Origin of the sequence: Leptospira ellinghausenii (genome assembly GCF_003114815.1) — a bacterium.
Classification (GTDB): Bacteria; Spirochaetota; Leptospiria; order Leptospirales; family Leptospiraceae; genus Leptospira_A; species Leptospira_A ellinghausenii.
In genome coordinates, this window is sequence record NZ_BFAZ01000002.1 from 230,686 (window position 1) to 287,676 (window position 56,991).

General features: G+C 38.7%; 57 protein-coding genes and 3 tRNA genes (2 of these 60 cut by a window edge). 28 read left to right on the plus strand and 32 right to left on the minus strand.

Annotated elements, in window-relative coordinates:
* The 4 genes in view from smpB to DI076_RS01650 are tightly spaced (each overlapping or abutting the next) and all read left to right on the plus strand, a layout consistent with a single transcriptional unit that may run on beyond the window.
* Positions 1–168: the final stretch of an SsrA-binding protein SmpB gene (gene smpB / locus DI076_RS01635; RefSeq protein WP_108958293.1), read on the plus strand. The gene continues 321 nt to the left of window position 1, outside the view; the window shows 168 of its 489 coding nt (coding positions 322–489); the start codon falls outside the window, past its left edge; its stop codon occupies positions 166–168.
* On the plus strand, positions 165–1,517 hold the full coding sequence (der, locus tag DI076_RS01640; protein ID WP_108958294.1) for a ribosome biogenesis GTPase Der: 1,353 nt from the start codon (positions 165–167) through the stop codon (positions 1,515–1,517). Before smpB ends, der begins: the two co-directional genes overlap by 4 nt.
* Positions 1,514–2,134, plus strand: a complete 621-nt coding sequence (gene plsY / locus DI076_RS01645; RefSeq protein WP_108958295.1) for a glycerol-3-phosphate 1-O-acyltransferase PlsY — start codon at positions 1,514–1,516, stop codon at positions 2,132–2,134. The genes der and plsY overlap by 4 nt, the downstream gene beginning before the upstream one ends.
* Positions 2,124–2,753 (plus strand): hypothetical protein, encoded by a 630-nt coding sequence (locus tag DI076_RS01650; protein WP_108958296.1) that lies wholly within the window; start codon positions 2,124–2,126, stop codon positions 2,751–2,753. The genes plsY and DI076_RS01650 overlap by 11 nt, the downstream gene beginning before the upstream one ends.
* Here the strand turns inward: DI076_RS01650 and DI076_RS01655 are convergent.
* The gene (locus DI076_RS01655) at positions 2,717–4,594 is read right to left on the minus strand and encodes a motility associated factor glycosyltransferase family protein (RefSeq protein ID WP_108958297.1); all 1,878 of its coding nucleotides are present in this window, start codon (positions 4,592–4,594) and stop codon (positions 2,717–2,719) included. The two genes, DI076_RS01650 and DI076_RS01655, sit on opposite strands and share 37 nt — an antisense overlap.
* A 78-nt stretch (positions 4,595–4,672) precedes the next feature.
* On the opposite strand from DI076_RS01655, the gene DI076_RS01660 reads away from it, so the two are divergent.
* Positions 4,673–7,456: a chromosome segregation SMC family protein gene (locus DI076_RS01660; protein WP_108958298.1), complete on the plus strand. Its 2,784-nt coding sequence runs from the start codon at positions 4,673–4,675 to the stop codon at positions 7,454–7,456.
* 137 nt (positions 7,457–7,593) lie between these two features.
* On the opposite strand, the gene DI076_RS01665 is transcribed toward DI076_RS01660, so the two are convergent.
* The 3 genes from DI076_RS01665 to glnA form a co-directional block, all read right to left on the minus strand.
* Positions 7,594–7,884 carry a Cys-rich protein gene (locus DI076_RS01665; protein ID WP_108958299.1) on the minus strand — a complete coding sequence of 97 codons (291 nt, stop codon included), beginning with the start codon at positions 7,882–7,884 and terminating at the stop codon, positions 7,594–7,596.
* Between the two features lie 19 nt (positions 7,885–7,903).
* Positions 7,904–7,980, minus strand: a tRNA-Met gene (locus DI076_RS01670).
* 112 nt (positions 7,981–8,092) lie between these two features.
* Complete coding sequence (gene glnA, locus DI076_RS01675; protein ID WP_100716713.1) at positions 8,093–9,553, minus strand: type I glutamate--ammonia ligase; 1,461 nt, start codon at positions 9,551–9,553, stop codon at positions 8,093–8,095.
* A gap of 361 nt (positions 9,554–9,914) precedes the next feature.
* Between glnA and DI076_RS01680 the strand changes: the two genes are divergently transcribed.
* The gene (locus DI076_RS01680) at positions 9,915–11,651 is read left to right on the plus strand and encodes a GAF domain-containing SpoIIE family protein phosphatase (protein WP_108958300.1); all 1,737 of its coding nucleotides are present in this window, start codon (positions 9,915–9,917) and stop codon (positions 11,649–11,651) included.
* Here DI076_RS01680 and DI076_RS01685 read toward each other — a convergent pair.
* From DI076_RS01685 to DI076_RS01695, 3 genes are read right to left on the minus strand one after another with little or no spacing between them, the layout of a single operon-like run.
* Entirely contained in the window at positions 11,648–12,379 is a 732-nt protein-coding gene (locus DI076_RS01685; protein ID WP_108958301.1) for a DUF8513 domain-containing protein, read from the minus strand. The genes DI076_RS01680 and DI076_RS01685 overlap by 4 nt on opposite strands.
* Positions 12,380–12,428: 49 nt before the next feature.
* A complete protein-coding gene (locus DI076_RS01690) occupies positions 12,429–13,112 on the minus strand; it encodes a response regulator transcription factor (RefSeq protein WP_108958302.1) in 684 nt (227 codons plus the stop codon).
* On the minus strand, positions 13,109–13,972 hold the full coding sequence (locus DI076_RS01695; protein WP_108958303.1) for a sensor histidine kinase: 864 nt from the start codon (positions 13,970–13,972) through the stop codon (positions 13,109–13,111). The genes DI076_RS01690 and DI076_RS01695 overlap by 4 nt, the downstream gene beginning before the upstream one ends.
* Before the next feature lie 128 nt (positions 13,973–14,100).
* Between DI076_RS01695 and DI076_RS01700 the strand changes: the two genes are divergently transcribed.
* The 3 genes from DI076_RS01700 (at position 14,101) to DI076_RS01710 (ending at position 17,524) form a co-directional block, all read left to right on the plus strand.
* Complete coding sequence (locus DI076_RS01700) at positions 14,101–15,165, plus strand: class I fructose-bisphosphate aldolase (RefSeq protein ID WP_100726906.1); 1,065 nt, start codon at positions 14,101–14,103, stop codon at positions 15,163–15,165.
* Positions 15,166–15,177: 12 nt separating this feature from the next.
* A complete protein-coding gene (locus DI076_RS01705; RefSeq protein WP_108958304.1) occupies positions 15,178–16,899 on the plus strand; it encodes a 4-alpha-glucanotransferase in 1,722 nt (573 codons plus the stop codon).
* An 82-nt stretch (positions 16,900–16,981) separates the two neighbouring features.
* The gene (locus DI076_RS01710; protein WP_108958305.1) at positions 16,982–17,524 is read left to right on the plus strand and encodes an Mpo1 family 2-hydroxy fatty acid dioxygenase; all 543 of its coding nucleotides are present in this window, start codon (positions 16,982–16,984) and stop codon (positions 17,522–17,524) included.
* Between the two features lie 23 nt (positions 17,525–17,547).
* Here DI076_RS01710 and DI076_RS01715 read toward each other — a convergent pair whose 3' ends face one another.
* Complete coding sequence (locus DI076_RS01715; RefSeq protein WP_108958306.1) at positions 17,548–18,324, minus strand: helix-turn-helix transcriptional regulator; 777 nt, start codon at positions 18,322–18,324, stop codon at positions 17,548–17,550.
* A 49-nt stretch (positions 18,325–18,373) separates the two neighbouring features.
* On the opposite strand from DI076_RS01715, the gene DI076_RS01720 reads away from it, so the two are divergent.
* Positions 18,374–20,128: a transglutaminase-like domain-containing protein gene (locus tag DI076_RS01720; protein WP_108958307.1), complete on the plus strand. Its 1,755-nt coding sequence runs from the start codon at positions 18,374–18,376 to the stop codon at positions 20,126–20,128.
* A 17-nt stretch (positions 20,129–20,145) separates the two neighbouring features.
* Here DI076_RS01720 and DI076_RS01725 read toward each other — a convergent pair whose 3' ends face one another.
* The 5 genes from DI076_RS01725 to DI076_RS01745 form a co-directional block, all read right to left on the minus strand.
* Entirely contained in the window at positions 20,146–21,225 is a 1,080-nt protein-coding gene (locus DI076_RS01725; RefSeq protein ID WP_108958409.1) for an alpha/beta hydrolase, read from the minus strand.
* Between the two features lie 80 nt (positions 21,226–21,305).
* Entirely contained in the window at positions 21,306–22,430 is a 1,125-nt protein-coding gene (locus DI076_RS01730) for a peptidoglycan DD-metalloendopeptidase family protein (RefSeq protein ID WP_439957254.1), read from the minus strand.
* A gap of 19 nt (positions 22,431–22,449) precedes the next feature.
* On the minus strand, positions 22,450–22,854 hold the full coding sequence (locus tag DI076_RS01735; protein WP_012388418.1) for a bactofilin family protein: 405 nt from the start codon (positions 22,852–22,854) through the stop codon (positions 22,450–22,452).
* A gap of 59 nt (positions 22,855–22,913) precedes the next feature.
* Positions 22,914–25,466 (minus strand): penicillin-binding protein 1A, encoded by a 2,553-nt coding sequence (locus DI076_RS01740; RefSeq protein ID WP_108958308.1) that lies wholly within the window; start codon positions 25,464–25,466, stop codon positions 22,914–22,916.
* A gap of 24 nt (positions 25,467–25,490) precedes the next feature.
* On the minus strand, positions 25,491–26,561 hold the full coding sequence (locus DI076_RS01745) for a zinc dependent phospholipase C family protein (protein WP_108958309.1): 1,071 nt from the start codon (positions 26,559–26,561) through the stop codon (positions 25,491–25,493).
* Positions 26,562–26,618: 57 nt separating this feature from the next.
* Here DI076_RS01745 and DI076_RS01750 point away from each other — a divergent pair, with 57 nt between their 5' ends.
* The gene (locus DI076_RS01750) at positions 26,619–27,887 is read left to right on the plus strand and encodes a diaminopimelate decarboxylase (protein WP_108958310.1); all 1,269 of its coding nucleotides are present in this window, start codon (positions 26,619–26,621) and stop codon (positions 27,885–27,887) included.
* Positions 27,884–28,573, plus strand: coding sequence for an IspD/TarI family cytidylyltransferase (locus DI076_RS01755; RefSeq protein WP_108958311.1), 690 nt, complete (start codon positions 27,884–27,886; stop codon positions 28,571–28,573). Before DI076_RS01750 ends, DI076_RS01755 begins: the two co-directional genes overlap by 4 nt.
* A gap of 3 nt (positions 28,574–28,576) precedes the next feature.
* On the opposite strand, the gene DI076_RS01760 is transcribed toward DI076_RS01755, so the two are convergent.
* The 3 genes from DI076_RS01760 to DI076_RS01770 form a co-directional block, all read right to left on the minus strand.
* Positions 28,577–29,671, minus strand: a complete 1,095-nt coding sequence (locus DI076_RS01760; RefSeq protein ID WP_108958312.1) for a PilZ domain-containing protein — start codon at positions 29,669–29,671, stop codon at positions 28,577–28,579.
* A gap of 71 nt (positions 29,672–29,742) precedes the next feature.
* On the minus strand, positions 29,743–30,273 hold the full coding sequence (locus DI076_RS01765) for a Crp/Fnr family transcriptional regulator (protein ID WP_108958313.1): 531 nt from the start codon (positions 30,271–30,273) through the stop codon (positions 29,743–29,745).
* Positions 30,270–30,692: a cyclic nucleotide-binding domain-containing protein gene (locus tag DI076_RS01770; protein WP_108958314.1), complete on the minus strand. Its 423-nt coding sequence runs from the start codon at positions 30,690–30,692 to the stop codon at positions 30,270–30,272. The genes DI076_RS01765 and DI076_RS01770 overlap by 4 nt, the downstream gene beginning before the upstream one ends.
* A gap of 118 nt (positions 30,693–30,810) precedes the next feature.
* Between DI076_RS01770 and DI076_RS01775 the strand changes: the two genes are divergently transcribed.
* The 7 genes from DI076_RS01775 (at position 30,811) to DI076_RS01800 (ending at position 34,536) form a co-directional block, all read left to right on the plus strand.
* Positions 30,811–30,892: transfer RNA gene (locus DI076_RS01775), tRNA-Leu, on the plus strand.
* A gap of 376 nt (positions 30,893–31,268) precedes the next feature.
* Positions 31,269–31,475, plus strand: a complete 207-nt coding sequence (locus DI076_RS20045) for a hypothetical protein (RefSeq protein ID WP_135358368.1) — start codon at positions 31,269–31,271, stop codon at positions 31,473–31,475.
* A gap of 23 nt (positions 31,476–31,498) precedes the next feature.
* A complete protein-coding gene (locus tag DI076_RS01780) occupies positions 31,499–32,170 on the plus strand; it encodes a hypothetical protein (RefSeq protein WP_108958315.1) in 672 nt (223 codons plus the stop codon).
* Positions 32,167–32,550, plus strand: coding sequence for a hypothetical protein (locus tag DI076_RS01785; RefSeq protein WP_108958316.1), 384 nt, complete (start codon positions 32,167–32,169; stop codon positions 32,548–32,550). The genes DI076_RS01780 and DI076_RS01785 overlap by 4 nt, the downstream gene beginning before the upstream one ends.
* Positions 32,551–32,558: 8 nt before the next feature.
* Entirely contained in the window at positions 32,559–33,380 is an 822-nt protein-coding gene (locus DI076_RS01790; RefSeq protein ID WP_108958411.1) for a helix-turn-helix domain-containing protein, read from the plus strand.
* An 86-nt stretch (positions 33,381–33,466) separates the two neighbouring features.
* Positions 33,467–33,949 carry a VOC family protein gene (locus DI076_RS01795; RefSeq protein ID WP_167396491.1) on the plus strand — a complete coding sequence of 161 codons (483 nt, stop codon included), beginning with the start codon at positions 33,467–33,469 and terminating at the stop codon, positions 33,947–33,949.
* Positions 33,950–34,077: 128 nt separating this feature from the next.
* Positions 34,078–34,536 carry a hypothetical protein gene (locus DI076_RS01800; protein ID WP_108958317.1) on the plus strand — a complete coding sequence of 153 codons (459 nt, stop codon included), beginning with the start codon at positions 34,078–34,080 and terminating at the stop codon, positions 34,534–34,536.
* 94 nt (positions 34,537–34,630) lie between these two features.
* Here the strand turns inward: DI076_RS01800 and DI076_RS01805 are convergent, their stop codons facing one another.
* Positions 34,631–36,520: a VCBS repeat-containing protein gene (locus tag DI076_RS01805; protein WP_245918202.1), complete on the minus strand. Its 1,890-nt coding sequence runs from the start codon at positions 36,518–36,520 to the stop codon at positions 34,631–34,633.
* 145 nt (positions 36,521–36,665) lie between these two features.
* Here DI076_RS01805 and DI076_RS01810 point away from each other — a divergent pair, with 145 nt between their 5' ends.
* On the plus strand, positions 36,666–37,067 hold the full coding sequence (locus DI076_RS01810) for a YidB family protein (RefSeq protein WP_108958414.1): 402 nt from the start codon (positions 36,666–36,668) through the stop codon (positions 37,065–37,067).
* A gap of 15 nt (positions 37,068–37,082) precedes the next feature.
* Here the strand turns inward: DI076_RS01810 and DI076_RS01815 are convergent, their stop codons facing one another.
* The 4 genes from DI076_RS01815 to DI076_RS01830 form a co-directional block, all read right to left on the minus strand.
* A complete protein-coding gene (locus tag DI076_RS01815) occupies positions 37,083–37,487 on the minus strand; it encodes a DUF2452 domain-containing protein (protein WP_108958318.1) in 405 nt (134 codons plus the stop codon).
* A gap of 151 nt (positions 37,488–37,638) precedes the next feature.
* Positions 37,639–38,442 carry an SPOR domain-containing protein gene (locus DI076_RS01820; RefSeq protein ID WP_108958319.1) on the minus strand — a complete coding sequence of 268 codons (804 nt, stop codon included), beginning with the start codon at positions 38,440–38,442 and terminating at the stop codon, positions 37,639–37,641.
* Positions 38,439–39,056: a dephospho-CoA kinase gene (gene coaE, locus DI076_RS01825; protein ID WP_108958320.1), complete on the minus strand. Its 618-nt coding sequence runs from the start codon at positions 39,054–39,056 to the stop codon at positions 38,439–38,441. The genes DI076_RS01820 and coaE overlap by 4 nt, the downstream gene beginning before the upstream one ends.
* A gap of 83 nt (positions 39,057–39,139) precedes the next feature.
* Positions 39,140–40,078, minus strand: a complete 939-nt coding sequence (locus DI076_RS01830) for an alpha/beta fold hydrolase (RefSeq protein ID WP_108958321.1) — start codon at positions 40,076–40,078, stop codon at positions 39,140–39,142.
* A gap of 70 nt (positions 40,079–40,148) precedes the next feature.
* On the opposite strand from DI076_RS01830, the gene DI076_RS01835 reads away from it, so the two are divergent.
* Positions 40,149–40,221 (plus strand) — tRNA-Phe (locus tag DI076_RS01835).
* A 7-nt stretch (positions 40,222–40,228) separates the two neighbouring features.
* On the opposite strand, the gene DI076_RS01840 is transcribed toward DI076_RS01835, so the two are convergent.
* The gene (locus DI076_RS01840; RefSeq protein WP_108958415.1) at positions 40,229–40,486 is read right to left on the minus strand and encodes a hypothetical protein; all 258 of its coding nucleotides are present in this window, start codon (positions 40,484–40,486) and stop codon (positions 40,229–40,231) included.
* A gap of 36 nt (positions 40,487–40,522) precedes the next feature.
* Complete coding sequence (locus DI076_RS01845) at positions 40,523–41,947, minus strand: aminotransferase-like domain-containing protein (RefSeq protein ID WP_108958322.1); 1,425 nt, start codon at positions 41,945–41,947, stop codon at positions 40,523–40,525.
* A gap of 66 nt (positions 41,948–42,013) precedes the next feature.
* Here DI076_RS01845 and DI076_RS01850 point away from each other — a divergent pair, with 66 nt between their 5' ends.
* Both DI076_RS01850 and DI076_RS01855 read left to right on the plus strand, forming a co-directional pair.
* Positions 42,014–43,204, plus strand: a complete 1,191-nt coding sequence (locus DI076_RS01850) for an aminotransferase-like domain-containing protein (protein ID WP_108958323.1) — start codon at positions 42,014–42,016, stop codon at positions 43,202–43,204.
* A gap of 261 nt (positions 43,205–43,465) precedes the next feature.
* Positions 43,466–43,894 carry a hypothetical protein gene (locus tag DI076_RS01855; RefSeq protein ID WP_108958324.1) on the plus strand — a complete coding sequence of 143 codons (429 nt, stop codon included), beginning with the start codon at positions 43,466–43,468 and terminating at the stop codon, positions 43,892–43,894.
* 33 nt (positions 43,895–43,927) lie between these two features.
* On the opposite strand, the gene DI076_RS01860 is transcribed toward DI076_RS01855, so the two are convergent.
* Together DI076_RS01860 and DI076_RS01865 are read right to left on the minus strand one after the other, a co-directional pair.
* Entirely contained in the window at positions 43,928–46,021 is a 2,094-nt protein-coding gene (locus tag DI076_RS01860) for a PP2C family protein-serine/threonine phosphatase (RefSeq protein ID WP_108958325.1), read from the minus strand.
* A gap of 37 nt (positions 46,022–46,058) precedes the next feature.
* Positions 46,059–47,381 carry a radical SAM protein gene (locus tag DI076_RS01865; RefSeq protein ID WP_108958416.1) on the minus strand — a complete coding sequence of 441 codons (1,323 nt, stop codon included), beginning with the start codon at positions 47,379–47,381 and terminating at the stop codon, positions 46,059–46,061.
* A 258-nt stretch (positions 47,382–47,639) separates the two neighbouring features.
* Here DI076_RS01865 and DI076_RS01870 point away from each other — a divergent pair, with 258 nt between their 5' ends.
* Positions 47,640–48,821 carry a lipoprotein LipL45 gene (locus tag DI076_RS01870; protein WP_108958326.1) on the plus strand — a complete coding sequence of 394 codons (1,182 nt, stop codon included), beginning with the start codon at positions 47,640–47,642 and terminating at the stop codon, positions 48,819–48,821.
* 57 nt (positions 48,822–48,878) lie between these two features.
* Here the strand turns inward: DI076_RS01870 and DI076_RS01875 are convergent, their stop codons facing one another.
* Together DI076_RS01875 and lipA are read right to left on the minus strand one after the other, a co-directional pair.
* A complete protein-coding gene (locus DI076_RS01875; protein WP_108958327.1) occupies positions 48,879–49,175 on the minus strand; it encodes a hypothetical protein in 297 nt (98 codons plus the stop codon).
* Between the two features lie 2 nt (positions 49,176–49,177).
* Positions 49,178–50,098 (minus strand): lipoyl synthase, encoded by a 921-nt coding sequence (gene lipA, locus DI076_RS01880; RefSeq protein ID WP_167396492.1) that lies wholly within the window; start codon positions 50,096–50,098, stop codon positions 49,178–49,180.
* A gap of 49 nt (positions 50,099–50,147) precedes the next feature.
* Here lipA and DI076_RS01885 point away from each other — a divergent pair, with 49 nt between their 5' ends.
* The 3 genes from DI076_RS01885 to DI076_RS01895 are packed head-to-tail and all read left to right on the plus strand — an operon-like array spanning position 50,148 to position 52,487.
* Complete coding sequence (locus DI076_RS01885; RefSeq protein ID WP_108958329.1) at positions 50,148–50,891, plus strand: pseudouridine synthase; 744 nt, start codon at positions 50,148–50,150, stop codon at positions 50,889–50,891.
* 56 nt (positions 50,892–50,947) lie between these two features.
* Positions 50,948–51,973, plus strand: a complete 1,026-nt coding sequence (locus tag DI076_RS01890; RefSeq protein WP_108958330.1) for a DUF1574 domain-containing protein — start codon at positions 50,948–50,950, stop codon at positions 51,971–51,973.
* A gap of 22 nt (positions 51,974–51,995) precedes the next feature.
* On the plus strand, positions 51,996–52,487 hold the full coding sequence (locus tag DI076_RS01895; RefSeq protein ID WP_217349935.1) for an HPP family protein: 492 nt from the start codon (positions 51,996–51,998) through the stop codon (positions 52,485–52,487).
* 1 nt (position 52,488) lies between these two features.
* Here the strand turns inward: DI076_RS01895 and fsa are convergent, their stop codons facing one another.
* From fsa to purN, 5 genes are read right to left on the minus strand one after another with little or no spacing between them, the layout of a single operon-like run.
* Entirely contained in the window at positions 52,489–53,133 is a 645-nt protein-coding gene (gene fsa / locus DI076_RS01900; protein ID WP_015675796.1) for a fructose-6-phosphate aldolase, read from the minus strand.
* Between the two features lie 51 nt (positions 53,134–53,184).
* Positions 53,185–53,856: a hypothetical protein gene (locus DI076_RS01905; protein WP_108958417.1), complete on the minus strand. Its 672-nt coding sequence runs from the start codon at positions 53,854–53,856 to the stop codon at positions 53,185–53,187.
* A gap of 43 nt (positions 53,857–53,899) precedes the next feature.
* Positions 53,900–54,613: a hypothetical protein gene (locus tag DI076_RS01910; RefSeq protein WP_108958332.1), complete on the minus strand. Its 714-nt coding sequence runs from the start codon at positions 54,611–54,613 to the stop codon at positions 53,900–53,902.
* A complete protein-coding gene (gene purH / locus DI076_RS01915) occupies positions 54,613–56,154 on the minus strand; it encodes a bifunctional phosphoribosylaminoimidazolecarboxamide formyltransferase/IMP cyclohydrolase (RefSeq protein ID WP_108958333.1) in 1,542 nt (513 codons plus the stop codon). The genes DI076_RS01910 and purH overlap by 1 nt, the downstream gene beginning before the upstream one ends.
* On the minus strand, positions 56,151–56,765 hold the full coding sequence (purN, locus tag DI076_RS01920) for a phosphoribosylglycinamide formyltransferase (protein WP_108958334.1): 615 nt from the start codon (positions 56,763–56,765) through the stop codon (positions 56,151–56,153). The genes purH and purN overlap by 4 nt, the downstream gene beginning before the upstream one ends.
* Before the next feature lie 77 nt (positions 56,766–56,842).
* Between purN and fliS the strand changes: the two genes are divergently transcribed.
* Positions 56,843–56,991: the 5' end (the start) of a flagellar export chaperone FliS gene (gene fliS, locus DI076_RS01925; protein WP_108958335.1), read on the plus strand. It continues 298 nt past the right edge of the window; 149 of the gene's 447 nt are visible here — the first part of the coding sequence; its start codon is at positions 56,843–56,845; the stop codon falls past the right edge of the window.

A 56,991-nucleotide genomic window follows, 5' to 3' on the forward strand; every position in this document is an offset into this window, starting at 1 on the left:
GGGCTTGTGCTTGTTGCCACACGTTGTTTCTTTAAGAACAACCGTTTGGTGAAGATTGACGTCGCTTTAGCCAAACCTAAAAAACTTTACGACAAACGTGACGATATCCAAAAAAAGGAAGCCAAAATCGATATGGAAAGAGCTATGAAGGAACATTTACGCAAATGAAGGGACTCCCCGTTGTTACCATTGTTGGTAGACAAAATGTGGGAAAATCCACATTATTTAATGCCATTCTCCGAGCACAGAGTGCCATCACAGAAAACACAGCGGGTGTCACACGTGACGTATTGCAAAAAACTGTCGAACGTTCTGAGTTTAAAATTCCATTCACTTTGTCTGACACACCAGGACTTGACATCGAAAACATCGATGAAATCTCCAAAGAAATCATTGAGATTGCCTTTGAACATTTACGCAATTCGGATCTCATTTTGCATGTGATTGATCACAAAGACTTACGGAAGTATGATTACAAACTGATTGATCTCTTCAAAAAAGATGAAGTTCTTAAAGAAAAAACTGTAATGACCCTTATCAACAAGGTGGATACAGAACAAGACGAATATGATCTGGAACCTTTTTACAAACTGGGATTAAACGAACTGCTTCCGATCTCCGCGCTTGGGAGACGCAATTTTGATCTACTCTACCAAAAAATTAATTTTTTTCTCCCAGATAAAATCAAAACCCAAGAAGACCCGTATTGCAAAATTGCCATCATCGGTAAACCTAACTCTGGTAAGTCGTCACTTCTCAATACCTTTCTCGGTTACAAACGAGCGGTTGTGAGTGATGTCCCTGGTACAACACGGGATTCGGTATCGGATCAGTTTTACTTCCAAAACCACAAATTGGAAATCATCGATACAGCAGGGATCCGAAGGAAATCCAAAACTGGGGAAAGTTTGGAATTTTATTCTTACAAACGAACCTTACATAGTTTAGGAGAAGCAGATGTAGTTGTTCTTCTTGTCGATGCCATGAAAGGCCTTGGAGAATTTGACAAAAAAATCTTTGGGGAAATCCAAGAACTCGGAAAACCCATGATCGTTGCAGTGAACAAATGGGATTTAGTTCCTGAAAAAGAATCAAATTCCTGGAAACACTACAAAGACCGAATGGAAGGAAAACTTTCGATTCTCAAGGAACGCCCGCTCCTCTCACTTTCAGCAAAAGAAAAACTTCGAACCCACAAACTCCTCGAAGAGGTGGTTTCTCTCTTTGAAAAGTCCCAAAAAAAGCTAACAACCCGCCAATTAAATGACTGGTTAAGCAAGTGGGGGGGAAAAAATAAGGTACAGAAGGCATCGAACCGACCTCCGAAGGTGTATTACGCCACCCAGGTCTCGCAGATCCCTTTTAAAATATTGTTCTTCGTGAATGATACAAAACTCTTTCCCTCAAATATTTTGAGTTTTTACCGAAAGAGTATTGTAAAGGAATTTGGACTCGACGGCCTTGCGGTTGAGATCGAACTCCGGAACAGAAACGAAGGAAAGGAGGGCAGGGAATGATTCTTGCCGCGATCCTATTCAGTTACCTTTTTGGTGGCATTCCGGTGGGGTTTATCCTCGCTAAACAAGTGCGAGGGATTGATATCCGTGAGCACGGCAGCCGTAATATCGGTGCCACAAATGTAGGCCGAGTGATTGGTTGGAAGTATGGTTTTTTAGCCCTTCTCCTCGATGCCCTAAAAGGTGCCATCCCCGTCATCTCTGCCTCTTACATTGATTCCCCTTATTCCCTCACAACAACGGAAATCCTACTAGGGTCTGTTGCCATCCTGGGACACACCTTCACACCATTTCTCCACTTTCGAGGTGGGAAGGGTGTCGCAACGGCTCTTGGGGTTTATATGACGTTAGTCCCCATTGTAACACTCTGTGCTCTTCTGATCTTTTTTATCGTATATAAAATCTCTGGATTTGTTTCCCTTGGCTCCATCCTTGCGACACTTTCCATGCCACTTTGGTACTTTGGTTCTTCCATAGTATTACCCAGTGCCGACTACCAACCGATCATCTTTTTTGTGTTAGTTGCTACTTTTTTTCTCATCACTTATTCCCATCGGGAAAATATCAAACGTCTCGTTTCCGGAAAGGAACTGAGAGCTTCGCAAGATGCAAAATGAAAGGGAATCCACACTCTCGCAGAAAGAAAAACTCTTTCTCATCACCAAATTTGTAGAAGACCACCCGGAAGCGGAAATCCAAGACTTCTACAAATGGTTGTATTATGGTGAGTTTGGAATGGAAGAGTCCACTCTTCTTATGACAGGAAAACTTTCCATCCCGGAACTCCACTTAGTCCTTAGCGAAATTAAAAAAGAAGAAGAAAGGAATGTAGAATCGGAATTTGTTTGGGAACCAGTTGGTCTTGCCGCTAGGTATGTAAAAGTATACCTCACAAAATACTACCATATGGATTGCCCCGTCAAACGGATTGTGAATTTACTCGAACGTTCTCCTGCCTTTCGTGGGGCTCGGATGAGTTTTAAACTGGATTGGAATTTATTAAAAGAAACAGTTCTGGAACTTCGCCCGGAACTCACTCGGCGTGATTTTATTAATTTTGAAGAGCGTATCAATTTCCACCAATTGCCAGCACTGCCACATACGGATGGTTATGTGGAGAAAAATCCTTTTGCCTACCGTGTGGTCTCCCAAAAATTATTTTTCGATTATTTTCCTGAGTTTGAAGACAATGCTGTTTTTCATCCCTTTTCTGGAAACGAATCCATCATCGGATAAAGACTTCGTTTTAAATACCGGATCTCCTTCCGGATGGACTGGATTAGAATTTGGTTTTTTCGTTTTGTATCCAAATCTTTATGGCGTAACAAATAAATTTCTGTTTTTCGGATGAGTCTTCGTAAATAGGATTCACTTTGCATCCAAATCCAAATTTCCGAATCTTGGAAGGAGGATTCAGGAGATTCACTTTCAAATGCATTCAGTTTGGATTCGATGAATGTTAGGTCTGTTTTGATTTTTTGGAAAAGTCCTTCGCCACTATTGGGAATGGTTCCTTGTGAGGTGATTCCCTTTTGGGTACCTCCTTTTTTCTGGCCTTTTTCTTTCCCCGACCAAATGGAAAACTCACGCCAAGGGTAATTATGATTTGGAATAAGGCCTAACATGTCTTTGGCGGCCTTTGGAGAAAGGGAAGGAATGCCCACAATCTCTGCCCCGTCTTCATTTACATTCCAGAGTGACATTTCTTGTACGCTTGTGGCGGATTCTTCAAACCAGTGACGGTACAAATCGAGAACATAATCTGTTAATACTTCGCCCCCATTACAAGAGGGGACAAATCGGGTTTCGCGTTTGCGGATGATGACTTCATTGATACGTTCGAGGCTATTTTTTCGGTTAACTTGTGTTAACCATTTTTCATTATGATGGGTACCTGTGGAATGGATTTCACGTCCTGAATACGCAAGGTCCTGGCCGAGGAAGTATACACTGCCAAAGCCCATAAAACGTAACATATCAAAGGCAGTTGTTGCCACGGACCCACCTGATTGGATATCACCCACATCTTGGAATACATGTTCGGCAAGTTCCCCGCCTGCCGTTACTTCCCTGACAAGGGATCCTTCTGCATCCACTTGGTATTTTGCAGTGACTGAGTGGACAACAGAGGTAAACATTGGTTCTCTGAGAAGGGTCGGGGAACTCACAAGGTCGGCAAAAAGTGGAATGTCTCCGAGGGACTCACCCATAAAATGAAAAAAGGAATTGGTTTGGGCATCGAGTGTGACCACTCCATCTGCTTTGATTCCCGCTTTGATGAGAACTTTGAGTGAGGTATCACAAGATAGAACAAATACTTTGTCTCTTACTTCTTGTAACCAAGAAAGGTTCTTTCGTAAACTAGGACCCGCTGACACAAGTACGGCGGTGAGACCTTTAAACTGATCACGTAAAATTGAAATTGGGAATTTGACAGGAGGGGATTTTTCTGCGTGAACAAGATTGAATACACTATTTTTGATCCATAATCTTTCAAACTCAAACTTGGTGAGTAAGTCACTCATCTTGGCAGAAAAAACAGTTTGCGTTTTGTCTTCTAATTCTTTGTAAATGGGATTACGGTTTGTGTCTGTTGGATTACGAATGATTTTAAGTCCACTCACTCGTTCAATGGGAAGGGATTCTAAGTAATTGAAAAAAAGCGGATAAAAAAGTTCTCCCGAAAACAGATGCCTTCCCGGCACTTGTAAGATGGGTTTTAATATTGTATCCCATAAAATGGGAACCAGTGTTTCGTCTTCTCCCACAAAAATTAAAATTTGTCCAGGGTTTAATTTTCCACTGACACTTGTTAGAAGGTGCGGATTCCCAAGTCCAAATAAAATCACTACATCCGTTGGTTTTAAAGAATAGGTCTCCAGTAGCCGTATTGCCTGAGTTAGGGGAGAGAAGGAAGAAGAGAGTGGGTTCCCATCTAATGAGACATAATATTCTCCTTCTTTCTTCGCTGAGGCCAATTCCCACAGGTGATCGGACTGAAAGTTTTTGAAATAATTTTGTAAGTATGGCTTCCTTTCAAAAATTTCACTGGAAATCGGATCGATCATTTGGGACATAATACTATCTAAGGTTTTTTCTTATGTCTCTCAAGGCCTGTCAACTGGGAAACAAGGAAATCAAACGGCAAAACAGATATGCATTTAAAAAGCCTAAACATTGTTGGATTCAAAACATTTGCAGATGAGACCGAGATCAATTTTGATCCAGGGTTTACCGCAGTCGTCGGACCTAATGGTTCGGGAAAATCAAATATTGTCGATTCCGTTAAATGGGTTTTTGGTGAAAAAAGTGCCAAAGGTTTACGCGGGGAAAAAATGGACGATGTTATTTTCCACGGAACAGAGAGTAGGCGAGCTGCTGGATTTTCAGAAGTATCCATCCTTTTCGACAACGATGACCGTTTTTTTAATATCGATTACCCTTCTGTCAAAATCACTCGTAGGCTTTACCCTGACGGAGAAAATGAATACTACTTAAATGACATCCGCACCACAAGAAAGGACATCGAAAAAACCCTACTCGATACAGGGATTGGTAAATCTAGTTATAGTATTTTAGAACAAGGTCGCGTAGACCAAATCCTTAATTCCAAACCCGAAGAAAGGCGTGCCATCTTTGAAGAGGCAGCTGGGGTAAGTCGTTTTAAATTAGACCGAAAAGAAGCGACCAAAAAATTAGAAGACACAAACCAAAACTTACTGCGCATCCATGACATCATGAATTCGATGCAAAAGGATTTGGAAGTCAAAGAAAAACAATCGGAAAAAGCAGAACAATACTTCAAACTGAAATCTGATTTAGATGAATCCGATAAAAACTTACGTTACCTCAAACTGAGAGACTTCAAACGTAGGATGAAAAAATCGGATGAAGAACTACAAGAAATCCGTGAGAAAAACAAATCGATTTTATCCCTCATCCAAAACGAAACCAATTTGATTTCCGAAAAGGAAACGATCAAAGAAGCGAAAGAAAGAGAGATTGCCGAAATTGATAAAAAATTATTCGATCATCTTTCCAAAAGCCAAATCCAAAAAGAAAAAATCGCTAAAAACAAAACCTTCATCCAAGAATATGAATTACGCATTGGTGAAATCCTATCTTCCTTAGAATTGGAAAACCAAGCGACCATCAAATTGGAAGTGGAAAAAAAAGCGATTGAGCTTGAAAACGAACGCCAAAGGGAAATCCAATCCACACTCCAAGAAGAGATTACAGAATTGGAATCCAAACGTGTTTCTTTAGAACTTTCGATCAAAGAAGAAGAAAAGGCAATCGAAGAAAAAGAAACTCGCATTGGGGAAAATGAAAAACGACATATCATCCTGCGTGAAAAACAAAAAACAGTGATTCTCGAACTCATCCAAGAGTTGGAAAATAAAAAAAGAGAATCCAAAGAAGGGGAAGAGATCCGAAACCAAAACAAATGGGAACTAGTCTCTCTTACCAGTGAATTCCAAAACAAATTACAATCGGCTCTCCTCCAATTAGAGGATTCAAGATTGAATGAAGCAAAAGTTGTTTTAAAAGAAATTCGATTGGATCTTTATTCCGAAAAACTCAGTGATTTCCTCAAAAAGGAAGATGATTTTAGAAACCTACTTTTTGATAAGGATGGAATTTTATCGAAAAAAGAATCAATCGACCAAGAAATCGAAGACCTAATTTTGGAAAATGAAAACCTAACGCGTGGTATCCGAGACAACCAAAGTAATATCATTCTTTTCCGAAACCGATGGGAAGAAACAAGAACCCAAATCGTAGAATTAGAGAAAAAACTATTAGAATCCAATTCTCGTTTGGAAAACCAACAAAAGGAAATTACTGTCCTTGAGGAAAGAATCGGAGAAATCCAAGTCCGAATCACGAGTGCCAAAGATCAAGAATCAGTGATCCGCGAGAAAAAGGAAAGTCTTGAAAAGGAAGTTGAGTTTTTAGAAAAAGAAATCGAGGAAGCCTACCAAGAATTCCTTTCCATGAGCCGTATTTTGGAATCCGAAAAGGAGACCTTGCAAACATTAGTGGAGGAAATTTCTGGGATCAAATCCAATATTTCGAAAAACCAAGAAGTATTCCAAAATCTTTTACCATTATTATCTGAAAAAGAAAGAACCAGTTCCGCATTGAAAGTGCAAATTGATTCTCTCGTAGAAGAATTGTATAACGACTATTCCTTAACGGATTCGGAATTAGAAACGGAAAGGGGTGGATTAGAACTGGAACAAAAAGCAGAAGAAAGACGCCTTCGTTCTGCCAAATCCGAAATCCAACTCCTTGGTTCGATCAACCCTCTTGCCATAGAAGAGTATCGCAATATCAAAGAAATTTACGAACACAACCTAAAACAAAAACAAGACATTGAAAGTTCTAAAAAAGACATCGAAGAAGTGTTAAAACGAATCAATGAAGAGTCAGAAAAACTTTTCCAATTAACCTTTGAACGGATCAAAGAAAACTTCCAAGAAACATTCTCCACATTGTTCAATGGAGGACGAGCGACTTTAGAACTTACCGAAAAGGAAGACTCTTTGAATTCTGGGGTGGAAATTATGGCAGAACCGCCAGGCAAACATGTTCAAAACTTACGTTTGTTATCTGGTGGTGAAAAATCACTCACAGCGATTGCACTTCTTTTTGCAATTTATATGGTGAAACCAAGCCCATTCTGCTTTTTGGATGAGATTGATGCAGCTCTTGATGAAGCAAACAAACTTCGTTTTTGCCAAATTCTAGACCGTTTCAAAGACAAAACTCAATTCATTGTTGTGTCTCACGCACAGTCCACCATCTCAAGGGCCAATGCAATATTTGGAGTCACCAATGAAGAACCTGGGATCTCTAAGATCCTTTCGTTACGGTTGGATGAAGCAAAATCCTTCTCGAAACAAATTTCCCAAAAAACTGGAACAGAGAATTAACAACAGATAAGTCCTAAAAATGAACAATCCGATGGGATAAAAAACCTCGGAATTGGTCTGGGGATAAAAAAACCTAGGAGGGTGATCCCCTAGGTTTTTTCTTCTGTTTCGAATTTGGCGTAAGGATTACTGAAATTCTATTTGTTTGCTTGCATCTCTTTCATGATACAAGTGGAGAAAGATTTACAACTGTCCCCTGCTGTGAGGCAACTTGCAATTTTATTGTAGTATTTAGGTCGGTTACAATTGAACTCACAACCTCTACGGAGAGTTGATTTTTGTTCTTCAGTTGCATTCGGATTCACTTGAACCGAACAATTGTAAAATTTATCACAAGCTTCTTTACACTTAGGAAAATCTGCTGCTTGGATGGATCCAGTGAATAACACTAGAGCCAAAATTGAAAACAAACGGTTTGTTTTGTTCATACCTTGTCCTCTCGATCTTTGGTAGCGAAGACGGGAGTCGAACCCGTGACCTCAGGGTTATGAATCCTGTGCTCTAACCATCTGAGCTACCTCGCCCTATAACCTTAGATCGTTTGGTTGAACTAAATCTTTAGTTCTTTTGTCATTTTTTGAATGGATAGGGAATGGTAAACAAAAAAAAGCCCCGGGGTTACCGGGGCTTTTTCTCTTAGCAAGAGTAAGTAGTGAGGAATTCGTATGGGTGAGGGCGACCTTCCCATGGCCAAATTTCTGTTTCAAACTTATAGTGTTGGTATGTTTGTAAGAAGTTTTCAGTGAAAACATCTCCTTGTTTGAAGATTTCTCTTTGAGCAAGCATCTCTTCCATCGCTTCACGAAGTGTGTGAGGCATTTGGCGGATTCCTTTTTCACGGATTTCATCCAATGAAAGTTCAAAAAGATCTTCTTCACGAGCAGGACCTGGATCAATCTTTTCAGCAACTCCAGCCATACCAGCCATAAGAAGAGAAGCAAACGCCAAATATGGGTTAGCTGTAGAATCAGGGAATCGGAATTCCACACGTTTAGCTTTTTCGCCACTCACAAAAGGAATACGGCAAGAAGCAGAACGGTTTTGTGCCGAGTAAGCTAAGATAGATGGTGCTTCAAAACCAGGGATGAGTCGTTTGTAAGAGTTAGTGGATGCATTAGTAAACGCAGCACAAGCTCTTGCATACTTAAGTACTCCACCTACATAGTTAAATGCGAAGTCAGATAATCCTTGGTATTTGTCTCCAGCAAAAAGGTTTTTTCCACCTTTCCAAAGAGAGATATGAACGTGCATACCATTACCATTATCACCAAAAAGTGGTTTTGGCATGAAAGTAGCAGTTTTTCCGTGTTTGTGAGCAACCATCTTAACGATGTATTTTAGCTTTTGAACATTGTCTGCAGCTTCAATGAGTGTTCCAAATTTAACACCAATTTCACCTTGTGCTTGGGCAACTTCGTGGTGGACCACAAAGGTTTCCATTCCAATGGCTTCTAATGTTTTTACAAATTCTGCTCTTAGGTCAACTTGAGAGTCAATTGGAGCTACTGGGAAGTAACCACCTTTCGTTCCAGGACGGTGTCCAGAGTTAAAGTTGATTTTTCCTGTGTTGTTTGATCCTGGAATTTCAGAGTGAGTGTTCCAGATCCCTTCGTTTGAATCTAACTCGTAGTACTGGCAGTTGATTTCATCACGAACTTTCAAACTATCAAATACGAAAAATTCATTTTCTGGTCCAAAGTATGCAGTATCTGCAATTCCAGATTTATTCATGAATTCTAATGCTTTTTTCGCGATGGATCTTGGGCATTTTTCATAGTATTGGTTTTTATAGATATCCCAAACATCACAGAACATAACAAGTGTTTTGTCTGCTGTGAACGGATCTAAAAATGCCGTAGAAATTTCTGGATGTAATTGCATATCGGAAGCATTGATTGGCTGCCAACGAGCAATCGAAGATCCATCAAAAGGAATTCCTTTGAATGTATCTTCATTTACGGAATTCACATAATACGAAACGTGGTGCCACATTCCTTTGATATCCGTAAATCGGAAGTCATAGAAAAGGACTCCATTTTTTTTGGCATACTCAACCACTTCCTTTCCGGAAGTAAATTTTGGGGTTGCGAACTGCATTTGATTCTCCTTCGTTCAGAGGTCGGTCTGATTGTTGTAATCTGTTACCACTTTAAATGCAAGATTTATACCAAGGCATTTCGACCGAAATATAAGGGTTTCGTGGAGTTTCTAAGCAGATTGTTTTTAAAATAGTGCTTAGACACGAAACGAACTGCGTATTTAAAGTGATAAATGCTTAAAATATGTGCATACTACACGGTATCTAAGCCTCCGCCATTCCAATGTATTTTAGGAAAAGGGCATTCCTTGGTCAACGGAATCAGGATTTTTTTTCTTCAAAATTGAAATTTTTTCGAAAACCCTTCAATGTATGTTTTTTTTGTGGCAATCAAAGGATCAAAAGAAACTGTAGAGGACGATGAGCTCTCGTAAACCAGATTTTGGTCGTTTCCAACACTTGGAGAGTTTTATCCACCTTTCGAAAGACGCCATTTGGTGTTACGAACTAGACATCCCAATGCCCATTTCTTTACCTTTGGAAGAACAGATGGAATACATTTGGAACCATTCTGTGGTGCGGGAATGTAACCTCGCCATGGTTAAGCTGAATGGATTCCGAAGTTTGGAAGAGGTGAATGGTAAATACCTGAAAGAAATTGTTTCTTTAACGAGTATCCATCTCCTCCGTAAGTTCATTGAGAATTCTTACCAATTAGAAGATTACGAATACACAGAAAATACATCCATTTTGCCTCGTGTTTATCTCATCAATTCCCATGGGCAAATTGTCGATGGGCATCTGGTTCGTATTTGGGGCCAACAAATTGAAATTTCCAATATTCGGGAGTCTGAGTCGAAACTTTCGGGTCTTTTGCAGTTTTCCCAAATTGTGACTGAAGTTTCAAAAATGTTTGTTCACACCAAAGCTGAATTTGTTTCCGATGCCATTCAGTTTGCCTTAGAGGAATTAGGAAAGTATTCAAAGGCAGACAGGGTGTTTGTTGCAGAGATATCTTCCGATAAACAATTTTTATCGGTAAGCCATGAATGGTTGTCTCTTGGTGTACCATCTCTTTTTGAGGTTGGAACAAAACTACCTATAGCCAAAATGAACCCGGAAAGGTTAGGGGTTCTTGCTGGTGATGGTGTGATTTATATTCCCGATACACGAGCACTTACTGATGAACCTTGGCATTTACAATTATTTAAATCAGCAGAAGTTCGTTCTATTTTGGTCATTGGATTACGTGATGAAGGGAATTTAATTGGAATCCTTGGTGTGACCACATACCAATCTTTAGGTGATTGGACAAGTGAGACCAAGCAAATGTTAGGTTTGGTTGCAGGATTTGTTTCACAAGGTTTGGTTCGTGCCAAAAACGAAATCAAACTGATGAAAAAGGAAAAAATTCTGCAAAGATTTTATTCTGATGTAAAAGAAGACTTGGCACTAGCAAAACTCACCCAAGAAGCTTGGGTCGCAAAAGATTTTGGTACGATTCCCAATATAAGAATAGAATCTAGGTTTTTACCTTATGATGAAATTGGGGGAGATTTAATTTTATACGAAAAACCAAAACCGGATTGTATTGATATATTTTTTGGAGACATCTCTGGGCATGGGATTTCCTCTGCTTTGGTTTCAGGTATTGCTGCCGTTTCGTTTAAAAAACATTCATTAGTAGAATCTTCACCTGCTGCCATTTTGGAAGCGATGCACATTGAACTCAAAACGATTATTTTCAAACACCATATCTCTGCCTGTGTGATGCGGATATATCCCTTGGAAAGAAGGATCGAGTTTAGTTTTGCTGGCCATCCACCAGGTGTTTTTTGGAATCAGAAAGACCGTGTGATGAAATTTGTAAAAGATGAAATGTATCCGATTCTATTACTTGATGATTGGGAAGGGAAAAACATTTCAAAAACATTTGATAAGGGAGATCGTCTTTTACTTTATTCCGATGGGATTTATGAATTGGAAGAAGAAACAGGCGGTTATATTGGACTTGATGTTTTTTTACAAGAACTCTCTGAGATGATTTCTGTTTCAGAAGATACTGATAGCCTCATCAAAAAGATGATTGCCAATTGCCTGGTGGAAAAGGAACGAATCATTCATGATGATATAGCAGTTTTGTTTTTGGAATTTTAATTCGTTTGGTCGATGAGGTCGAGAGCTTTGGCATCCGCTTCTGGATACTTCGCCAAATACTCCGATACAATTTTCTTTTTGCCATCTAGTCGGTTTAAATGTGTATCAATGATATGACCAAAATCTAATTTTCCAGTCACAATTTCATATCGTTCGGTTTCGATAGTTCCTAAATCCAAATCCACTGGCACTTCATTTGCTTTGTCTGCATATTCTTTGGCTTTTTCCCAATAGGGAATTGCTTCTTTGTAAAAACTTTCTGCCACTGTGAAACTTTCTTTTAATTCATGGGCAAAGTCTAAGTTGTAAAAGTAAACATGGCGTTTGTCAAATTTGGAACCAAGTCGCATATAGGATCGCATGATTTGGATATTGATGTGCATAAACATCAAATTTCGATATTTATAGTATTCTTGTTCCGTTTTGGTTTCACATAATGCGTGTTTTGGGTGACGAAATCGTTTGCCTAAAGCGATTTTTAACCAATAGATATTTTTACGCAGTTCATTATCATTATAATGTTGTTTGAGGTTGTACAATTCGTAAAAATCTTCTAAGTACTTTGGCTCCCATTTGTGCAATTTATACGGAACCCAGTCTGAAAATTTAGTATAAGGTCCGTTTTTTTGGTATTCATAATTGTAATCGATGTCTGTTTCCCAGGCACCTAAAGAAAGGGAAAACAAGGAAATACAAAAAATCCAAATGCTAAAAAATCCTTGTTTCATCAGGTTCAAATATCGGAGGAACGACCAGTTTCCATAAGGAAGAAGTGGTTTATTTCAGGGGTTGGACTTCTGCAATCCACTGGTATCCGACCCCTCGGACATTGCGAATGGAATCTTCCCCTAAGGCATCGCGCAACCGAACAATGGCATTATCAATGGTCCTTTCCGTAGGAAAACTGTCTTCGCCTACGATGACATCAAGGATTTCAGAGCGACTAAATACTTTTGAGGGATCACTGAGAAGTAAGGTCAGTAGGGAACAATCACGTTTGGAAAGTAGGATGCTAGAACCATCCCTGTTTTTCACTAAAAAGGAATCCAAGTGGATTTCTTTCGAATCCAGCTGCCATTTTTGACCAAAATGGGGACGAGTGAGGGAAACAACCCTTTCTAATCGGATGAGAAATTCTTTTAGATGGAAAGGTTTGGGGATAAATTCAGCTGCACCGAGTTCAAACCCTCGGAGACGTTCCTGGGCTCCTGCTTGGGCAGTTAAAAATAAAAAAGGAAGATCCTTTTCAAGGGAAACCATCCTCTCGGCGAGTTCAAATCCATTTCCATCTGGCAGGCGTAAGTCGAGGACAACTAAATCATACAAATTGGGTGCAAAAAGAGTTTCAGCTTCCGAAACGGTTTTTGCCCACTTAACTTGGTAGTAATCTTGTTCTAATCTTTCTTTTAACGTTTCTCCGAGCCCTTCATCGTCTTCCACAAGTAAAATCCTTGGTTTCATACGACCTCCCTCACACAAAGTTTGACTTGGAAACCGTACGGACTGTCCGGAAATTCGATTTTACCTTTCATCTTTTCGATTAATTTTTTAACGATATAAAGACCAATCCCACTCCCGCTGGTATTCGAATGTCGGAGAAAGGGTTGGGTGAGGTATTTTTTATTGCCCATAAAACCAGATCCATTATCTTCTAAAAGAAAACAAATTCGATCCTTTTCTTGGCCAATGTGAAGTTTGATTTGGTTTGCTTTTCCATGTCGTTTTGCATTTTCAGTGAGATTTTTTAACATGGCAAAAAATGCTTTTTTATCGAGGTATACTTTTTTTGTGAGAGGGATGGATACTACCCAAACTAGATCTGGTTCATGGTGGGAATAGGAATCTTTGATTTCTTGTAAGGTTAACGTTTCTAAGTAAAGAGCTTCCCCTTGCATGAGACTTGCCAGATAAAAAGCATTTCCCATTTGGGATTCAATCCTTAGGTTTTCTTTCCAGATTTTTTCTAGTTTCCTTTTTAGTTGTAAATCTTTTGTATCTTCCAATAGAACTTCAACTTGCAGTTGTAAGCTGGCAATTGGAGTTTTCATTTCATGTGTGACAGTGGAGAAAAAATCGGCAATGAGTTTGGAACGTTTGTGGTCTCTGTAGGATAAAACGGCGAGAGTCACACCACCAAGGGTTAACATAGATAGAAAAAACGACCCTTCTAGTTGTAACATCCGATTCACTCGGTTTAGTTCAAACTGTCTTTCTGTGCTGACAGAAATTTCAGAAATGGTTTTGGCTTGGCGAAACCCCAAAATCCACCACCAGACTCCGAGTGACAGAGTGAGGGAGAGCCAGGCCAGGGAAAAAAACATACGAAATTGTGCAGATCCTCTCAATTTTGCCTCTCAATGCAAGATAAGGGTAAGGGGAAGGACGACGAGCAAAAAAAGATGTTGTCACCTTGGCCCAACCCGAGAATTTATTTTTAAGGAGAACAACTTTGAACTTCGACGAAATCTCGAAACATCTTGGAAACGACGCGGAATCCCTCCTTGGATTCAAATCACCAAAAATAGCAAAAGAACTCATTCACGTACCTGGTAGCGACTGGGTAGATAGAATTTTTGCACCTTCAGACAGGTCCATCCCTGTTCTCAGAAGCATTCAAACTTTACTCGGCCATGGCCGACTTGGCGGAACTGGATATGTATCCATTCTTCCCGTTGACCAAGGGATTGAACACTCCGCTGGTGCATCGTTTGCAAAAAACCCGATTTACTTCGATGGTGAAAATATCATCAAACTCGCAATAGAAGGCGGCTGTAACGGTGTGGCTACAACTTTAGGAGTGCTTGGTTCTGTGGCTCGTAAGTATGCTCACAAAATCCCTTTTATTTTAAAGATCAACCACAACGAACTTCTCACTTACCCAAACAAAAGTGAGCAAATTTTGTTTGCGACCGTAAAACAAGCGTATGACCAAGGTTGTGTTGCCATCGGTGCCACAATTTATTTTGGATCTGCGGATGCTGGTCGTGAAATCGTTGAAATTTCAAAAGTGTTCCAAATGGCACATGAACTCGGGATGGCAACGATCCTTTGGTGTTACATCAGAAACAATGCGTTCAAAAAAGACAAAGATTACCATGTTTCTGCTGACTTAACAGGACAAGCAAACCATTTGGGAGTAACCATCCAAGCAGATATCATCAAACAAAAGTTACCTGAAAACAATGGTGGTTATAATGTTCTCAACCAAGAGTCTTCTTACGGTAAAACTGATAAACGTATTTACTCTGATTTAACTTCTGAACATCCAATTGACCTCACTCGTTACCAAGTAGCAAATTGTTACATGGGAAGAGCGGGACTCATTAACTCAGGTGGAGCATCAGGGGAAAATGACTTACAGGAGGCATTAAAAACTGCGGTCATCAATAAACGCGCTGGTGGTATGGGACTCATTTCTGGGAGAAAGGCGTTCCAAAAACCAATGAAAGAAGGTGTGTCACTTTTACACGCGATCCAAGACGTTTATCTTTCAAAAGAAATCACAGTTGCTTAATGTTGTAAGGCATTGAGTTCTTTGATTTCGATCAAACAAAGAAGGGCAGGGGTACTAGTATCTCTGTCCTCAATTGTTTCAAAGCATTCATTTGAATGTGGAGACATTTATAGTTTATACCCACTTTGTGACTGGGCAAAGGACATTGGATTCAGTATCATCCAATTATTACCTCTCAATGATACAGGATATGGATATTCTCCATATAGTGCCATTTCAGCTTTTGCCATTGATCCATTGTACATTTCTCTGTACAAATTAGGTTTACCTTACCTATCACGCAAAAACCAAATTGTTTCTATACAAAACAATCCAACTCGAGTGCGTGATTTAAAAATAAAATACATAAAAGAATTTTATCTTTCCCATCAAAAAGAAGCGATGAAAGAGGCTCTTAACTTTTTAGAAAAACAACCTTGGTGTTATTCCTATGTTTCATTTCGGGTATTGTATGAAACATACGAAGGTAAAAATTGGTGGGAATGGCCAAAAGAATTCCAAGATCCCTATAATGCAAAAGACAAAGTATTCACAGAACAAAGAGAAGAAGCATTATTTTGGGTATATTTACAAAAAATCGCCTTTGATCAGTTAAATGCCGTCAAACTCCATTTAGAGGACAATGGAATTTTTTTAAAGGGTGATATGCCGATTCTCACAGCTCGTAATTCCTGTGATGTTTGGGAACACCCTGAAAACTTTTTCTTGGATTTACAAGCAGGGGCTCCTCCTGATCATTTTTCACAAACGGGACAAACTTGGGGTTTCCCTGTTCTCAACTGGGAAGTTTTACAAAAAAGCCATTATAGTTGGTGGAAAGAACGATTATTGTATTTAGAAAATTTTTTCCATCTGTACCGCATTGACCATGTGATTGGAATGTACCGCATTTGGGCTATTCCCAAAGAAGACAGAACCGCATTAAAGGGATGGTTCCACCCTCAATTTGGAATTGAGACTAGTGAATTTTTGAAAGTTGGCATCAACCCAAAAGAAATGGAAGAGCGCGGACTCATCCATGAATTCAAACCCAATCATTATATCTTTTATTGGGACTTCTGGAAAGAAGAAGGTTACCAGTCTCTCTCTGAGGAAATGAAAGCTAGATTGTTTCCTTTGTCTCAACTTCATATCAATGAAGAAGAGAAACATTGGAGAGAATCAGGGGAGGCCATTTTAGAAATTTTTGAATCCTTTTCCTCCATGGTTCCTTGTGCCGAGGATTTGGGTTCAGTGCCTACTTTCATTCGTGAGTCCTTATTCGAACGCCAAATGATTGGAATTGATGTTGTCCGTTGGACAAAATCATTCACAACTGGGGAATACATCGAAGAAGACCACTACCGCGAAAATGCAATTTCTGTCTTATCGACACATGATACGAGTTTGGTGATGGAGTGGTGGAATCGGGAAGGGGATGTAGAGCCCAAACTTCAGTTTTTCTTTGACCGTTTGGGTAAACCAAGACCCGAAACAGAAGACCAAGTTTTAGAAGGTTTACTCGATTTTGTGTTCCAAACCAAAAGTTTATTTAGCATCCAACTCTTTCAGGATCTGGCCCTCGGTGTTTCCGATGTTTTACAGAATCCAGAAAAACACAGAATCAATTACCCAGGAACACCAGACCATTCCAATTGGACCTACCGATTTCCAATTCTCATAGAAGACTATGTAAAAGACTTTAAACGTAATTTTACATTACGTAAACTCGTTCATTCTTCCGGACGAAATTAGAATTTTTTTAAATTTTGACAGAATCGTTCAAGTAGATTCTCAATTTATTTGGTAAAGTGGAAACCTACTTTGGAGGTTCCCTTTGAGATTTGCAAAAGAAATGGCATTTTATTCTGCCTACCATCAAGAAAAACGAAATGTTTGGATTCACGTTTTAGGAGTACCAACGATTACGTTTACTCTTTTTGTTGTACTCAGTCGATTTTCCTTATTTGAATATAATGGTTTTTCCGTAACTGCATCTCTCTTATTTACTCTGGGTGTTTTAGGATATTATTATACCTTGGATGTATTTTTTGCATTTATCGCAACATTATTGTTTGGTGGATTGTTTTTGACTGCTGAATGGATCACGGTGCAACTCCCTTCTCAAACGGCATGGACAATTTTTGGAATTGGGCAAGTGGTTGGTTGGGGATCCCAGTTTTATGGACATTTTATCTTTGAGAAAAGTAGGCCAGCACTTTTCGACAATTTATTCCAAGCACTTGTTTCTGCACCACTCTTTGTTGTGGCAGATGTGTTCTTTGAATTAGGATATCGATCTGAATTGAAAAAAGCAGTGGAAGATGAACTAAAACAGAAAGGGGTCTGGAAAGACTTTAGCGTCCACAAAACCGCATGAATCAAATTTAAAATCTAAGAATTTTAAATCATATCACAAAAACAAACTTGGTGTAAATGAGACCCTCCGAGGAATAAAGAGGGTTTCACACCAAACATCTTTTTAAAGGTTCGAGACAAATGAGCTTGGTCACTAAAACCTGCTGCATGTGATGCAGTTGTTAGGTTCTCCCCACTTTGTAACAGCCTTGCTGCTATGTGTAATCGTTGCCAAAGTAAATACTGCCTAAGTGGGATTCCCATATTCTCTTTGAACAAATGCATAAACCGATCTTTTGAAATTCCTGTTTCATTCGAGAGAAACGCTACATTGATTGGGTTTGGAAGTGTTTCTTTAATTTTTGTAATGGCAATGTCAATTCTTGGATCCCAAGTTTTATCAGATTTTTTGGAACCAAGTTCTGCTAAAATTTGTTCATAAATCAATTTCGCTTTCATACAGTTTAAACCTCCGCCAAATAATGGTTCGGATAAAGATTGGATCTTCTGTATGGTCTTAGTTTCTAACAGAGTGTAATTGTCCTTCATTTCAATTTTTTTGTATTCATCCGATTTTGGATCCAATTGGATCACTACGATTTCAGTATGATTTGCCTCTAAACGGTGGAAAAAATTGGGAGGGATAATGATTCCCTCAGTTTCTATGATTTGATTCTCTTTTGTGGTCAATCGAAATGGCAGTCGTTTGGAAACAAGAATGGAAACTGCGTAATGGGAATGTGGTTCGGTGACAAGGCCTTGAGTGCCAAGGAGAATCCTTTCTCCGAAATAAAAAAGACTTCCCTTTCTTTCGTCATCCATATACTAAAAAAATCTTTCATATGGTTTCAAAAAAGGCAAGGATTATCAAATGAAACATTGGATTTTAAGTTTCCTGATTGTTCTCACAAGTGGTTCACTCATTGCCACGGAACGAGGGGAAGTTCCGTTTGAATGGAAACAAATTGGTTCAAAATACGAGTATGATCCTAATTTCAGTTTTCCTGATGCAGAGTCTGTCGAATTGTTTGAGTCCGTATTACAGGTAAATTCCCAACTTTATTTCCAAACAAAAAATAAGGACAAAGAATACCACCTTTACCAATATGATTTACCAACAAAAAAATTAACAACTATCACCTGGGATCAGGGAAGGGTTCTTGGTTGGGCTCTCTGTAGTGACAGTGTTTTTGTTCAAACCAAACAAAAGTTATATGTTGTGTCGCAGGATTCATTTGTTATCAAAAATGAATACAACATTGCAAGTAAAACCAATGGGTGGAAGGATTTTGTCTGTGTAAAAGATAAAATGGTTCGGTTGGAAAAAGACCAATTAGAAGTTTTTGATATAAATTCTTTTGAAAAAGTTTCAGAGCTTCCGCTTCCAATGAAATCAGTACAAAGGATCATCAAACGAAGTGATTCCGAAATCCTTTTGGTTTCTTCCTTTGTTGGGAATACCATCCAAGTGTTTTCTTTGGAGGAAGGAACAACAACAAAAGAATGGAAATTCCCAACAAACCATAGGGCTCTGTTTAAAATGGCTGTCCTTGGATCTGATCGATTTTTAATTTTTGATCCAATTACCAAAATTTATGGGGAATGGTTTTTTTTTGATGAACATTTTTTTCCCATTGGAGATGGACTCTTCATTCGTTCCGACGAAAAGGCAGTTCGGTTTTCACCCATCAAATCGAATCTCGAATACCAATTGGATTTAACATCAATGTCAGACATCCCTGAATCCAATTTCCATGTAATCCTTCCGAAAAAAGATACGTATTCCCAGGAGTTAAGAGAAGAAACCTTTTATTCACCGAGTACATTCAGTATGGATGATTCAGGGAATCGAACTCTCACTGTGAAAGTCCCTCCTTTGAAAGAAGGAGAGTCAAAAACCATAACTGTGTATCGAGGGAAACTCACTCGTTATAAAATCCATTGGAAACTTGGACCCGAGTTGATTGTTAATCGAGAAGAAAGTGAAGCCAAACATCCAAACGAACTTCGAGATGATTGGTTTGTCAAACTTGAAGATCCGATTGTGGTCACAAAACGAAATGAATTGTTCCAAGAAAAAACTTCAATCAAAGAACTACTCATGGAAACTTCCCAATATGTTTCCTCAATCCCTTATAAATCAGGCAAGTTTGAATCAGCACCAAATGTAATCCAAAAACACAATGGTGGTTGCACAGAACATTCCTATGTCACCATGTCTTTGTTACGTGGCAAAGGTATACCTGCTAGGTTAGTATGGAATTATTTACCAACTGAATCTTCAAATGAAATGAGTTTTAACCATAAATATGTAGAGGTATGGGTGAATGGTTATGGGTGGATTCCGATGGAACCACTTTCTCCTCCAAAATCGAAACCGGGTGTGACTTATGCGAGGCATTTGGTATTTGCTGTGTTACCAACTCCTACACATCCAAAAATTTCGGGAGGGGATCGTTTGGTGCAACTCACAAAAGACCAACTTTTCTTGGGGAAAAAAGTCAAAATGAGACTCACCATTTTGAAACAAGGAGAAGGAGAAACTGGGGAGGAGACGATTGAAATCCAACACAACCAAATGCGAAATAAAGCGATCCAGTCGGGTGAAGAACTTGTGGTACCTTAAATTAAAACGAATCTAACTTACTTTCGTAAAACAAAGTTCTCCCCATTTTTGGGTCCTGATTTACGGATAAAGAGTCGTTTTTCAACAGAGACACCAAGTAACACTTGGTAGATGTCTGTGAGAATTGGCCTTGATGAATAATATCCATGGCCAAGTCCACCGACTCCAAGCACTGGGTCATCAACTTCGTTCACATTGATAACATCAACCCCAGAATATTTAAAACACATTCCAGCCCTTGGAGCACCATTCACTTTTTGTGAGGCTACCAAGGCATTGTCTCCTGGTGAACAATACAATGTGATCCTTTCGGCTGTTTTACTCAAATCTGATAAGATGCGATCAAATTCGTTTTTGTCAAAGTCAGGGGCATTGAGGATGAGTTCAGATAGAAATTGTTGTTTTCCTGATTTGGAGAGGGAGGCAAGGGAAGGTAATACCACTTGGTGACCCATACTATGAACCACTAAATGGATTTTTTTCCCTATCGAGGAAATGGATTTTAGAAAATTGGTAAATGGTTCACGATTGATTTTTGCTTCTGTAAAGTTCAAATCATAGGTTGATTTTACCATCACCTGTCCCAGTAAACCAGCGTCAGCGCCAGCAGGCCATGAATACACAACGACTTCCCCAGGGAACTTGAGGTCATATTTAATTTGGCCAGCTCGTAACACTGCTTCATCAAAATTGACATTAAATCCATGCACAAATACCAATACTTCTTCACTTGCAGAAGATTTGATTTTTGATAAAAATTCTTTGTCATCGGTATTCACTCGGCCATTGAATTGGAAAAAACTGTTTTTATCTTGCTCATTATCCATGGCAATATCGCCAATGATATGTTTTGCGGGGACGTTTACGATACAAATCCCAAAATGAGGATTAATATCGGTAATGAAACCAAAACTATTCCCATCACAACGATCTTTGGCTCCCATTTCCCTTCTTGTTGTAACAAAATGGACGTTGATATTTTTTGTTTCATCAAAGGGATCAACCAACCGTTTGTTGATTTGTTCTCCAATTTTTGGTGCACAGGAAATGATGAAAGTTAAACTAAAAGCCCATAAAACCAAAATGAAAGTGGACATTCTTTTTTGTAAAACAAAGGAATTGATTTCGAGAAAACTGTTTTTCGGCATGGATTTGAACTGGTTTGATTTGAAAGTTTTCATTTGTATGAAAATCCTTTGATGAGTTTTGTAGGATTGATGTTTTTCCCGTCTTTGATGACTTCAAAATGTAAATGAGGACCAAAACAATACCCCGTACATCCAGAACGAGAGATGATTTTTCCGGCACTGACATAATCCCCTTCTTTCACATAAAGTTTGGAATTATGAGCATATAAGGTTTGGTAGTTGTCGTCATGAGATAAGATGATGGCATTTCCATAGCCACCCATCCAACCAGAGTAGGTGACTTTTCCTTTTCTTGCTGCATACACCGATTCATAATTAGCACGTAAGTCAAGGGCCATATGGAATTTGTATTGTGGATAAGAACGAGTTCCCCATCCAGAAGTGATGACTTTAGATGAAACAGGAATCCTCCAAACAGGACCTGTATCTGGGATCACTGCACCTGGTAAAAATACCTTTTGCCCAGATTTGAATAAATCATAATCTTCTAATTGGTTTTCCGCATAAATGTCATCAATTTTGACTTTATAATAGTCTGCTACTTTTGCCAATGTATCCCCTTTTTTCAGTTTGTACATTAGGCCGTGTTTGTTTGGTATGTTTAGAATTTGTCCAGCGATGAGAGATACTTCTGGATTGATACCAGAACTTCCTGCAATGGATTCAACAGATACCTTAAACCGACGTGCGATATCAGATAAGGATTCATTCTTTTTGACCTTGTATTGAGTGACTTTTAGTTTTTTATTTTTGTTTTCTGCGAGTTTGTCGAGTTCTGCTGACCGAAGGATCGCCATTTTTTTATCTTCGGTTTCTTGTAAGTATTTTTCGTCTGCTAGTTTTGCTTCCTTGTCTTTTGTATCATTTTCTTCTACCTCAGTGGACATACTCAGGAATTCTTTTTCCATCAAACTTTCTTCGTAAGTTTGTTTGTCGACAATGATGGAAAGCAAAAACGCAAATAAAAACGAAAAACCGAGTAGGGGTAATATACGATACCGTTTGCGGTTGAGATCGATAGTGCCATGAAGAACACTCGATTGTGATTGTAGGTTATAAAAATACTTACCTGGGGAAACTTGGATGACGTTTATGTTTCCCCAACGTAACACATGCTTGCCGATCGTAGACTTTTCAGGTGAACGAAGTAGCATGTGTTAAATGGATTTTAGGTTAGTCCTTTGAATCTAAAGATTTGATTCCGCCAAAAGATTCTTCCACAATCTTACGAACGTCTTTTTTCTGTCCGCCAGTGATCGTGATGTTTCCTTTTGCAACGACACCTTTTTGAAGTTCTAAGTATGGAGCAGTGATGTCACCTAACATACGTCCTGTCCCTTCTAATTTCACTTCGTTTTCGGCTTTGATATTGCCAATGAGGGTTCCGGAGACAATGACTTCTCTTGCACTGATATTGGTTTTGACCTTTCCAGTCTCTCCAATGACGAGAGCGTCTTCTGTTTTGATATCACCTTCGAATTTTCCATCGATTCTAAGTGAACCTGCGATATAAAATTTACCTTCAAATATCGACCCTGGTCCGATAACGCTGTTGATGGAATCCTTACCTATTGCCATTCCTGCTCCTTTTCCCCTTCTGTGAGAATCAAAATTTTCGGTCTATCTGACAAGCCTTTTTAGTAATCAATTTCCTCATCTCCGCTAAAGACTGAGTTTTTTCGTTTCGGAGGTTTGCCTTGTGTGGGTTTTTTCTCCACTTTGGTGTCTTGTTTTTTCTTCTCCACGGCAATTTGGGTGGATTGGGGTTGTGGTTTGGATTCCACAACATTCCACGCGGATCCATGGTCGTTACAAACGTCTTTTGGAACCGTTTGGGGGATAAAGTATTCTTCCAGTAGGTCATGGCATTGGCCACCGGGGAGTTTCCCAGACATGCGGCAGACAGTTCGTTTTGTGATTTTGACATCCGTTAGCCAAGGGAATTCTTTGGCTGGTTCTTTTTCCAGGGCTCTTGCCATAAACCTTCCCCATACAGGAGCCGATAGTTTTCCACCAGTCATCCCACGACCAAGTGAAATGGTGCCCACATCATAACCAAACCATACCGAGGTGACAAGTTCTGGGGTATAACCCACAAACCAAGCATCCCTAAAATTGTTTGTGGTCCCCGTTTTCCCGTAGGCTTTTCGGCCAAGCCCATACGAGAGAACACCACGTCCTGTTCCTTCTTCCACAACATCTTTCATCATGGAAGTGATGAGAAAGGCAGCCTCTTTGGAAATGATTTGTTTTCGTTCCACATCTTCATAGTCTTTGCGAAAGTCTTTGATGACTTTGCCTGCATTGTCTTCTACATATAAAACGGAGATGGGATTGACTGTTTTGCCACCAGAAGCAAGGGCCGCATAAGCACGAGTGAGTTCATAGGGAGTGAGTTCAAAGGATCCAAGGGAAACACTAAAGTTATAAGGGATGTCCCTTCCTTGTAATTGTAATAAACCACGGAGGCTATCCATCAAATTGGAAAGTCCCACTTGTTCTAATACCCTCACAGCAACTGAGTTTTTTGATTGTTCTAATGCCTTTCGTAACAAAATAAACCCAGAATATTCACTGCTGTAATTTTCAGGAGCCCACTCATCTCCATCTTCCATTAAGTATTGTAAAGGGGAATCTGCAAAGAGTGTAGCAGGTGTTACATTTTTTTCAGGGTCTGGGTTTTTTCCCGAATAGTCCATCGCTGCCGCATACAAGATTGGTTTAAAAGCGGAACCTGGTTGGCGGAAAGCTTGGAAAGGACGGATTTGTTGGTTATCAGAACGAAAACCTGATCCGCCGACAAGGGCTGTGATGTAACCAGTTTCTGGCCGAATGGCAATGAGTGATCCTTCTACTGGGAGTAAATGGTCCTTTGTACTTTGCGATGTGAAATTTTTATCGAGGGTATCCCCGAGAAAGTCGTCACCTATCAGTAGATTGAGGGCGTAAAATTCATCACGAATATCCTCTTGGTAAGCAGAGGAAAAGGTACGTTCTATTTTAGAAATTTTAAATTTGAATTCGGGTAAGTCATACAAATCAGCAATTAAAGAATAGCCACTTCCATACAAATCATCAAAGGCATCAATGTTACGGAAAGCACGTTGGTTGGATTCAATCGTTTGCCTTTGTAGTGCAGGGAGAAGGGCTTTTTCTGCTTCTTCTTGGTGGCGGATTTGGATCGTGGAATATATTTTGAGTCCACCATTGTACAACCGACCGGAACCAATCGAACGAATTAGGTTTTTGCGGATGTATTCTGTGACATAGGGAAAACGATTGAGTCTGTCAGAAAACGCAGAATCATTGGGAGAACGATTTAGGTTTGTATAATATTCTTCTAAGCTCGCAAATTCTTTTTCGGCATCCGCAACAGTCATCCTTCCGTTCTCAACAAGTTTTCGAAAGACAACGCGCACTTTGTTCATACTAGAGACTGGGTTGACAATGGGGCTAAACTGAGTGGGTCTTGTGGTAAGGCTTGCAAGGATGGCAGCTTCTCCCCAAGTGACATCTTGTACTTCTTTACGAAAGTAAAACCTGGAAGCTGCACCTACACCAATGGTTCCGTGCCCGAGTGGAATTTCGTTTAAATACACTTCTAGAATTTTGTCTTTTGGGTAAACGAGTTCGAGTAAAATGGCAAGCCAGGCTTCACGTGCTTTTCTTGCAATGGAACGTTCGATGGATAAAAACTTAAGCCTTGCGACTTGTTGGGTGATGGTGGATGCACCTTCTTTCACTCGACCCGCCATAAGGTTTACCACAAAAGCCCTGGCAATCCCTTTAAGATCAATCCCATTGTGGGAATAAAACGAATTGTCTTCAGTGGATAAAAAACATTGGATCACTTTGTGACGGTTATCCGCGGAATAATCAGTGGACTCTGGTTTTAGTTCTTCTAATTTAACAGGGATACGAGAGAATTTATAATACTCGGCAATAGGTTCGTATTCCCCTTTATCGTTTAGCCCGTATAAGGTGGAAGGGATATCGTATACAGCAGCCTCATCGAGACGAAAAAAATCTTTAATGGAACCTGTTAGTAAAAAAACATTTAGAACCCCAAAACCCAAAATGGCAAGGAAGGTGTTCTTAACTTTTTTGTCTCCAGTCCAAATCCTTTCCGTTACGATTCGAAACCAAATGATAAAATACTTTTCAAAGAGCCCAACGGGTTCTTGTTTCATACAATTTCCTTTTTCAAATTCCCACTATACCAGCGGGGAAAATTCCTTCATGTGATCAATTCCGTGGTATCGAAGGCCAGTATCTAAATTATAACCACCAAGTGAATCCAGAATCTTAGAACGGCTCTCAGGTGAAAAACTATATTCATAGGCTCTGGTTAAAATTTCCTTACTTGCTTGGCTTGCTTGGTTCAGTAAATCAATGAAGGAATCATTGAACTTACGATTGGGATCGGCAGGGTAAAACCATTCTCTTTTTTCGTCGTTCATGATCTTAGGATTGATCGCCTCAAGTGTTGGTAACATCAGAACGGAGGCATTGTATTTATGAAAAGTAAGTGCATCCACTACACTTACAAGTCCTCGCATAAAAGCACTACGAGAATCAAGTGTGGAAGTGAAACGGTAAAACCCAAGATAGGATTCATTTAAGATGTCCCCTGGGATGATTTTTTTTTCGGATCCAATGTAAGAAGTTTGGAATTCTTTTGGAAACGTTTCTTTTAAGGACTGCAACCAAAAGTTCCAAAGGACTGGGTCCATTTTGTTTTTGATCCCAACAGTTCGGTGGCGGATATCAATGTATTGTGGAAAATCATATTCCCTTGCACTCATTCCCCAACGGTGGTTGATGAGTAAAGTATCCAAACCAAATTCCACTTTCATATGGTTCACTTGGGCTTGGTAGGAAATCTTCTTATCGTTATTATAGTAATCGCCTGAGATATAAAAGATATATGGATGGGTTTGGATATCTACAACACAATGGCAGATATAACCAAGTGTAAAGGCAAGGAATCTGTCCCGGTACAAACCCATTTCGGTGTCGTAAACCTGGTCGAGGAAACTTAAGATCAGTTCTGCCACATTGTGGTGGTGGGCCAGGTCTCCAAAGTACGCAGCTTTTTTTGTACGTTTGGGTTGTAAGACATGGTAGAAATAAAAGATATCCGGGGCAACTGCACCTAAGTTGGCGTACGATGCCACATCAGGCCTAGAGAGTAAATTGGCAATTTTCCTTTGAGTGGCATTGCCATGTTCCAAGTGTTTTTTCACTTGGGAGAGTGCTTCAATATGTGTGATCTTTCCTGCCATTTTCTACTTTTTTGACTTTATGGATTGGAACCTATTGAAAGGTTTATCTTAAATCCTATGACATCAATCGAAAAACTAAAGTTTTTGAAAGAAGACCAAGTGCGAGCTTTGGCAAAAGAATTTGGTACCCCTCTCTTTGTCTATTCTGAGAAAGAAATTGAACAAAAATGCGATGACACATTGGCATTTCCGAATGCATTCGGATTACAAGTCCGATATGCCATGAAGGCAAATCCAAATTCCAATATCTTACAAATCATGAAAAAAAAAGGCATCCTCATCGATGCTTCCTCAGAACACGAAGTGGTGCGTGCTCTCCACTTTGGATTTTCTCCTGAGTCCATCATGCTCACTTCCCAAGAATTTCCAAAAGCATTTGCCGAACTCATTGGAAAGGGTGTGAAGTTCAATGCCTGTTCTCTCCGCCAATTGGAACTTTTTGGCCAAACCTTCCCAGGAAAATCGGTATCCATTCGTTTTAATCCAGGCCTTGGTTCTGGTCATACCAAAAAAACTGATGTGGGTGGAGTTACTTCTTCCTTCGGAATTTGGCATGAAAAACTGGATGAAGTCAAAGCAATCGTAAACAAATACAACCTCGTTGTTGAAAAAGTCCACACACATATTGGATCGGGAAGTGATCCTGAAGTTTGGAAGGCTGTTGCCAAGTATACACTCGAATATGCAGAAAGTTTCCCAACTGTCACTGTAGTGAGTCTTGGTGGTGGATACAAAGTTGGACGGATGGAAGATGAAAAAACAACCGACTTACAAAAGATAGGTGCTCCTGTTAAAATCCAATTTGAAGAATTTGCCGAAAAACATGGAAGGAAACTCATTTTAGAAATTGAACCAGGCACTTACCTCATTGCCCTCTGTGGGGCCCTTCTTACCACAGTAGATGACAAAGTTGACACAGGAAAAAATGGATTCCAGTTTTTAAAATTGGATACGGGGATGGATTCAAATACTAGGCCATCACTCTATGGTGCACGCCATCCCCTCATTACTGTTAAAAAAGATACTGGAACACCTCAGTCTAACAAAGAGTATGTTGTCGTTGGCCATTGTTGTGAATCAGGAGATGTATTCACTCAAAAAGAAGGAGGGGAACCGATCACAAGGCTTATGGGTGAGGCTGAAATTGGTGATTACGTAGTGATGGAAGCAATTGGAGCATATTGTTCCAGTATGTCCACGAAGAACTACAATAGTTTTCCTGAGACACAAGAAGTTTTGATCCGAAAAGATGGAACTCCAAAACTCATCCGTAAAAAAGAACCTGTGATGGAAATCTTCCGAAACGAAATTTTAGTGGTGGAATGAACAACCTATATGCGATCCTGCTTGCCGGTGGAACGGGGAGCAGGATGGGATCTGATGTTCCTAAACAATTTTTAAAACTAAGGGGAGAATCACTCCTTAGGCATTCGGTCAAACGATTCAGGCGGTTTGGACTCTTAAAATCCATCACGGTTGTGTCCCATCCCAATTGGGTTTTGGAGACAGAAAAAGAATTAGAAGATTTACTAGAACCTAACGACAACATTGTGGAAGGAGGAGAAACTAGGCACCTTTCCACTTTAAATGGAATTCAATCGATTTCTTATGATGAGAAAGATATATTCTTTATCCATGATGTTGCTCGTCCCAATTTCAAACAAAACGAACTTTACCAATTAGTGGAACAAACAAAAATCTTTGGCGGGGCATCCTTAGTTTGTCCTGTAACAGAAAGTTTAGTCCGGGTGAAACTCCACCAAAACTATTCACAGGAACCATTAAAACGGGAAGAAGTGTATGCTGTGAAAACCCCTCAGGCAGTGGCTGGATTTATGTTAAAAGAACTATTCATGGATTCGCTACCAAACAATTCCAAACACCACCCTACAGATTTATGCACTTGGATGGGAGAACGAAGGGTAGGGATTGTCGACACTGATTTTCACAATACCAAAGTGACAAGCCCAGGTGATTTGGTCCTTGCCGATTCCCTCTACATAAACGACTAACAATTACCTACCGTGGAATAATTTAAACCTTTGTTTCCATATCCAAACTCGGAATAGGTTTTTGTTTTCGATGGAATCAATCTGGATCCCAAAACCCTTTGGTTTTCCATATTTCCCTTGGGGATTAGACCACCTAACAACACCACCTACGGCAATTTCACCAGAACGGGTTTGGATTTTAACACGACAATATTCGGAAGCAGAAAACACTATATCCGATTCGATGTACAAACCTTCTAACGAAACATTGAGTAGGGTTCCATTGTATGTTTTGTCTTCTGATTGGAAAAATTGCACTGGGTTAGAAACAGGGTAACGAGGAGCAAACACTCGGTGTAAAAACGAATCGTAAATTTGTTTTTCTTCTTTTTGTGCGATCAGAAATTGTAATTGTACGCCCGCAATTTCTGTTCCATCCGATTCTTTATCGATGCGAACCACCTTTCCTTGCACTGAAATCGATGCTGGTTCTCTATTTTCCTTTTCTAATTTTAAGAGAAGGTTTATCGGATCCCCTGGGTTTAAAAAATGATGTTTGGTTAACGGAAGTAACACACCATTTTTGGAAATATTGATGGTGAGTCCATCTCCTTCTCTTTCTCCATCGGCATTGGTCCAATGGAAAGGTATGGGATGTGTTTCTCTGTATTTTGTGCGCCATCCTCTTCTTGTGGTGCTTAAATAAGGAGCTGCAATTTCTCTTCTCAAAAAATAGAAGGCAATAGCAAGAAGAATGGTTGTGATTCCCATATTCCAAACAATGTCGTCAGTTTTGATACGAATGCCTGCGAGGAAGAATTTTTTCCCAAGGGAAACGGATAGAACCATCCAAAAATTATAGGTAAGAATGAGGAAGGTGAAACAAAGGAAAAGGTAATAACCAAACTTCTTTTTGGTGATCAGACCATAGGCAATGATGGCACTTAAAAACGAAAAAACATACTGCCATGGTTGGATCCGAGTGAGGATCATTCCCACATGATCAATGTCCAAATCATAAAGGGATGCAATGGCAAAAAATATAACAAATGGTACGGCAAAAAAACCAAGAGTTACAAGTAAAACTGGAATAGGGTAATTGAAGAACCGAAATGTCACCCGAAAATAAAACTGCTTTTTTATCGTTTAGTCAACTTATTTTTGAAGTTTGGATTTTGAAACAGGAGAACTTAAGTCTTTAGTTTTCCTGTTTCACCTTCAAGCTGTTCAGAATCCTGTGTGTTGTCCTCAGTCTTTGTGACAGTTTCTGTGATCGTTGTTTCGCCCTCTTTTTGGTGGATTCCATTGATTAGTATATGCAATTCTTTTTGTTTTTCAGAGATCGAATCTTCTACGGCTGTTAGTCGATTGATAATGCTGTGAAGGATCACTGATAAAAACCCGGGGCTTTCTTTTCCCATTCCCAAAAAAATATCTTTGGTGATGATTCCGACTTTTGTATCCTCTGCTGCTGCTACAATGGAAGCTGCTCTTGGAGAAGGGAATACAAGAGCCATCTCACCAAAAAATTCTCCAGGTTTGATATCTCTTACATATTGTTCTTCGCCAGTAGCTTTCCGTTTATAAACCTGTAACAATCCAGAAAAAACAAAATACATTTTACCGTTACATTCTTCCCCTTCAGAAAATACTTTTGTTCCTTGGGCAAAATGGTCAATGCGCACTTCAGTGATGTATTTACGGAGGTGTTCTACATTCATTTGGTTTCCTCCTTTTGGATTTCTTCGATCATTTTGTCGAGTTCAGCGAGTCTCGCTTCTGCTCGGTGGAGTTTTTCGACTGTACTTTTGGTAAGTTGGAATAAAAAATGAGTATTGATACGAGCCAGTTTTTCGAATTGGTCATCTCGCAAAATGCCAACCCGCGCATTGGCAGATACCACACTAATTGTCATGGCCCTTGGCCTTCTTGTGATGAGTGAAAGTTCGCCAAAAAATTCACCAGGACCAAGTCCTTTGATTACTTCTTGAGAACCATCTGGCATCCGTTTGGTGACAGCAAACATTCCACTCATGATACAGTACATACTTCCGTCATGTGCGTCCCCTTCCCGAAAGATAACATCTCCCCTTAGATACACTTGGGTGGAGATGTTTTGCATAAATTCAAGTATGTTCATCGGACTTATCCTATAGGTATCTGACAGTACTATAAAATTCCAAAACAAAGGCAAGTGAATCACAAAATCTCACTAGACAGAATTCCCTAGTACAAAAACCTGCTTATACAACCACAATGCGGGCGTGGCGAAATTGGCAGACGCACCAGATTTAGGTTCTGGCGCCGTGAGGCGTGGGGGTTCAAGTCCCTCCGCCCGCAAAACACAACCTTCATTTTTTCACCAACATTCAAACGAATCATCAACCCCGGAGGGGCTTGAACAGTTCCCTGAGCTGTAATGGTTGCGACCCATAGCGAGCAATCATTTCAGACAAGCATGCCTGGATGGCATGCGCCGAAGGGAACCGTGCCTCGGAGCATAACAAACACAGGAAGTGTTAGCAGCGAAAGAGGCAAATCCCGAAGCAAAATCGCTTCTGAAGAATATTGGAATCATAAGCCAACTAACTAATTCTATGTTCCCACGAGCAGTTCCCATTGTTAAATTAAAATTTCCTTGCCTTCACTGGTTTGTTAGGTGGAAAATATACCAAATTTGTAGTGAATGAGTTAACTTTAAGAGGGTCTTTGGTTTATGCGTCTTTATGTCTTTACATTCGTTATGTGTTTTTTATGTCTTACCAACTGTGAGTTCAATACCGAAAAAGAAACTGGCTCATCGAGTAAAGCTTGTTCTGATGCTTGGAAATTATTCCAAGTTTGTAGAATCATCAATCCAAACGATCTAAGAGCCTGTGATACTCAATGGAATGGAATTGTATTTTCCTGCGGTATGATGTAATTTAAGAGATATACATTCAAAAGATGATCATTCGAAATATTGGTTTTTTTCTCTTTTGTTTTCTCTTTCCGCTTTGTTCTTCTCGTTATTATCTGACGATCGTTTCGCCAGGTGTAACGTCTGATTACCGACTCAAATCAATTGGCGGAATTCGGATGTTAGAAGCCTCTTATTATGGTACTTGGCATTATACACAAACTGCTTTTTATCTGGAACCAGAAAATTTGGATGCTCTTCTATTTGACCCAAACAATCACATACTCAATTATAAGGAATTGTTTGATTCTGTTTCCAAAGATAAGTCTTCTGTTTGGATCCTTTTTGAATATTGTTACGACCAAACAAAACCAATCCAAATCGATGAGGATAAGGAACAGTATCAATTTGAATGGAATGGAAACGAACCAAAATCAAAAATCTCATATTTATATCCTTACTCTTATTATAAAAAGGGAAATCGGATTCGGCAAAAATTACCATTCTACCAATCAGAACGGTATCCAAAGAACGAATGGAAACAAACGACAGGTTATGACCAGTATTTTTGTGTTCGTAATTTACTCGAGTTTGATGGTTCTTTACAAAAGAAAGGTACAAACGAGCTAAAGGTGGTAACACCTAGAGAACAAATACTTTATTACGAATACCAATTTGATCATAAGTTTATTTTTTATGCTGAAGAGGAGATCAATTGAAACATTCAGATGGGAAACTTTCGTATGGAATTCTATTCTTTCTAATTATATTTGGAGTATTAGGTTGTGACGGATTGATTCGGGGAGAAGAAAAAATATTACTACGGGAAAAGTCTGGGCTTTTGAGAGAGTATCAAGGCGAGTGTTTGGTATACCTCTATTCTAATTATGATTCTGTGAATCGGATTTTAATTCAGAAAACCGGTAGTCAGGTTAAAAACGGAAATTTAATCTATTTATTTACAGTTTCTCCCAAAAGAATTTCCTACCAAATGGAAATCAAATGTGAAGGCGGAATTTATAGCCAAAAAATTTTGAGTTTCCCGGAAGATTCGAATCTCGATTTTCATAAAAATTTATTCATCCACGAATCAAAATAATGAGTCATATGGAATACAAAACCTATCTACCTCACAAAGATTTACGATCGTTTGTAAAATGTTATTGGTCTTTAAAAGTACCAAAATCAAATCAACCACAAAAACAAAAAATTGTTCCCGATGGTTGTATTGAATTAGCATTTTTGTTTGGCGATGGGATCAAACGATACACGAATCAATCTGATTTTGTAATCCAACCGAAGGCAATGGTCATAGGCCAAATTACAAAACCTTTTGAAATTGAACCAATGGGTTTTGTCGACAGTTTTGCTGTACGATTTTATCCCTATGGATTTTCGATGATCCATTCAGTTCCTATGGAACAATTGGTAAATACCGAAACTGATATTTCCATTCTTTTTGGAAAAGAAATTGCTCAGAAATTATCTTTAGATCTTACAAATGCCAATTATACAAAAGATAGAATCAAAATTATGGAATCTTTTTTGTTTGCACGGTTAACAAATAAAACAAATCAAAAGAGGGTGGTAAAAAAAACTTGGGAGACTTTACAAAAAGAAAAAGGATCTCAATCGGTTTTGTCAATTTGGAATCATGATCCTAAAAAAATCCGTGAAATGGAACGTAAGTTTTTGAAACATATTGGTATTTCGCCAAAACAATTAGGAAAAATGATTCGTATGCAAACTGCAATTGAATTAATGTTATGTGAGGAAGAAAAATCTCTCACTCAAATTGCATATGAATCTGATTATTATGACCAGTCCCATTTTATCAAAGATTTTCAGAAGTTCACAGGAGAAAGTCCGAAACAGTTTTTGCAAAATGAAAACTTTCAGTTATCCAAACTTTTTTACCAAAAAAATTGAATTGTCGATTTTTTACAATTCAATCCAAACTAAATGTATATAATTGTGGTATCAAATTAAAAGGTTACTTTATAAAAGGTATCAGAATGAAGAAAATATTTGTTTTGGTTTTTGTGGTTATGTTGGTTATGAATTGTAAAGATTCGAATGAAATGGGTTCAAATACAAACATTCAAAGTGGGAAAGAGGGGGGAAAAGAAATGAATCCTATTATATCAATCGTGGAAATCCCTGTTACAAATGTGAAAAGAGCAATCGCATTTTATGAAAAGATTTTTTCGATTCAAATTGAACAAATGGAGATGGGTGATACGGAATTAGGTGTTTTTCCATCTACTCAAACAGGTCCAAGTATAGTTCTGACAAAAGGAAAGGAATACAAACCAAAGTCTGATGGTGTCTTGGTTTATTTAAATGCTGGTAATGATTTAACAACTGTTCTTAGTTTGATTGAACCTAATGGTGGTAAAGTTCTGTTAGAAAAAACGGAAATTAGTCCAGAAATGGGGAATTATGCTTTGTTTTTAGACACCGAAGGGAATCGAATCGGTCTTCATTACTCCAAATAAACCAAATAGAAAGAATCAATTGGATGCCAAATAACTTGTCTCAAACTTCTAATTTTATCTCAATTGAATCAAAAATATCTTTCTTTTCGGCCAATCTTTTTTAAGTTATGTGAAGGTTGGTTAATTGTATGTTATCTAAAAAGGTAATCGTTTTATTTCTATTTTTATGTTTGGGGATGGTATTCCATCTACATTCTGCAAAACTGTTTTCGATACCGGCGGCGACAAATCCTACAAACCAAGAGTGTCGTCTGAAATCTGGTTATTACTTGGAAATAATTCCCCTAGAGAATGGAGAGTTAAATATCCATGTCGAAATCACAAATGAATTTGCAACCTTCCACCGCATCATCGATAAATTCTATGTGAAAAATAAAATCAACTGGTTAAAAGATTGTGAATTTGAACTCGTCACATTAGAAATTACCGATCCTATTTTATTGGATACAGACTTTATTGGAAACAAAACCTACTACAAGGTAAAACAAATCAATGAAAACAAATACCAATATGTGGAAGTGAATAAACAAAATGTTTTGTCTTTGGATTACCAAGGTATTTATTTCCCACATGCAGTCGTGGAGTGATATGGAAGAGTTGGGAGAAAAATATTATCCTTGGGACGTGTTTTTAACTCCCAAGATTCATTGTTTGTTTTTGGTTTGAGTCTATCCTAACTAACTAAATCCAACCTATATACAATCTAGTTTTCTTTACCAACGCCAACATATACTCTTCTGCCTTGTTTCTCAACTGTGCTATTGTATTTCCAAAAGCAGTTCCAGCAGGAGGGATCAGTGTTTGGCTTGTCACTCCACCAGAATTTAGGTTTTGGTTCGTTGGAACTCCACCTCGGATGCTATGAAATGTAAACACTTGATTGGTGGTTGTTGGTTCAGAGATCACTATATCTTGTAGGCCATCTGCATTGGTATCTTGGAATTTAATCCCTTGGGAAAAATTTCGATTTGCGAATGAACCTGAAAAGAGACTAGCCGATGATCCTCCGGCGCTTAAATCCATATTGCGAAAGCCTGTTTTTGGATCGTTTAATATTAAGTACACGTCGCCGATCCCAGAACTTGCACCAGTAGATCCAACCAAAAGATCAGGTGAACCATCTCCATTTGAATCACCTGATGCAAGATTACCTCCAAACAAACAAATACTACTATTACAACTAAGAGTAGGAGGTCCAATGAATGTTGAAACTGGCGGATTTTGATAGGGACTCGTGGAATCACAATTGGAATGGTATACAAAAACAATCCCTTGGTTTGAATTGAAAGTGGGTCCACCAACTGCAAGATCGATACAACGATCCGAATTGAAATAATCCAATACAAAATTTGCCCCAAATTGGCAACCAGTTCCCGTCGCACAACCAGGGGAAGGTTCAACTGGAGCAACTAAAAATTGCTGGGGAGATGATGGCAATAATCCTTGATTGGAAATAAAAATGTATATCCTTCCTAAACTAGAGGAATAGGTAGCTGCACTGACAACGAGGTCTAAAAAACCATCTCCGTTCACATCTCCTGCTAATGCATACGATCCGAAATTATCGTTTACGTTTGGTTTATAAGATAAGTCAGCAGTATTGGTATCCTGTGTACTGATTGCTGGAGATCCATGGCTATAAAATATAAATACCTCATCATTCCAAGGGGATGCAAAAATTCCATCATCATACCCGTCGTTGTTGATATCAGCTCCTATGATATTCGTTCCAAATCTCCCTGTTCCAGACAATCCACTAAGAACTGCGTCCGCTGATCCACCCGAATTTAGATTTTGAGATGGAATACCTGTTTGACCACGGCTTAGGAAAAGATAGGCTTTGCCAAGATAATTGGTAGCAGGAGTGTAAGCTTGAGCTCCAACAAACACATCAGCAAACCCATCTCCATTGAAATCTCCAGATGCAATCCGAGAACCAAAATAGGTTTGTGTGATCCCATCCGTTAAACTTGTGATAGGTGTTGCATTCAATTGTTTTGTATCAATGTTTGTTGTATATACGTATCCATATCCTATATTTGCCGCGGCATTATTCGCCGACACAATCAAATCAGGATAACCATCCCCGTTGGTGTCTTTATTTGTACCTTTACGAACAAGGATCGTATTGGATTTTTCGAATGGGATTTGCACATAAATAGTGTGCAAACTTCCATAGGTCCAAAAACTGTTCGTTATCGCTTTTGCTGGTAAAGCAGCACGCCAACTTCCATTGACAACAGGGACTTTTGTCGTTGGGGCATCATCATACCCCACATTCACAAAACTGACATCATATGGAGCAGTTCCCACAACAAAGCCAGTCTCTACGATGGAGTCATTTGTCAGATTGGAAATAGTAGCTCTAGATTCTGGTAATAAAAATAAATAAATTCCAGGTGAATATCGTTTGAGTAAATCTTTATCTGGGCAAAGGAAATTGTCCAACTTCATCAGACATTCGAGAGGAGGGTGGGTTAAAGGATTTGTCCAACAATTGGATAAAAATAGAAAAAGTCCAATGGCAACAATACTACGCTTAAATATGATAAAAAAAACACGATTTGCCATTTTTTATTTACAACTAACAATGAGTTGATGTTTTGATTTTGAATGAGGGATGGCAATCAATAATTGGAATTGGACCTCAGAGAATTCGAGTTTTTTAGTAAAAAATATCTTTCCTTTTCCTTTTACTTCAGCAACCATACTCCGCATGAGTTTTTTTGAAAGTTTAAAAGCCGTCGCAGCTCAGGCAGTAGAGCTAGTCCAAAACAATCCCCAAGTTGTCTCTGGGATCCAGAAGATCATCGAAGAGAACGGTGGGGTATCGGGAATTGTACAAAAATTCAAGGAAAAAGGTTTTGCAGACGCTGCCGCTTCTTGGGTTGGAACGGGTGAAAATGTTAGCATCGGTGCCGATGACGTTTTAAAAGTCTTAGGAAATGACTCCGTAAAGGAACTTGCTAAAAAAGTGGGCCTTGATACTGACGCTACCGCAGGACTTGTAGGAAATTTATTGCCAATTGTCATTGATAAATTATCCCCTGATGGGAATGAACCGTCTGGAGACATCACATCTCAACTTTCCAGTTTGGCATCCTTATTCACCAAATAGAACAATACAATTGTTTTAGAGATTTTCTTTGATTTCTGAGAAACTGCGGTCAGGGTTCATTGTATAAGCCCCTTTAAAAGGATGCGGAGGATTTCCTCCCCATTCCAAAGGGGATAGTAGGGAAAAATAATCTCCCTCATCTTTCGAATACAGATAAATCACCTGACCTGGTTTTTTTTCAAATTGGCATTTTGCCTTATGAAGTTCGATATCCTTTTCTGCTTGTTTGAGTATGAGTTCTGCTTCTTCTTTTAGAGCACGAATTTGTTTGGCAATGACTTCCAACTTTCCATGAACATGGAGTTTGACAGATTCTTCCGCCAGTTCAATTTCTTTTGCACGATCCACCAAACTAATTGCGGGTGCTAATCGACTTGTTCCATAGGTGAGGCTGTGGTGGGGGATCGTGGATTCTTCCATATTATCCTTTAGACAAATCCAATGATCTTTCCATAGAATTTATTTTTGAAAGAGGACTTTTGTTTCGGGGAGGTAAACATTAAAAAAAAAGAAAAGGCTCTCCCATGAGTTACGGGAAAGCCAAGTTGCCAAGGATAGACGATTTGTGTTTTTATGATAATGGTTGGTATTGGATGACCATTGCCTTTGCCTTAATTTCTTTTGGCATATTTGTTTTAGATAACGTTTTTAACAATGAATCCTTATCCTTGGATTTACCAAGTTGTACCACAAAAAATCCATTTTTCACAACAATGAAGGATTTTGATTTGAGTTTTCCTTGGTTATCTGCTTGGAGTTGGGACAAAAATGTTTCTGCTGATTTACGGTTTGTAAACGCAGCTAGTTGAATGGTCAAATACTTTCCATCGTTACTCTTTACCGATTTTGGTAGGTTGGAAGATACATGATTCGGTTTTTCTTTTCCTTTTGAAATATGTGAAATGTTTTTTAACTTCTCTTCTTTTGCCACATAAACATTTCTTTGTTCTTTTGATTTTGTCAAATCAACAACTTGTTGTTTCTTTTCTTCCTCTTCATCCTTAGCTGTTGAAGTTTCCATGTAGTAAGGATGGTTCCCAATATCAGCCATTGGAATTTCTTGTGAAGAAACGGATTCTTTTTGTTTTGTGCCTTGGACCAAAGAGGAGGCAACTTGCATTCCTTGCGGATTCAAATTTGTAGTCTCTTCTCCTTTTTTGGCCAATGAATCTGGCGATGGAAGATTTGTATCCGTTGTCTCTGGGTTTGCAGTTGTTAGAGACGGTTTCATGGAAGTTTGTGATTCGTCTGTTTTCCCTTTCCCTACTGAGACTCCCAAAAAGAAAATCGAAAAGAATAAAGCAAATAAAAAGAGTGATAATACTCCAATCCTTTGTTTGTCTAAATTGATAACGTAAAATACTCTCTCTTTCATTTTTGAATCCTTTTTTGAATTTCTTTATAGATAATTACGATTTGTTCTTTTAAGCCTTCTCTATCAGTATCGTTCGTTACGACAAAATCAGAGAGAGACTTTTTTTCCTCAATGTCCATCTGTGATGCATTTCTTCTTTCGAAATCAGATTTTTCCATCCCACCTCTTTGTTTCACTCGTTCCCAGTTTTGTTCTTTGGGAAGGTAAACTGTCACAGTGAAATCACAAATGGTGTGAGCATCAGTCTCAAAGAGGAGTGGGACTTCCCAAACGACGATACTTCCTTCTTTTTGAGATTGGAAAAATTCGAGGAAAGTTTTTCTGACTAATGGATGGAGGAGTGCATTGAGTGACTTTAACTTTGATTCGTTGCTAAAAGCGAGTTCTGCAATTTTTGTTCGATTGATCGTACCATCTTCCATTTCAATAGAAGGTCCGAAAATAGAGATTAAGTCTGATTTTACAGGGCTATTTGGTTCTGTGAACGTTCGGGCAATCGCATCTGAACTGATCGTCACTGCACCTAATTCTCCAAAGATGGAAAGTGCAGTGGATTTCCCTGATCCTATTGATCCAGTGATCCCAATTAATGTTTTGTTGGAAGCGAGTGCCACGGGTTTATAACATAAAAAACCCGTGAAAGTACAAGTATTTTTTTATCTAGTTTTAGAAAAAAAATACTTAAGTTTTTTTTAGATTATTTTTTGTTTAGAGTACCGTTGAGAATCCAGTCTTGTACGAGTTTGGCGGACAATTGTGGGTCTTCAATCATTGGAGCATGGCCCATATTCTCAAGAAGAACGGTTTCCAATTTTGATTTTAGTTTTTTCTTTAGCACATCCATAACCGAATAATGGATTACCTTGTCTTCTTTTCCCCAAATGGTAAGGCAGGGTGCTTGGATTTTATCGAGTTGTGACTCTAAGAGATAACCTTCTTTCCTGATTTGTTTGAGAATTTGTCCATTCCACTCACGGTTGGCTACAGACTTTTCAGCAAAATAAGATTTTAGAAACGATGGTAAGTAAGGTGGTTTTACAAATGTAAACTGAAGCAGTCTGTCAAAATCTTCTTTGTCTTTGACAAGCAGTGGGCTTTCCGCACCAGTGAGTTCAATTCTTTGCATTTCACTCGGTACAGGGCTTTTGATCCCTGCATTGTCAAACAGGATCAGTGACTTCACAAGTTTCGGGAATTTGGCTGCAAAAAGTCCTGAAATCCCTCCACCCATAGAATTGCCTGCAATGTGAAATTCGCTAAGTCCTAACTTCTCTGTGAATTGTTGCAGACGAACTGCTTGTGCTTCTTGGGTGTAAGGGATGGATTCGGGTTTACTTGATTCGCCAAAACCTGGTAAATCAGGTGCGATTACCCGTATGTTTTTAGGAAGGTATCTTGAAAATCGAGTCCAATGGTCTTTGTCACCACCAAAGCCGTGTACGACGAGGAGGGTTTCTCCGTTCCCAGGTCTTTCTGTATACTTCCAGACCAAATCATCAACTACAATCGATTTTGTTTCTAAGTCAGACCTGAATCTTTCGATACTAATGCCTGTTTTGTGGAGTCCGGAAGCACAACCTAGGATGTAGAAAAGTGCCAGAACAATGGTAAGTTTGAGCGTTTGGTTTGGTTTCATTTTGGTCCTTACAAAAAATTCAAAGGTTCGTTGACAGAGGGCTATGAAAAAATACTTTGGTCGTAACCGAGGCCCTGTAGCTCAGTCGGTAGAGCAGAGGACTGAAAATCCTCGTGTCGGCAGTTCGATTCTGTCCGGGGCCAAGGTTACCTATTTTCCTGCCTTTCTTTCTTCTCCCATCGACCAAAGACCTAAAAATTCGTTTTCTTCTACTTTTTTACAAAGTTCTGGTTTATATAGTTTTTTGACCGGAGGTTTAGGGTAGATATGGATTTCGTCATTATCGGGAATAAAGGTTAACATTCTCAAAATGGTATCTTGGCCTTCAATTTCATACATGGTATAAGACATACCTTTGGAAGGAATGATTTGGGAAGTTTCCAAATACTTTCGCGCTTGTTCAGACATATTCCTAAAGTTGATTTTGGTTTCGTTTACGAGCAACTAAAAAGTTTTTTTTCGATTTCCATTTTTCTGAAAACGATTTGCAAAGAGTATCAGTTTCTCTCGGATTTTGGATGATTGCCCGACCGAAACATTTAGTCTGAAAAAATGATTCCAATGTTTGGAGAGTCCAAATAAAGATCCAGGTGCAATCGCCATTCCTATTTTTTTTGCTTCTAATAATAATTTATCTCCATCTAACGCGGATTCGATCCAAAGAACAAATCCACCATCTGGTTTTGTGATTTTGAGGTTTCCATCACTATGTGTGATGAGTAATTCCATAGTTTCTTTACTTAATTTTTTATATTCAGACCTTAAAAATTTTAGATGCCTTTCATAAGTTTGTCTTTTTAAAAATTCAAGAACACAGATTTGAGTTGGATGGTTCTCGGCAATTTTGAATGCTCTTGCAATTTTAGAAACCGAATGGACTCCATTTTTTGTCACAACCCAACCCATCCGAAGGCCAGGAGAAAGTGTTTTTGAAAAAGAGGAACATAAAAATGATTTTGGACCATTGTTTGTATGAGGGAAAAAACTCACCAAAGGTTTTGGTCTTGTGCCTTCAAAATACAAATCACCATAAATATCATCTTCAACAAGATGAATTCCATATTGGAATGATAAATTTGCTAATCGTTGTTTTGTTTCATCACTGAATAAAATTCCATTAGGGTTATTAAAATTGGAAGCAAACAAAAATACTTTCGGTTTATGGCGTTTTACGAGTTTTTCAAATTCCGTGACACTGATTCCTTCCTTACTACGATAGGGAATTTCGACTACTTTCAATTTAAGAGTTTCTAAAATTTGGAATAATCCAACATAAATGGGAGACGGGACAATGACAGTATCACCTGGTTCTGTTACTGCCATAAGCGAATAGGTGATTGCTTCTGTACAACCAGCCGTGATTTGGATTTGGTTTGAGCTAACTCTGTAACCGAACATGGAATTACGTTTTGCTAGCCATTCTCTCAAATGAAGGTTTCCTTGTAGGTCACCATACCTAAATATTTCTTTGTGTAAGAGTGCTTTTTTAAATGCATTGTTTAACTCATGGATTGGTAAATAGGTTTCGGATGGAATTGCGGCTCCAAAAGAGATGAGTTTAGGATCCATCACTGTATTCATGATTTGTTGGATTCTATCATCTGCTTCTACTGTATCATAAAATTCGTTTTGTGGTCCTAGAATTAGTGAACTTATATTTTTTTGAACATAGTATCCTGATTTGTTTTGTACGTAAATATAACCTTCTTCTTCCAAAATCCGATAGGCTTCTTTTGCTGTTGTTAGGCTACAGGATTTAATGGATTGGATTTCTCTTAAGGATGGAATTTTTTCATTTTCTGAATAAAATCCTGAACGAATTTCATTTTTTATATCAATGGCGAGTTGTTCGTATTTTGTTTTTACCATCTGTATACCTATAGTTACTTTCATCTGTATATGGACAGATGTTTCAATACTTGATAAAGTATAAGTATGGAAACGAATCTTGCAAACCAATTTTTAGCAAAAAGGACAAATGGAATTCGATCTTCGGTCATCCGAGAGATATTAAAAATTACAGTTCAAGATTCTGAATTTTTGTCATTTGCGGGTGGACTTCCAAATCCGAATTTATTAGATCAAAATTTATTATTAACGGCAACGGAAGAGACAATTCGAAATTATAGTCGAGTTGCGTTGCAATATGGGGATTCCACAGGATACGAATCACTGAGAAAAAGGATCCAAAGTGATTTTGTGGATGTTCCCGTACAGACTAATCGTATTTTCATCACCCATGGTTCGCAACAAGGTTTGGACTTACTTGGAAAATTATTTCTAGATGTAAATACAAATCTTTTATTGGAAGACCCAGTATATTTAGGTGCTTTACAAGCTTTTTCACCTTACAGACCCAATATGATTCCATTATCTATGGAGTTTGATGGACCAAATCTTGTGGAACTGGAAAAAATCCTTTCGATGCAAAAGATCCATTGTTTTTATACAAACCCAAGTTACCAAAACCCGTCGACTGTCACTTGGTCATTGGAAAAAAGAAAGGTTGTTGCATCACTTTTGGATCAATATGGAGTCATTTTATTTGAGGATGAAGCTTATAAGTATTTGGATTTTAAAGGATTGGTATTTCCTTCTATATCTTCTTTTAGAGAAAGATTGGACCTAACGTTTGTTTTGGGTAGTTTCTCTAAAATTATTTCACCAGGATTTCGATTGGGTTGGGTTGTTGTCCCCGAGTTGTACCAAAAAATTTTCACAAATGCCAAACAAGGGAATGATTTAAACACCAATCAATTTTCCCAAGTTGTGATGGACATTCTCCTATCTCATTTGGATTGGAAGGAACACCTTTCTAAAATCCAATCGTATTATATGAAACAAAAAGAACATTTGGTAGAACTTCTTAAGTTCCACCTTCCCGAAGTTAGATTCGAGGAACCAAAAGGAGGGATGTTCCTTTGGACTGAATACCCAAATGTTACGGAAGGGGATATGATGAAAGGGATCATGGAAAAAAAAGTAGTGATGGTGCCAGGAAATGAATTTCGATTGGTTTCTACTGAATCTGCCTTCTTCCGAATGAATTATAGTTTTTTGCCGAATCAGGAAATGGAAGAGGGGGTAAAACGGATTGTTTCTGTTTATCGTGACATAATTACTTAACAAGCGTATAGCAAAATGTGTTTGACAAATACTACTTGTATGTTTACTTATTAAATATGAAGCCTGCTGTCACCAAAGCTTTACATCCAAAGTTTTCTGTTCTCAGTTTGGAGGAAAAATTGGAAATCCTCAAAGAAGATCCTAACTTTAGGATGATAGTAGAACAGATTTACCAAAACTATAAGGAAAACAGGTCTACCGTGATTCTTTGATTTGCTTCACATTCCCTTACCTATTTCTATGGAAGGAAAGCAGGTAATTATGAATTTAGATCTCACTCCACAAGAAACAAAACAACTTTTAGATGCACTCACCGTATTTGAATGGGTGAGTAATGCTCCCCATGAAGAATCCGATCCAAGTGTGGATGGATTCCTTCAATCCTTACTCGGAAAACTTTCCAAAACAATGGAAAATAGTCCAATTGTATCTGAAAACGGAATGTATACCATCGCGGAAGAATATTTCCAAGAAGTATTTGAATCTTATATAGAGCCATATAACGATGATGTGTTCTGGACTGAACTCACAACAGAACTTGCCCAAAGAGATTTAGAACTTTCTATGTCAGAAAAAGAATTGGAAGCTTTATCACCAGAAACGTATGAAACCAAAGTAGCGAAAGAAGCAGAAAAATATGATTCTGAATTTGAAAAAAATGGTGTGGATCGTTTGTTCTTAAAAAAATAAATGATACAAGAGAAATAAATGAGAATTCAAAACTTAAATTGAGTTTTGGTTGGAATCATTTTTTTCCCATTCAATGAGCACCATCGTTTGGTCATCTTCTTGTTCTTCCTTTCCTTGGAATAAAAACAATTGGATGACTAGTTCGGCGAGAACTCTTTCTGATTCTTTGTTTTGAAAATCAGAAAGAATCTTTTGAATCCGATCCATTCCAAACTCTTCCCTGGCTTCATTTTTTTGTTCCAACATCCCATCGGTAAAAAGTAAAATACGGTCCCCTTCTAAAATTTGGAATTGTTTTTGGGTATAAGGTTGGTCCTTCTTTAAGCCAATGATATTCCCGGTTCGGTTTAATATGATTTGATTTCCAACAGATTGGAAAATCTGATTCGGATGACCTGCCGAAGAATAATAAACTGTTTTCGTTTTGGTATCAATGTCCAATAAAAATCCAGAGAACACAATCTTCAGACCTGAGAATTTATTTTGGATCTTTTGGTTCAGATGGTTCATTAAATCATCTGTTTTGGTGATAAAACGTTTGATAGCTTCATATTCAGATTTGATAGCCATTGTGTAAAGGGCCGCTTGGATTCCATGACCAGTTGCATCTGCTACAAAAAAACGAACAGTTCCATTATCCAATTCAAAGATATCATAAAAATCTCCTCCCACTTCGTCTTGGGGTTGGAAGTAGAGATGTATTTTTAAAGGATCAAACTTGATTCCATCTTCCGGTAAGATCTTTTGTTGGATTTTTTTTGCAAGTAGTAAGTCTTTTTTAATACGATTCAGTGAAAAATTCAATTGGTAAGTTCGTTCAGAAACAATTTGTTCCAGATTCTCTGTTACGGCTAACAAAGATTCGTTACTAATTTTTAAACTTTCTGCCAATTCTTCTGCACGTACAAATGCATTTGCGATCCTACTTGAGAGGATTAGTGATTGGATAAAGATAAAACATAATAGGGCGTAGGGAGTGAGTCCGATCCCTCGGCTGTTTAAACTATGTTTTAGAATATCAAAGGAAACGGAAAACGCTAATATGAGTAGACCAATCAAAAATAGTTTTGAATTCGGTCGGCTATTGATGACTGCTTTTAAATTGATATGGATGACATACCCAATGATGACAAATGCCAGGATTTGAAATCCATATAGTAAAATGGTAAATACTGATATCGGTAAAAACAAGGTAAGGGAAAAAATGCAGCTAACAATGATTGCTCGACGAACATATTTTTCCTTTGATTCTTCTGGAAATAAAGAATGAATGAATAATAAAAACGTTGGAACAGCAAAGTAATAAGAGGCAAACTCAATGCGAAATGCAGTGGGCCAATGGAATTTTGGAAAAAGCTCCAAAACATACCTTTCACCTGTAAATGCAAGGCGTATTCCAAGCAATACACAAAAGATCGCAAAGTAAAAAATGGATTTTTCTTTTCGTTTATAAAAGAAAAGCCCAAAATGATACAAACCGATAAGTGAAAGGGCTCCGAGCAAAAATAATTCCCTCGCATTGGAAAACATCTTTTCGCGATCTAATGCATATTTGTTTCCTAAGATGGGAACTCCCCAAAACCCACCAAAATTGTTTTCATAATTGGCAATATGAAACACAAGTTCAATTACCTCATCGTCAGGAATGAGAGTATAATACTTTGATTTGATCCTCGGAGTATCATCAAATTGATTGATCCCAGGTTTCCCTTGTCCACCAATGAGAACTCCATTGGCAAAAAATCGATAAGAAGACGCGATGTCTGGAATATAAATCCTAAGTTCTTGGCCTACAGTTTGTTTATTGGTGTGGATGAACGCGCGTAAGGTGACTTTTCCTGTTCTCGGTAATTCAATTCCACCAAACTCTTCATTTTGCCACGAATTGGGAATCGCAAGGTAACCTGTGAGTTCTTTTTTCCCATGGAAAGGAGGGTAGTGGAATTCCCCAAAGTACAACTCCCATTCCCCTTCTAAATTGATAGCGGTGTCTTCTTTAAAGGTGATTTCTGTTAAGTCTAAGACACCTTGTCGGAAGTGTAAATTCCGATCGAAGTCTGGGTTTTGGCACTGGCAAAAACATAAGACAATGGAGGCATACACCAATCCCAGAAAACTCTTTCGCATGTTCTTTAGTTTCTTTCTAGCTATGGAATGGAAAGAACTAATTTCGTCCAGTATAACCTATAACATCCATAAATGCAGAAACTGAAAAGACTGCCTTACCAGGTCCAGGTTCGCCATACCCTGGAGGGGTTGGTAAACTATAAGATTCAAATGTTTCTTTCCATGCGCGCAAAAGTTCACAAAAATACACTAGAGGAGGGCCTGCTTGTTGTCCAAGAGTTGTGTATGGTTCAGGGCACCATGCTGTAAATCTAGGCACAATTCCTTTGGACATAAAAAAGTCTAACCCTTGTTTTGTGGAAGTGATAGCTTCTTTTACTGTTTTGAATCCCCAAGGTTCAGAAAGTTCAACTCCACCTACAAAGTTGGGAATTACATTTTCGGGTCCAAATACTTCTGCAGAATCCACCACTCTTCGGATCCAATTTTCATATCCAATCCAACTTGCTTTCCCAGGGCATATTTTTTCAAAAAGCGCTTTGTCCCATACTTCGTAATTGGGATGGTAAATTTGAATTCCTGCATCTTTGAATTTTTGGCAATCTTCCTTTTCGAAGGCTTGTGCTACCAGTTTTCCCATCCATCGTTTCGGAAACCTTGCTTCAATGGCTTCAGGGTACTGTAAGTAAAAATCCACTTCCGATTTTTTCTTTAGATTGGTGAGGACTGATCCACCTGTGATTGTGTAAACTTTTGCAATCTCATCTTCTGCATCTACCCAAGATAAAACTTCTAAAATATCTTCTACATCCTTTACACCTGTATAAGGACGCCCCGCTCCTTTTTGTTGGCGGTAGTTATGGTTGATATCACAGTAAGCACATTCTTCGTCTTTTCCAAAATACTGGCAGTTACGAAAGACGGTTAAGTACAAAAGGTAACCCCATTCAATGACGGGTGCAATTTCACCTGGAAGTTTTCCTGATTTTGTTTTGTGTCTGTACCAAGAAGGAATGGGTGGGTATTCTGCAGTACCAATTTCTGTATCCTCTAAATACAGAGTTGGTTTTCCCTCTTTGAGTTTCATTTTATAAGGAGAATTGGGATTGTTTCGGGTAGAAATGACGGTTTTCAAAAGTCCAAAATGTCCACCACTGATTTTGATTTCTTCTGGGGCTTTGGTATCTGCTCCATCTTTTAGGTCTGCAAGTGGGATATGATCAAAGGAAAAGATAAAGTAGTCTTTGGATTTGTAAGGGTCTTTGACTAAAAACGCTTCTGGGAAAAAGTGAATCCCTTGTCTTAAGATGTCTTGTTTGACGATGGCTTCCATGGGTAAGTCTTTATACGTTCTTTCCATTTCTTCCAATAGAGGGAGGGAGGAGGCAGGTCTTTGGTTCAATGTAGAGGTTTCAGCCATATTTGGAGTTTTTTTCTTCCTTTCTCTTAGACAAAGCGATTTTCCCAGAGAACGAGCGAAAAACCCCCGAAAAACGTAGGATCCGAACGAAATTACTGAATATTCGTTTACAAATCCGATCGCTAAATTATTTTTTTTCCGAACTAATGAAATTTTTTTCATTCTAGAAAAAAATACAAAAAAACTGGGAATTTTAGCTAGCTCAGTTTGTTGATTAGAGAGTAACGAAAGTACAATTTCACTAAGGGACAGGACGATATGAAAGCATCGAAACTAACCATCATGGGACTTGCGCTTCTTTTCACTGGGCTTACAGTTTGTAAGAAACCAGAGGCAGAAGTATCAGAAGCACCTAAAAAACCGGCAGACTTATCTGCGGTAGTCGTATTTGCGGTAGGAGATTCTAAAATCCAACACGCAGACCAAACGGAAGAAAAAGCACAACTTGGTGCCCTTCTAAAAACAGGGGATAATGTAGTCACAGGCGACAATGGAAAAGTAGACATCCAATTTGCAGATGGCTCGAGCATTCGTATCTCTCCAAAGTCCGCGATTGACTTTGCAAAACTTTCTCAAGACAACGCTGGAACAACAGACACACAAATTGCTCTTGTTTCCGGAAAAGTATTCGCGAAAGTTAACAAAGCTAAGAAAGAAGACAACTTTACTGTCGTAACACCAACTGCGATTGCGGGTGTGCGAGGAACTTCTTTCATCGTAGAATCAGCTGAAGGAAAACCAGCGAAAGTGAAAGTGGTTGAAGGTTCAGTTGCATTTGCTCCACGTGTGCCAGCTTTAGAGAAACTTTCTGAAGAAGAAATTTCAAAAAACTCTGACCTTAAAAAACTACAAGAGTCCATTGCAAAGGCTGAAGTGATCTTGGAAAAAGACCAAGCTTCTACTCAATCAGCAAAATCTGCAGAACTTGCGAAGTCAGCTGACATTCAATCTTTGGATTTATCAAAAGCATTCAAAACTACTGAGAAAGAGAAACTCGTAGTGGAAAGTGCAAAACTTACTAAAAACGAAGAACAAGAAATCAAAACGATCGTGACTGTTGACAAACAAACAGCACAAGAGATTGTAAAACTTAGTGAATCAGCTCAAACTGATAAACTCGATGAATTGAAAAAACAAGAAATCGACACTAAAAAACAAGCGATCGAAAAAGAAGTAGCGAAACGACAAGAAGAAGAGAAGAAAAAATTCGAAGAATCTTTAGCTAGCCAACCAAAAGATTTCAAATCTAAAAAAGACATCGTAAACTACTACGAAAGAATCGAAAAAATCGTGTTAGTCGATGGAAAAACAGTGATTGGTGCAATCATCAACCAAGAAAATGGTCAATTGATTGTTCACACTGAAAATGGTGTTAAAAAAATTGATATGGACAATGTAGAAGAAGTCATTTACGACCTTCAACAAAAATCCAAATTCTAAAACAACCACACCCTTACGTAGAAAAGAAGCCTGGAGGGAATTCCCTTCGGGCTTTTTTTATGTACTCGTGTTTTTGTATTCGTTCCAAAGGATTCGAATGGCGTTGATGAGAGGGCTAACCTCGATGAGAAGTAAATTGTTTTGGTATTTCACAAGGAGTGTGTTTTGGCCAAATCGATCCATTTCACCCCATTCTACTTGTAGTTTTGGATGGTGGGTAAGTGCCTTTTGGATGAGGACCTTTACTTCAAAATCAGAAAGAGTTTCATCGATTTCTCCTAAGTCCTTCAGAATGGACAAAAAGAAAGTTTTGGCAAGTTCTCTTTGAAATTCCGCTGATTCCTCTTCGTTCATACCTACTCTTTCGGTAGATTTAGAGAATCCTCCGTAAAATATTCATCTGCATGGTAAGAGGAACGAACTAAGGGTCCGGATGCTACTGTTTTGAATCCGATTTTATAAGCAGTTTCTTTCCACATTTGGAATGTTTCAGGGGGGATAAAACTTTGTACTGGGTAATGTGTTGGACCTGGTTGTAAGTACTGGCCAATGGTCAACATACGAACTCCATGATCAAATAAATCCTGTAAACACTGATTCACGTCCTCTTCTGTTTCCCCAAGTCCAAGGATGAGTCCACTTTTAGTGAGGAATCCATGTTTTGCGATATGAGCTAAAACTTCGAGGGACCTACGATAATTTTTTTGCGGAGTGATTGTGGGAAAAAGTCGTTCCACAGTTTCAATGTTATGGTTGATGATATTGGGTTTGGCAGCATAGAGAATTTGTAGGGATTCTTCTTTGGCCTTAAAATCAGGGATGAGTACTTCGATAGAACATTCTGGTCGGTAGCTTTTGATTTTTGTGATGGTTGCAGCAAAGTGGTTTGCCCCTCCGTCTTTTAAATCATCTCGGTTGACTGCTGTGAGAACTACATGCTTAAGCCCCAGTGTTTCGACAGACCTTGCTACTTTTTCTGGTTCCTCTGTGTCGAGGGGTTTTGGTTTTCCAAATGCCACATCACAGTATTGGCAACGTCTTGTGCAAATATCTCCAGCCAACATATAGGTAGCTGTTTTTCGGTTCCAACAATGGTTGAGGTTTGGGCAACTTGCCGACTCACAAACAGTATGCAATTGTCTGGTTTCCACCTCTGCCCGAACTGTTGATAAGGCATCGGACTCTTTTGGGAAACTCACTCGCACCTTCATCCAATCTGGGAGAGGTTGGGTGGGGTTCAAATGTTTTGAGCGAGGTTTCTTTTTTAGTGGATTCATACCTTCTTTAGACTTTTTGAAATGAGGCCACTTTGTAAAATGGAAAAACATGAGGATCAATGCATTTCTTGCCAAATTAGGTTTAGGTTCCCGACGGAAAGTGGAAGAATTGGTCCTTTCGGGCCGGGTCAAAATCAATGGAAGTACGATCACCGATTTGTCCTTCCAGGTGAATGAGGAAGATACAATCCTATTCGATGGTAAACCAGTGGGAAAAGAGGAAGGATTTGACTCTAGGCCAAAAATCATAGCGTTTAATAAACCAGCTGGATTTCTCACTTCTCATGAAGACAAACACCATGAGAACACCATCTTCACCTTATTACCCGAATCTTTCCAAAAATACAATTACGCCGGTCGTTTGGATTTAGATTCAAGGGGACTTATCCTTTTGTCAATCGATGGGAATTTTATCCAAAAAGTAACACATCCCAAAAACAAAATCGATAAAGAATATATCATTAGTTTGAAACAACCAGTAAGTTGGAAAAAAATTGCCGAAGAATTTATGTTAGGTGTAAGGGAAGGGGGGGAAACTCTACGTGCGCTTTCTGTAAAACCAGCAAATGTGGTTCCTGAAAAAACCCAACCTGGATTTACGAGTTACCTTAGCATTGTCTTAAAAGAAGGGAAAAAAAGACAAATTCGTAGGATGTGTAAAACAAAGGATTTAGTTGTTCTTGATTTGTATCGAATTCGGATTGGTAAATTGGATCTCCGCAATTTTCATTTGGAAGAAGGAAAATACAAAGTGGTCACAGAAGGACAAGTTCTAGGGAATCCAACTTCTTAATTTGGTTGAAGAATCCACTCGACTCATAAAATGGTGAGGTTAGGGGATTTGTTTTTTTGAAATCAAAACCATTTTTATTTTACCCAGTTGTTCTCTTTTTATTTATCTTTGTCATAGATAAAATTTTTTTATTACCCATCTTTCATGGTGAATTTTTGCAAGCTGGGAATTCGGTTTTTTACTTTCAGAGAAAGGTTTTAAAAGATCGTCTGCTGAAAGATCCAGATTTGAAGGAAAAAAAACTGACTTTGGTCTTTGGTGACTCTCGTTCCTATCCTTTTTCAGAAATTGGAATCCCTGAACCCTATAAAAAAAATTGGACACTTTATAATTTCAGTAGCCCACAAGGGATTCCAATGAATTCCTACATCCAGTTCCAGGAAATTTTGGAATCTGGTGTCACTCCTGATTTTGTCATTCTTTCCTTAAGTCCAGAAGCCTTTGATGATTCCAAAGGATTTATTCTATCACCTTTTTTACGAATGGGATGTGATTCTAATTGTATTGGTACTGTTTGGGAAGATGTTCCATTCAAAGAAAAATGGGATTACTTATTAGATCGTATATTCGTCATCCGAAGTATTGAGTTCAATTTATCGCTTTTTACTTCCAGACTCAAACAAGGAAAATTAAAAGAATACAAATCTTCACACAACAAAGAATTCCAACTCATCAATTATACAAAGGGTGAATATTTGATGTATGGTGTACAATCCAATCCTATTGAAAAAATTAAAAATGATACAATCCGAATTGGGAATTTGTACATGAGATCCTATAACATTGGATCATCCCAATTTCCTTATGTGGAAAAAATCCTAAAAATCACGAAAGAGAAAAAAATCAGAACCTTGGTATTGTGGCCAAAAGTTTTTCCTGAATATTATTCTTACTACGAAAAATTTCATATAAAAGAAGTTTGGTGGGATAAAGTAGAAACATTGGCAAAACAATATGATGCAAAAACACTCAATTGGAATGCACCTAATACTTGTGATTTATTCAATGATGCATCCCACCAATCTGCATTTTGTTTTGTTGACCAAATGAAAGAAATTTGGATAAATTACGCTGAAAAGTAGATTTAAAAATATTCCTTACAAAATTAAGGCACCACTTCTCGCAAAACGGAATAAATTATCCTATCGATTTGCGATATGGAGTTTTATAAGTAGTACGATTTCCATTTGGTCAATTTTAATTATCACCAATCTCTCTGGTCATACACTTCTCATAGGATCCTTTGGGGCCACATCGGTATTGTTATTTGCAGTTCCTGATGCTCCTTTATCACAACCTAGAAATTTGATTGGTGGCCATTTATTGTCAGCTATGATTGCTGTGATACTCGTGTATCTGTTTGGAACTAATTTTTTCACAATTGGTTTATCTGTTGGGTTATCGATTCTTGTGATGTATCTAACTCATACCTTACACCCACCAGGAGGGGCAACAGCGCTGATTGGTGTGATAGGAGGAGTGGGAATTGATTTTATTTTTTTTCCAGTAATGGTTGGGGTGATGATTCTATTGGTTAATGCACTTGTTGTGAACAATTTAGTGCACCACCGGAAGTATCCGGTGGTTTGGTTTTAGATTACCAATTTAGTTTTTTTGAGTCTTCCACAAATTTAGCAAGTCCACTATCAGTCAGTGGGTGTTTGAATAACATTTCAAATACAGAGTATGGTAAAGTTACACAGTCAGCTCCACGTAACGCAACTTCTTTGAAATGGATCGGATGGCGAACAGATGCAGCAAGGATTTGTGTTTCGATTCCGTAATTATCATAAATTTCACGGATCTCAGAAATAAGATCGAGTCCATCATAACCAACATCATCCAATCGGCCAACAAATGGTGAAATAAAACTTGCTCCTGCTTTTGCTGCAAGTAACGCTTGGTTTGCTGTAAAACATAGCGTAACGTTAGTTTGGATTCCTTTTTCTGCAAACGCATTGACTGCCTTGATCCCTTCTGGGATTAAAGGTACTTTTACGACTACGTTTTCCGCAATTTTAGAAAGTTCTAAACCTTCTTTGATCATAGTAGGTGCGTCAGTCGCAAGAACTTCTGCACTCACAGGTCCTTTTACAAAACTACAGATTTCTTTGATGACTTCTGTGAATTTGCGGCCTGATTTTGCGATAATGGATGGGTTAGTGGTGATACCGTCTAGTAAACCTAATTCATGGACTTTTTTGATTTCGTCAATGTTGGCGGTGTCTAAAAATAAATTCATTTTGCCTCGTCTGCTTGGCTTTTGTTACCAAGCCTCAGAGGGACAGGGTAACTACGGGATTAAATCCCGCAAGGTTTTTGTTTCTTGAACGCTGAAGAAATCCGCGTAATCTTTTGCGATGATGTCTCGGATATTGGCAGAAAAGTAATCAATGCGGCGAGTGTAAGGGAGTTTTTTGTAACCTTCACGCCAAACGACAGCAAATCCACCTCTTGGAGGGTTTTCCCGACGTTCCACAAGTTCCCAGATGGCTGCTCCAGAAACTTTGTCATCTCCTATGGATTCCTTTCTTGGTTTTCCATATTTCTTTTCTAGTTTCTCTTTGATTTTGTCAGTAGGCACCAAATTGAAAGTCACCCCAACAGAAAATAGAATTCCGTTTTCCCGAAACTCAGTTTGGCCATCGATGGTTGGGTCCGCTTCCGGTTGTCCTTCCCGTTTGGGGCGGACTTCTTTTAGTAGTTCTGGAGTTTTATAAAAACGATAGAGGTAAAGTATCCCGTTCCGTCGAATGAGCAAACTGACATCTTTTTTTTCATTTAAGATTTCAATTTTCTCTTTGGATTCTGGGTTAGTCGCCATAGAAAGGAATTTTTCGCGGATGGATTCGAAGGTCATCCCCCATGAGGCTTCCGCAAATCCATCCAAAGTATTTGGTATTTCTGTCTGTGAAAATAGATAACCAGGAAAACAAAATAGGAGGACTAGCAGATATTTCTTCATAACATTTCTATCGGCCATTCTCCCAAAAAAGAGAACTGGTTTCTTACTTAAATTCTTCCGAGAAAGGATCATCGCCGAGCCCATACGAGTCTGTTTCGTTGGCAAAAGGATTTTCGTCCAAATCATCTGCGTCCGTTCCATTCTTTTCATCGGAGTCTTCGAAGGAATCGGTGTTTCCCCAATCAGATTCCCCTTCGTAGGAAGGTGTGGGCTCAAAACTGACCCCAAAAATTGGTTCCTGATTCCAAAGGAAAACGAGGACAGGTATTTGTAAAAAGAAGAGGAGGAGGTAGAATAAAAAATACAAATCCCGGTCGAGACCGTAATGTACGGCTCCACTCGACAAATTACCAAGGGCAAATCCAGACAAAACGGGTTTGGATAGTCCTAAGATGGATCGTTCTTGGTAGGCTACTTTGATCATGGGGTAAGAAAAAAATAAGGCCAAAAAGAAAATCGGCATGTGGAAGATATGTTCAAAAACCCCTGGCCCTTTTTCTCCGAGTAACGACCCAAGTAGGGACCAAAGCCATACAAAAAGGGCACTCCCAAAAAAAACCAAACTCCCGTACAGAATGTTCCCGTTTGATTCTAACAGATCGAGGAAAATGCGAATTACATCCCCTCGAATGTCTGTTAGTTCCTCTCTTCGGTAATTGGACTTCGCTGAAAAAAATAGAATTTTTACGTAATAGGATATTACAGAAGTCAGCAGTCCAAAACAAAGAAGAAAGAGTAGGAAAAGGAAAAATTCCATTAGTGACGGAAATGCCTCATTCCCGTGAAGACCATAATGAGTCCATGTTCGTCTGCAGCTTGGATTACTTCTTCATCCCGAATAGAACCACCTGGTTGGATAATTGCTTTCGCACCTACTTTTGCAATGGCATCAATCCCATCACGGAATGGAAAAAATGCATCACTTCCTACGTAGGATCCTACAACGGATAGTCCTACCTTCTGGGCTTTCATCGCGCCAAGTTCAACAGAATCCACGCGAGACATTTGGCCTGCACCAATTCCAAGCGTTGAATTTTGGTCCGTGTACACGATGGCATTGGATTTGATAAACTTTACACAATTCCATGCAAACATCAATCCTTCAAGATCGTCTTCCGTTGGTTGTTTTTTCGAAACGATTTTTAATTTGTCTTTGGTGATGAGATCATAATCTCTGTTTTGGATGAGAAGGCCATGGTGGAGGGATCGTAAATCCAATTCATCAAGTGCTTCATCAAACTTAGCAATTGGGATCAAACGAATGTTAGGTTTTTTTGAGAAAATTTCTAATGCGTCATTGGAAAAACTTTCAGCAATCACTCCTTCCACAAAGTTCTTTGTGATTTCCTCTGCAGCCTCTTTTTCCACTCGTCCATGGATTCCAATGATTCCACCAAATGCTGAAATGGGATCCGTTTTTCTTGCGAGTTCAAACGATTCCAAAACAGTTTCTCCGAATGCAATTCCACAAGGATTTAAGTGTTTTACAATGGAAACTGCATTTTTCGGAAGTAAACTTGCCACGTGAAAAGCTGCATCAAAATCCAACATATTGTTAAAGGAAAGTTCTTTTCCTTGTAATGCTTCAAATTGTGATTTAAGGAACAAAGGTTCGTAAAACGCAGCATCTTGGTGTGGGTTTTCACCATAACGAAGTTTTTGTTTTTTATTAAATGCAAAAGTGATTTTGTCGGGGTATTTTATACCTAAACGTTTGTTAAAGTATGTTGAGATTGCTGAGTCATAAGATGCTGTTTCTGAAAACACCTTTGCCGCATAACCAAAGGCAGTTTCTCTTGAAATTTTTCCCGAGTTAGTCGTAAATTCCTTTTGGAAAGATTCATAATCTTTTGGATCTATTAAAACGACAACATTTTTGTGGTTTTTCGCCGCCGAACGTAACATAGATGGTCCACCGATATCAATGTTCTCGATCGCGTCTTCGAGAGTCACATCAGGTTTCATCACAGTCTTCACAAATGGGTATAAATTGACAATCACGAGAGTAATTGGAACAATTCCATTGGCATCCATTTGTTTTACGTGATCGGGATTGGTTGTATCACCAAGTAATCCGCCGTGGATTTTAGGGTGAAGGGTTTTCACTCGGCCATGTAAGATTTCTGGAAAACCAGTAAATTCATCTACCTTTTTGACAGGTACGCCGGCCTTTGACAAAGCATCATACGTTCCACCAGTGGATAAAATTTCCACTCCGTTTTTCGCAAGGAAGGAACAGATTTCGGTGATTCCTGTTTTATCGGAAACAGAAACAAGTGCTCTTTTAATTTGGATCATTTTAGGATTTCTACCTTTCGTTCTTTGATTTTTAATTTATCTTCACAAAACAGTTGTATAGCGAGGGGAAGGGCTTTGTGTTCTTCCTTAAGGATTGCCAATGATAATTCTTTTTCAGTCCATTCAGGACGAATGGCAATCGCTTTTTGTAAAATGATGGGGCCTGTATCCACTCCTTCCCAAACAAAATGGACAGTACAACCTGCAATTTTGACACCGTAATCCAATGCTTGTTTTTGGGAATCGAGCCCAGGGAAGGCTGGTAGGAGGCTTGGGTGGACATTGATGATTTGGTTAGGAAAACGCCCCACAAAGTCAGGTTTTAGGATTCTCATATACCCACAGGCAACAATTAGGTCAGGGGAATAAGATTCCACTTGGTGGAGTAAGTCTCTGTGGTAGTCTAATTTAGACGTGTAAGTATGGTATGGGATCACTTTGGTGGAAATCCCGAATTTTTTAGCGATCGTAAGGGCTTTTGCTTCTGGATTGTCGGAAACCAAAGCCTGGATGTCTAATTTCAGCTTGTTTTTACGGATAAATTCTACCGAAGCCGAAAAATTTGACCCTCTGCCTGAAGCCAAAAAAACAACACGTTTTGTTTTTCCCATGTGATAATCTAAGAATATTCAGATGGATCATTAAGCAAGTATCCTTTTTGGTCGATGGGAATACACAGGAGAAAAAAATGTCGCTTGCGAGAAAAACCGGTGCCTCAGCTTACAATGAATACAAAGCCAACGAGATCTCTACCGTTAGCCAAATCAAATTGATTGTCATGTTATTTGATGGGGCCATTCGTTTCCTTGGTGTTGCAAAGGACAATATGACTCCAAG

Excerpts from the sequence above, each read along its gene's own strand:
- DI076_RS01755 (WP_108958311.1), top strand. The coding sequence starts at position 27,884 with ATGAACAACCTATATGCGATCCTGCTTGCCGGTGGAACGGGGAGCAGG.
- DI076_RS01665 (WP_108958299.1), bottom strand. The coding sequence starts at position 7,884 with ATGAACAAAACAAACCGTTTGTTTTCAATTTTGGCTCTAGTGTTATTC.
- DI076_RS01655 (WP_108958297.1), bottom strand. The coding sequence starts at position 4,594 with ATGTCCCAAATGATCGATCCGATTTCCAGTGAAATTTTTGAAAGGAAG.
- lipA (WP_167396492.1), bottom strand. The coding sequence starts at position 50,098 with ATGAATCCACTAAAAAAGAAACCTCGCTCAAAACATTTGAACCCCACC.
- DI076_RS01690 (WP_108958302.1), bottom strand. The coding sequence starts at position 13,112 with ATGAAACCAAGGATTTTACTTGTGGAAGACGATGAAGGGCTCGGAGAA.
- DI076_RS01910 (WP_108958332.1), bottom strand. The coding sequence starts at position 54,613 with ATGGAATTTTTCCTTTTCCTACTCTTTCTTCTTTGTTTTGGACTGCTG.
- DI076_RS01680 (WP_108958300.1), top strand. The coding sequence starts at position 9,915 with ATGAGCTCTCGTAAACCAGATTTTGGTCGTTTCCAACACTTGGAGAGT.
- DI076_RS01740 (WP_108958308.1), bottom strand. The coding sequence starts at position 25,466 with ATGAAACAAGAACCCGTTGGGCTCTTTGAAAAGTATTTTATCATTTGG.
- DI076_RS01905 (WP_108958417.1), bottom strand. The coding sequence starts at position 53,856 with ATGAAGAAATATCTGCTAGTCCTCCTATTTTGTTTTCCTGGTTATCTA.
- DI076_RS20045 (WP_135358368.1), top strand. The coding sequence starts at position 31,269 with ATGCGTCTTTATGTCTTTACATTCGTTATGTGTTTTTTATGTCTTACC.
- DI076_RS01860 (WP_108958325.1), bottom strand. The coding sequence starts at position 46,021 with ATGCGAAAGAGTTTTCTGGGATTGGTGTATGCCTCCATTGTCTTATGT.
- DI076_RS01765 (WP_108958313.1), bottom strand. The coding sequence starts at position 30,273 with ATGAATGTAGAACACCTCCGTAAATACATCACTGAAGTGCGCATTGAC.
- DI076_RS01650 (WP_108958296.1), top strand. The coding sequence starts at position 2,124 with ATGCAAAATGAAAGGGAATCCACACTCTCGCAGAAAGAAAAACTCTTT.
- fsa (WP_015675796.1), bottom strand. The coding sequence starts at position 53,133 with ATGAATTTATTTTTAGACACCGCCAACATTGACGAAATCAAAAAAGTC.
- DI076_RS01815 (WP_108958318.1), bottom strand. The coding sequence starts at position 37,487 with ATGGAAGAATCCACGATCCCCCACCACAGCCTCACCTATGGAACAAGT.
- DI076_RS01660 (WP_108958298.1), top strand. The coding sequence starts at position 4,673 with ATGCATTTAAAAAGCCTAAACATTGTTGGATTCAAAACATTTGCAGAT.
- DI076_RS01780 (WP_108958315.1), top strand. The coding sequence starts at position 31,499 with ATGATCATTCGAAATATTGGTTTTTTTCTCTTTTGTTTTCTCTTTCCG.
- DI076_RS01850 (WP_108958323.1), top strand. The coding sequence starts at position 42,014 with ATGGAAACGAATCTTGCAAACCAATTTTTAGCAAAAAGGACAAATGGA.
- DI076_RS01730 (WP_439957254.1), bottom strand. The coding sequence starts at position 22,430 with ATGCTACTTCGTTCACCTGAAAAGTCTACGATCGGCAAGCATGTGTTA.
- DI076_RS01685 (WP_108958301.1), bottom strand. The coding sequence starts at position 12,379 with ATGAAACAAGGATTTTTTAGCATTTGGATTTTTTGTATTTCCTTGTTT.
- der (WP_108958294.1), top strand. The coding sequence starts at position 165 with ATGAAGGGACTCCCCGTTGTTACCATTGTTGGTAGACAAAATGTGGGA.
- DI076_RS01885 (WP_108958329.1), top strand. The coding sequence starts at position 50,148 with ATGAGGATCAATGCATTTCTTGCCAAATTAGGTTTAGGTTCCCGACGG.
- plsY (WP_108958295.1), top strand. The coding sequence starts at position 1,514 with ATGATTCTTGCCGCGATCCTATTCAGTTACCTTTTTGGTGGCATTCCG.
- DI076_RS01855 (WP_108958324.1), top strand. The coding sequence starts at position 43,466 with ATGAATTTAGATCTCACTCCACAAGAAACAAAACAACTTTTAGATGCA.
- DI076_RS01805 (WP_245918202.1), bottom strand. The coding sequence starts at position 36,520 with ATGGCAAATCGTGTTTTTTTTATCATATTTAAGCGTAGTATTGTTGCC.
- DI076_RS01865 (WP_108958416.1), bottom strand. The coding sequence starts at position 47,381 with ATGGCTGAAACCTCTACATTGAACCAAAGACCTGCCTCCTCCCTCCCT.
- DI076_RS01845 (WP_108958322.1), bottom strand. The coding sequence starts at position 41,947 with ATGGTAAAAACAAAATACGAACAACTCGCCATTGATATAAAAAATGAA.
- DI076_RS01735 (WP_012388418.1), bottom strand. The coding sequence starts at position 22,854 with ATGGCAATAGGTAAGGATTCCATCAACAGCGTTATCGGACCAGGGTCG.
- DI076_RS01795 (WP_167396491.1), top strand. The coding sequence starts at position 33,467 with ATGAAGAAAATATTTGTTTTGGTTTTTGTGGTTATGTTGGTTATGAAT.
- DI076_RS01790 (WP_108958411.1), top strand. The coding sequence starts at position 32,559 with ATGGAATACAAAACCTATCTACCTCACAAAGATTTACGATCGTTTGTA.
- DI076_RS01810 (WP_108958414.1), top strand. The coding sequence starts at position 36,666 with ATGAGTTTTTTTGAAAGTTTAAAAGCCGTCGCAGCTCAGGCAGTAGAG.
- purH (WP_108958333.1), bottom strand. The coding sequence starts at position 56,154 with ATGATCCAAATTAAAAGAGCACTTGTTTCTGTTTCCGATAAAACAGGA.
- DI076_RS01695 (WP_108958303.1), bottom strand. The coding sequence starts at position 13,972 with ATGTTTTTTTCCCTGGCCTGGCTCTCCCTCACTCTGTCACTCGGAGTC.
- DI076_RS01720 (WP_108958307.1), top strand. The coding sequence starts at position 18,374 with ATGAAACATTGGATTTTAAGTTTCCTGATTGTTCTCACAAGTGGTTCA.
- DI076_RS01745 (WP_108958309.1), bottom strand. The coding sequence starts at position 26,561 with ATGGCAGGAAAGATCACACATATTGAAGCACTCTCCCAAGTGAAAAAA.
- DI076_RS01870 (WP_108958326.1), top strand. The coding sequence starts at position 47,640 with ATGAAAGCATCGAAACTAACCATCATGGGACTTGCGCTTCTTTTCACT.
- DI076_RS01800 (WP_108958317.1), top strand. The coding sequence starts at position 34,078 with ATGTTATCTAAAAAGGTAATCGTTTTATTTCTATTTTTATGTTTGGGG.
- DI076_RS01820 (WP_108958319.1), bottom strand. The coding sequence starts at position 38,442 with ATGAAAGAGAGAGTATTTTACGTTATCAATTTAGACAAACAAAGGATT.
- glnA (WP_100716713.1), bottom strand. The coding sequence starts at position 9,553 with ATGCAGTTCGCAACCCCAAAATTTACTTCCGGAAAGGAAGTGGTTGAG.
- DI076_RS01875 (WP_108958327.1), bottom strand. The coding sequence starts at position 49,175 with ATGAACGAAGAGGAATCAGCGGAATTTCAAAGAGAACTTGCCAAAACT.
- DI076_RS01830 (WP_108958321.1), bottom strand. The coding sequence starts at position 40,078 with ATGAAACCAAACCAAACGCTCAAACTTACCATTGTTCTGGCACTTTTC.
- DI076_RS01750 (WP_108958310.1), top strand. The coding sequence starts at position 26,619 with ATGACATCAATCGAAAAACTAAAGTTTTTGAAAGAAGACCAAGTGCGA.
- DI076_RS01715 (WP_108958306.1), bottom strand. The coding sequence starts at position 18,324 with ATGGATGACGAAAGAAAGGGAAGTCTTTTTTATTTCGGAGAAAGGATT.
- purN (WP_108958334.1), bottom strand. The coding sequence starts at position 56,765 with ATGGGAAAAACAAAACGTGTTGTTTTTTTGGCTTCAGGCAGAGGGTCA.
- DI076_RS01725 (WP_108958409.1), bottom strand. The coding sequence starts at position 21,225 with ATGTCCACTTTCATTTTGGTTTTATGGGCTTTTAGTTTAACTTTCATC.
- DI076_RS01840 (WP_108958415.1), bottom strand. The coding sequence starts at position 40,486 with ATGTCTGAACAAGCGCGAAAGTATTTGGAAACTTCCCAAATCATTCCT.
- DI076_RS01770 (WP_108958314.1), bottom strand. The coding sequence starts at position 30,692 with ATGAACATACTTGAATTTATGCAAAACATCTCCACCCAAGTGTATCTA.